Raw genomic sequence first — 56,821 nt, 5'->3', positions numbered from 1 at the left:
GGATTTCTCGTCCTCGGTGTAGCGCAGGCCCGCGGTCAGGCTGAACCGCTCGCCGATCTTCAGCGTGCCCTGCCCGAAGAAGGCGAGGCTCTCGTTCTTGAAATCGCCGCCCGACTGGAACTCGGAAACCGTGAATAGCAGCCGGTTGGTGTTGACGCCGCTTTCCTTGAAATAATAGGCGCCGAGAATCCAGTTCAGCCGCTCGTCGAAATTCTTGCCGAGCAGCTGGATCTCCTGGCTGAACTGCTTCTGCTTCAGCCGGTCGTAGAATTGGGCGACCACGGCGGGCGAACCATCGCCGTCACGCGCGAAGCTGCCGCTGAGGTGGCGGTATGCGGTGATCGACTTGAGATCGAGGTTGTCCGAAAGCTCGAAGCTGTTGGTGAGGCTGAGGCCCCACACGTCGGAACGCGAATAGGCTGGTGCCGTCCCCGCATTGGAATCGGGGCCGAGCACATAGCGGTTGTCGTAGCATCCCGCGACGGCAAGGTTGATCGGCGCCGCGGCGGTCGCGCAGGGCACCATGCCGCCGCCGCTCATCACGTTTGCGATGATGTTGCTGATGTCGGCGAACGGCGGCGTGGCGGGATCGATCGTGCGGCCGTAGTTGATGCCGATGAGGCTGATCGCCGGGCCATTCTCGCGCGCCGTCGTGCCGTCGAAGGCGAGGTCGGCGGTCCAGCCGTCGACAGGTTCGAGGCGCAGTGCGACGCGTCCGGCGAGACGATCGGAATCGCCGAGCTTCTTGTCGTCGAACGTCCGCGTCACATAGCCGTCCTGATTGAACCAGCCGACCGATGCGCGCAGCGCCGCGCGCGGGCCAAGCGGCAGGTTGAGCGAGCCCTTGAGCACGAAGAGATCGTCGGTGCCATAAGTCGCCGATCCCGATGCCTCGAATTCCTGCCCCGGCGCCTTTGTCGTCACCGAGATCGCGCCGCCGATCGTGTTTCGCCCGAACAGCGTACCCTGCGGGCCGCGCAGCACTTCGATGCGTTCGAAATCGACGAGATCGAGGATCGAGCCGATCGAGCGCGCGACATACACGCCGTCGACATAGACGCCGACGCCGGGTTCAACCGTCGGCACGAAATCCTGTTGGCCGACGCCGCGAATGTAGATCGTCGCGCTGTTGCTCGCGCCACTGAACGCCGGGTTGTTCTGCAGCGTCAGGTTGGGCGTGATCTGGGCGATGCCCTCGGTGGTCTGGATGCCACGCGCTTCAAGGCCGCGCCCGCTGAACGCGGTGATCGAGATCGGCGTTTCCTGCAGCGATTCCTCGCGCTTGCGCGCGGTGACGACGATGGCTTCACCAAGCACGGAGTCGCTTCCGGCATCGGGCGCGTCCTGCGCGAACGCGGGTTCGATGAAGGCTGTGGTGGCAAGCAGAAAACAGGCAAGCGGATATCGCGATTTCGTCATAAGTCACCCCCTCTGGTGTTGATATTTGTTTCTTGTTTTTTCGAATGAGATTCAGGCCGCGGCGCAGGCGCGCGCGGCGAGGAAATCGTTCGCCGCCGCGGCATCGAAGTACCAGGGCGAAATCGATTTCGGATCGTTGAAGCTGTTCGCCATCTTGTGGGCGAGATCGGCGTCGGATTCCGCGGTCTTCAAGATGCGCAGCATGTGCTCGGGCGGCGGCCCCAGCGTCATGTTGGTGTAGGCGACTGCCCAGCGCGCATAGTCCCAATAGCGCTCGAACACCGTCGCCATCCATTCCGCATCGAACGCCCCCGCATGGGCATTGATCGCATCGAGATAGATCTTCGCGCCCTTCGACGCGTTGTTCGATCCCTGCCCCGTGATGGGATCGTTGAGCACTAGCACATCGCCGAGGCCGAGCACGACGCGCCCGCTCGGCAGGCGGCCGACCGGATGCTTCACCGTCGGCGTCACCCGGCCGCGCAGCACGCCACCTTCGTCGGTGAGTTCGAGCTTGCCGTCGATGCGCTTCGCCTCCTCGGGGAAATAGGTGCGCAGCAGGCGCTCGCTTACCGCCAGATGATCGGCGGGGGTGCGTACGTCCTCCCAGCAATCCATCGGGCCGCCGGGTACGCACTCGATCGTGAAGATGTCGCACGCGCCGCACAGCGTCAGGCCCGGGAAGGTCACGAACTCGCCGATGCCGGGATTGATGTTGATGCTGATCGCCGGGCCGCCTTCGCGCGGCAGCATCGGCTTCACGTAAGTGAGCGCCAGCACGCGCATCGGCCGCGTGTAGGGCGAGCGCGACGGATCGCGCGCGAACAGTTGCCCGATGGCGCCCTTGCCGGACGCGACGACGACGAGGTCGTGCGCCAGCGTGAGCGCCTCCAGCGTTTCGATGTCGGCATCTTCGTAACGCAGCGTGCCGCCCAGCACCTCGAAATGCGCCATCCAGCGCGGCATCTTCACGCGCTGGTCGATCGACTGGCCCGGAACGTCCATGGCGCCTTCCCAGCGCAGCATCCGGCTGCCCTCGCCGTCACCGATCCACATCGAGGCGGCGCCGTACTGCGGGCTGCCGTGCTCCCAGAAATCGATGCCGAGTTCGCGTTCGAGCGCCAGCGCCATGCCGTACATTGACTGGCTCGACGTGACGGTGCCGTCCGCGATCTGCTGACCCGTGCGGTTGGACAGCACCGTCACCTCGTGGCCGCCGTGCAGCAGCCCGATCGCAAGGTGCAACCCGCCCTGCCCCGCGCCCACGATCGCGATCCTCGCCATAGTCCCTCCCGACATCCCGAATTGGCCGATGGGGAAAGACTAGAAACATGGGTGCCGCCCACAATCCCCTGGCGGCAATGACTATCCGGTGCGTGCAAGCGGCGCTGTGAGCGTCAGTTCATCCGGCCGGTGCGATGGCGGCGCAGCGTGTCTCGCGGGGTTTCGCCGAAGCGCTCGCGGTACTGCGCGGCGAAGCGGCCGAGGTGTTCGAAGCCCCAGCCGAGCGCGATGCGCGTGACGTTGGCGTCGGCGCCGCCCTCCATCAGGTCGCGCCGCACGCGGTCCATGCGGATGTCGCGCAGCAGCTGGAGCGGCGCGATGCCGAGCGTGCGCTTGAACTGGTGGTAGATCGTCCGCACCGGCGCGCCCGCGACCTCGGCCAGCATCGCCATGTCGATCGGCTCGTCGGCGTGGGCGGCGAGATAGTCGCGCACGCGCGTGACGAGGCGTGGTTCGGTGCCGTCGATGGCGCCTGCGAACTCCTCGGAGCGGTCGTGCGGCTGCGTGAACAGCAGCGTGCTCATCAGGCTATTTTCGAGGTGCGCGGCGAGCAGCGGCGGCAGCGCCGCGCCGCCAAGCTGGCTCGCGCAACGCAGGCCCGATTTGATCTGGTCGAGCAGCATCTGGCCCGCGATACCCGAAAGGTCCATCTCCGGGCGCAGGTACAGCGGCTCGCGCTGCGGGCGACCGATGCAGCCCTCCACGAAGCGCTCGAAGCGCACCCGGTCGTAGCGCAGCACGACCTTTGTGCAGGCCGCGTCCCAGTGCATCCGGAGCGGCGCGGCGGGATGCTGCACCGAGGCGCGCCCGGGCACGATCACCGCGTCGTCGCGCCCGAAGCTGATGCGCGCCTTCCCGCGCATGGGAATCTGCACGAGGTAGAAGTCCTGAAGCACGCCGGGCTCGACGATCACGTCGGCGCCGTAGCGCATGATCGCGAGCGCGACGCCGCCGAGGCGGATGTGATCCAGTTCGGCGTCCAGCGGCTGCGCGCGGTTCAACACACTTAGGCTGTGCCCGCAGAACACGTCAGCCACGTGCGATTGCACCTCGTCCCGGTCGGTGGAAGCGAAGCGGCTATGGGCGGCGAGCGGGCTCATCTCGCACAACGCGAGCAGCCCCGGATCAGGTGACGCTGTCATCGGCGGTCTTTCGGCGATGTCGATCCGCGCCCTCCACGCGGACGTCGCAGCTTATTGAAGAGCGCTTCCCTCCGTCAATCGCACGGCGGTCTTGCGCGGAGCGGACAATCGGCGTCGCCGCCCGGATAGCGGCGTCGATTCTCACCATCTACGAATCGCGGCCCAGTGATCAGGTGAGGACGGACATGCAGACAGACGATTTCCGCCGGGGAATGCGCCGGCTCGCCGGAGCCGTGACGATCGTGACGGCGGGCAAGGGCGAGGACGCGGGCGGCCTTACCGCCACGGCGGTCTGCTCGCTGACGGCGGAGCCGCCGCGCCTCCTCGCCTGTCTCAACAGCGGCGGCGCGACGTTCGACATCCTGCGTAAACACGGCCGCTTCTGCGTCAACCTCGTCGGCAGCAGCGACCGCGCCGCCGCCGAGGTGTTCGCGGGTATCGGCGCCGCGCCGGGCGAAGACCGCTTCGCCGCCGGGGCATGGGTGCGCACGGCGGACCGCGCGCCGCGCCTCGCGTCGGCACTCGCTGCGTTCGAATGCAGCGTCCACAGCATCACAATGCTTGCCACGCACGGGCTCGTCATCGGCGATGTGGATGCCGTTCACATCACGGGCGCCGACGATCCGCTGCTTTACCACGAGGGCCGCTTCGCACGCCTCGCCCTACCCGGCGCCGCCTGAGACCTCTGCGCCCGGCGACAATCGGGATTGACGCAGGCCTACCCCGGACGGGAGGATGGGCCCTTCATGATCAATCTGCGCCACATCGAGATTTTCCACGCCGTTTACAGCAACGGTTCCGTGAGCGCCGCCGCGCGCGCGCTCAACGTCTCGCAACCATCGGTGACGAAGGTGCTGCGCCATGCCGAGATGCTGCTCGGCTTCCCGCTGTTCGAGCGCGCCAAAAGCGGCCTGGTGCCGACCGAGGACGCACACACGCTGTTCGCCGAGGTCGCCGAGATCCAGACGCGCGTCTATTCGCTGCGGCAGGCGAGCCAGAACCTGCGGCACGGACGCGGCGGCACGCTGCGCGTCTCCGCCCTCCCTTCGCTCAGCCTCAGCGCGCTGCCGGACGCTGTCGCCCGCTTTCTCCGCGATCACGAGGGCGTCAGCTTCGACCTGCAGACGGTCCATCACGACGACATGGTCCGCAAGCTCTACGAACGCGAGACGGACATCGTCGTCAGCTACGAGGTGCCGCCCGCCGCGCCCGTCTCGCACCGCTGGCTGGGCGAGGGCGAACTCGTCGTGCTCTACCGCGAGGCGGACATGCCGGACGCGCCGCCGCGCATCCCGCTCGAGATGCTGCGGGACCGGCCGTTCATCAGCCCGATCCAGAGCGGCCCAATCGGTCGGCTCCTCTCCGCCGAACTCCAGCGCGTGGGCGTCGAGCTGAACGAGATCGTCTCGGCGCGGACCTTCTACATCGCCTCCGCGCTGGTGAAGGCGGGTGTTGGCATGACGATCGTCGATAATTTCACGGCGGAAGCCGCCAGGGCGCCGGGCCTCGCTTTCCGTCCGATACAGCCGCCGCTGGCTTTCGACATCCACGCCGTCCACCTGCAGAATCGACCTCCGTCAGGGCTTGCGACGGCGTTTCTGAAGGTACTGAGCGAGGTGATCGAAGCCCTATAGACCCGCGTTATAGGGGAGAGGGCGCTTGATATGAAGCCGGGCGCCCTCCCCGCGTCTATCGCATCCGGGCAACACATTTCACGGCAAAAGGTGCGCGATGATCCCCAGTCCCTATTTCCTCTATCTCGGCCATTCGAACGACGAGATCGGGATCAAGACATCGCGCGGGCTCGCGGTTTTCCGCCGCGAAGACTGCGTCGGCGAGTTTCGCCACGATGATTGCGGCCTCACGCTCGATCTACCCCGCCTGACCATCGAAGAGGCCGTCGCGGCGGGCGCGAAGACACTCGTGCTCGGCATCGCGAATGCGGGCGGCACACTCGGCGAGGATCTGGTGCAGGACGCGCTCGCCGCGATCGAGGCGGGCCTCAACATCGCCTCCGGCCTTCACCAGCGCCTGCGTGACGAGCCGCGCCTCGCTGCCGCCGCGCAGGCGAAAGGCCTCTCGCTGTTCGACGTGCGCGACCCCGCGCCCGACCTCCCCGTCGGCAACGGCGCACGCCGCGCGGGCAAGCGCCTGCTCACCGTCGGCACGGATTGCTCGGTAGGCAAGATGTACACGACGCTTCACCTCGCCCGCGCGCTGCAGGCGCGCGGTGTCCCCGCCGATTTCCGCGCGACCGGCCAGACCGGCATCCTCATCGCGGGCGACGGCGTTCCGCTCGATGCCGTGGTGGCGGACTTCATCTCAGGCGCGATCGAGTACATCTCGCCCGCGCGCCACGACGGCGGCTGGGATCTCATCGAGGGTCAGGGATCGCTGTTCCACCCCTCGTTCGCGGGCGTCACCACCGGGCTGCTGCACGGCGCGCAGCCCGATGCGCTCGTGCTGTGTCACGAGCCGAATCGCCCGCACATGCGGGGCCTGCCGCACTATCAGCTTCCGAGCCTTGGCGAATGCCTGGAGGCGAACCTCCGCACCGCACGTCTTACCAACCCCGACGTGAAAGCCGTCGGCATCGCGCTCAATACTTCGAAGATGACGCCCGAGGCGGCTGCGAAGCTTTGCGCCGAAACATCGGACGCTTTCGGCTTGCCTTGCGTCGATCCGGTCACCATGGGCGTGGAACCCATCATCGACCGGATACTCACATGCGAAGCCTGATCGCCCGCAGCGACAATTTCCCCCTTGTCGCCCCATTCCGCATCTCGCGCGGGGTGAAAACCGCCGCCGACGTCGTCACCGTGGAAATCGTCGGCGAAGGCCACGTCGGGCGCGGCGAGGGCGTGCCCTATCCGCGCTACGGCGAGACGATCGAAAGCGCGCTCGCCGCGATCGAAAGCGTTCGCGGCGCAATCGAAGCCGGTGCAGGGCGCGCGGAAATCAATGCGCTGATGCCGCCATCCGCCGCCCGCAACGCCGTCGATTGCGCGCTCTGGGATCTCGAGGCCCGGCTCGCCGGAAAAAGCGTCACTGCGCTCATCGGCCGAGCGCCGGTCGGCCCGACGCCGACCGCACTCACGGTCAGCCTCGATACGCCCGAAGCCATGGGCGCGGCAGCGCTGAGGCTCGCAGACGTTCCGCTCGTCAAGGTGAAGGTCGATCGCAGCGACCCCGCCGCGCAGATCAGGGCCGTGCGCGCCGCCGCGCCGAAACCGAAGCTCATCGTCGATCCGAACGAGAGTTGGACGATCGCCGAGGTGCGGAATCTGCAATCGCTGCTCGTCGACCTTCGCGTCGATCTGCTGGAGCAGCCGCTGCCCGCCGCCGAAGACGCCGCGCTCGAAGGCTTCCGCTCGGCGGTGCCGATCGCGGCGGACGAATCCGCGCATGTCGCCGGCGATCTCGACGCGCTCATGCAGAAATATCAGGTCATCAACATCAAGCTGGACAAGACCGGCGGGCTCACCGCCGCGCTTGAGCTCGCCGATGCCGCGCGCGCAAAGGGCATGGGGCTGATGACGGGGTGCATGATCTGCTCCTCGCTCAGCATCGCGCCCGCGCTTATTATCGCGGCGGATGCGGCGTTCACCGATCTCGACGGCCCGGTCTGGCTCGCGAACGACCGCGCGGGCGGCGTCACCTGTACGAACGGCATTCTGACGCCGGCCTCTCCCGCGCTATGGGGTGGCGCATAGCCTCTCGTTATATGTATACAAACGCATACAATCGCCTGCCCGCTTTTCTTTCCCATGCTGCACCTGCACAGTCGGATCGGCGGATAGGGAACGCAAGCGAGGGGGCGCGATGGATGTTCGGAAGCTGAAACGCAGGGTGTGTGCGGCGATGGCCGCCACTGCGCTTATGGCAACGCCGCTCCTTGCAGCCTCTGCTGCCGAAGCCGATCTCGTTCTCAAGGGCGGCACCATCTACAGCGGCGACGCTGCGCCCTTCGTCGGCGATATCGCGATCACCGGCGACCGCATTTCCTACGTCGGCAAAAAAGCACCCGGCGGCGCAAGGCGCGTGATCGATGCAAAAGGCCTGATCGTCGCCCCGGGATTCATCGACACACATACGCACGTGGACAGCATGATCACCGGCGATGATGCCACCGAGCGGCTCGTTCTGCCGTTCCTGATGCAGGGCGTCACCACGGCGTTCATCGGCAACGACGGTTACGGCGATCCGGACACGGCGAAGGTTCTAGGTAGTGCGGCGGTGCGGCCGGTCGGCATCAACTACGCCGCGTACGTGGGCTTCGGTGCCGTGCGCACGAAGATCGTTGGTCAGGACGACCGCGCGCCGACGGCAGCCGAGCTTTCCGAAATGAAGGCGCTCGTCGCCTCGGCAATGTGCGATGGCGCGCTCGGTTTCTCGACCGGCCTCTTCTACGCGCCGCAGAGCTTCGCGAAACAGGACGAAGTCGTCGCACTCGCGAAGGAAGCGGCCGTTCGCGGCGGTATCTACGACAGCCACATCCGCGACGAATCGAGCTATACGATCGGGCTTTCCGCCGCGATCGACGAAGCCATAACTGTGGGCCGCGAGGCGGGATTGCCCGCACACATTGCGCACATCAAGGCGCTCGGTGTCGATGTGCATGGTCAGGCGCCCGCGATCATCGCGAAGATCGAGGCCGCGCGCGCCGCCGGACAAATTGTTCACGCCGATCAGTATCCGTGGTCGGCATCCGGCACCGGGCTTTCGGCATCGCTGCTGCCGCGCTGGGCGGAGGATGGCGGGCGCGACGCGATGCTGAAGCGCTTCGACGAGCCCGAAACGCTGGCCCGCCTTCGTCCGGAAATGCACGAGAACCTGCGGCGGCGCGGCGGGGCCGTCTCGCTGCTCATCACTTCCGGGCCGGACGATCTCGTTGGCAAAACGCTTGAAGCCATTGCGAAGGAAAGCGGCGCCGAACCCATCGACGCCGCCATCGCCATCCTGCGTCGCGCACCGGTGGGCATCGCCTCGTTCAACCAGAGCGAGGCCGATATCGCCGCCTTCATGAAGCTGCCGTGGGTGATGACGAGCTCGGACGGCTCGATCGGCCACCCGCGCCTTTACGGCTCCTATGCACGGAAATACGAGACCTACGTGAAGACGAACAAAGTCATCCCGCTCAGGGACTTCATCGAACGCAGCACCGCCCTGCCTGCGGACGCATTCTCGCTGCAGGACCGCGGCACGCTGAAGCCCGGCGCGTTCGCCGACGTGATCGCTTTCGACCCCGCGACTTATGCGCCCCGTGCCGATTTCGCGCAGCCCGCACTGTTCGCAAAGGGCGTTCGCACGGTCATCGTCAACGGCAAGGTCGTGGTGGAGGACGGCGCACCCACGGGCGTCGCCGCGGGCCGGGGATTGCCGCGCACGTCCAAAGCGGAAGCCTGCGCATGACGCTCATCCGCGTATGGTTCGGCATCGCGCTGTGGAAGCGGGTGCTCGGCGGCCTCGCACTTGGCGTCGCCTTCGGCCTGCTGTGGCCAGCGGCAACGGATTCGGTCGCGATCCTGGGCGACCTGTTCATCCGCCTCATTCGAATGCTCGTCGTCCCGATCGTGTTCGTCACGATTGCCTCGGGCGTGTCCTCGCTCGGCGACCCGAAGCGGCTCGGCTCGGTCGGCGGGCGTACCATCGGCCTGTTCGCGGTGCTGACCGGCATCGGCGTTGCGATCGGCATGGTTCTCGCGCTCATCGTGGAGCCGGGGATCGGCGCCGATCTTGGTAGTGCTGAGCCTCGTCCGCTCGGCGATCCGAAGTCGACCTACGATCAGCTCGTCGGCATCGTTCCCACCAACGTGTTCGAAGCGCTGGTGGCGGGCGACATGCTGGCGATCATCTTCTTCTCGCTCATGCTCGGCATCGCCACGATCCTGGCGGGCGACGCCGGAAAGCCGGTGGCGTCGCTGCTGCAATCAGCCGCGAGCGTGCTGTTCCAGATGATCCGCGTCGTCATGGAAACGACGCCCTTCGGCGTCTTCGCGCTGACGGCGGGCGCCATCGCGGCGAACGGCCTTGCCGTCTTCACCAACATCGGCCTGCTCGCGCTCTGCGTTGCGCTCGGAGCGCTCTTTCAGATGGGGATCGTGCACAGCCTGATCGTGCGGAGCATCGCGCGCGTGCCGCTGCCGTTTTTCTTCCGCGGCATCATCGATGCGCTCGCGGTCGCCTTCTCGACCGCCTCGTCGTCGGCAACGCTGCCGGTGTCGCTGCGCGTCGCGCGCGAGAATCTCGGCGTGCCGACGCCCATCGCTTCGACCGTGCTGCCGATCGGCGCTGCCATCGGGAAAGACGGCACGGCGATGTATGTCGGCCTGCTCAGCCTGTTCAGCCTTCAGGCACTCGGGATCACGCCCAGTGCGGACATGCTGGTCATCATCTTCCTCACGGCAGCACTTGCCGCGTTCGGCACCGCGCCGATCCCGTCCGCCTCGCTGTTCATGCTCGCCGCGGTGCTGAACGCCGTCGGCGTTACTACGGAGCAGGCCGCGCTCATCGTCGGGTTCATCCTGCCGTTCGACCGGCTGCTCGACATGATGCGCACGGTGCCGAGCGCCTGCGCCAACCTCGCCGCCGCGACCACGGTCGCGCACTGGGAAGGTGAGCTCGGCAGCACGTCGCCCGCGCGGGACGCCGTCTAGGTTTCAGGCATTCAGCCAGCGGAACGGTAGCGGCGCCTCGCGGAAGGCGAAGCGGTCGAGGTGGCTTGCCAGCACGTCCTTCATTCGTTCGAGAACGGCGGGATCGTCGGCATCGAGAACCACGGCGAGCGCTTCCGGTTCGGCGGTCATGATGACCGTCGCTTCGGGGAACTTGATCCGGCCCTGCGCCTTGTCGAACGTCACGTCGAACTTGTGGCTCCAGTGCTTGCAGAGCTGCTGCATGTAGCGGCTGCCGTTCGTCGTCGGAACGGCGGCGGTTGCGGTCGCCATGCTCAGAGCCTTTCGATCTTGTGCGCGGCCTCGTCGATGATGCGGGCGGCTTCGAGCATCGCCTCGCGGTCGGCGCCGCGATCCCACATGCGGCCTTTGAGGACGGAACCGAGGTTCATCATCGCGCGCCAGACCGGCGCGGCATCGGCGCGGGTGTTCGCCTGTCCGGCCGCGTCGAGCCGTTCGAGGAGGGCGTTCAGCTCTTCGCGGCGCTCGTCGAGGTGCGCCTTGCCTTTTGCCGTGACGGCATAGAGCTTGCGACTGCCATCGGCGCGCTCTTCGGCGAGTTCCATGTCGGCGAGCAGCGTCAGCGTCGGGTAGACGACGCCGGGGCTCGGCGCATAGGCGCCGCCGGTGCGGGCCTCGATCGCCTCGATCATCGCGTAGCCGTGCAGCGGTGCTTCCTCGATCAGCGACAGCAGCAGCAGTTGCAGCTCGCCCGCGCCGAGTCGGCGGCGGCGATGGCCGCGTCCGTGCTCGTCGCCTTCCATTGCGGCGCCGAGGCCGGCGAGGGCTTCGGCGAAGCCGCCCCAACCGCGACGACCGCGCCACCGCGGGTGGTGGCCATGTCTGTGTTCTCTCATATCTTCGATACCTTTCGACTCATTAGATTAACTCTAAGATATATCTTAATGCATCGAATGCAAGATGCTTTTGCGCACTGCGCGAGATGACTAAGGTCGGTGTCTCATGTCAGACTTGTTCGCCAAGGATTCGCCGCCACACGACACGCGGCCTGCCGCCGACGCCCCGCTTGCAGAGCGGCTGCGGCCGCGTGCGCTGGATGAAGTCGTGGGGCAGGAACACCTGACCGGCCCCGAGGGCGCGATCGGGCGGATGGTGGCGGCGGGGAAGCTTTCGAGCATCATCTTCTGGGGGCCGCCCGGCACCGGCAAGACCACGATCGCGCGTCTGCTGGCCGACGCCGTGGGCCTGCGCTTCGTGCAGATCTCGGCGGTGTTCTCGGGCGTCGCCGATCTGAAGAAGGCGTTCGCCGAGGCGCGCGAGTACGCGAAGATCGGGCAGAAGACGCTGCTGTTCGTGGACGAGATTCACCGCTTCAACCGCGCGCAGCAGGACGGTTTCCTGCCCTTCGTGGAGGACGGCACGGTGACGCTGGTCGGCGCCACCACCGAGAACCCGAGCTTCGAACTCAACGCCGCGCTGCTTTCGCGCTGCCAGGTGCTGCTCGTTCACAGGCTGAACGAGGCGGCGCTCGAAGAGCTTCTGAAACGCTCGGAAGCCGATTTCGGTCGCCCCCTCCCCCTCACGCCCGAAGCGCGCGAGGCGCTCCTCCATTCGACGGACGGCGACGGGCGCTTCCTGCTGAACCAGATCGAAACGCTGATGTCGGTGCACCTCGACGCGTCGCTCGATCCCGCGGGCCTGCGCGACCTGCTGCACCGCCGCGTCGCGGTTTACGACAAGGACCGCGAGGGGCATTACAACCTCATCTCGGCGCTGCACAAATCGATGCGCGGCTCCGACCCGCAGGCGGCGCTCTATTACCTCGCGCGGATGCTGACGGCGGGCGAGGAACCGCTCTACGTGCTGCGCCGCATCACGCGTTTCGCGAGCGAGGACATCGGCCTTGCCGACCCGCAGGCGCTCATTCAGTGCATGGCCGCGAAGGACGCTTACGACTTCCTCGGTTCTCCCGAAGGCGAACTCGCCATCGTGCAGGCCTGCCTCTACTGCGCGACCGCGCCCAAATCGAACGCCGCCTATGTGGCGCAGAAGGCGGCGTGGCACAGCGCACGCGAAACAGGATCGCTGATGCCGCCCGCGAACATCCTGAACGCGCCGACCAAGCTGATGAAGGATATCGGCTACGGCAAGGGCTACGCCTACGATCACGACGTCGAAGGCGGCTTTTCGGGCGACAACTACTGGCCCGAAGAAATGCAGCCCGAGACCTATTACCGCCCCACCGAACGGGGCTTTGAAAAACGCGTCAGCGAGCGGCTGGCCTGGTGGGAGGAACGCCGTGAACGCCGGAAATAGCCTTGTCGCAGCATTGATGCTGCTGAGCAGCGCGGCGGTTGCGGCGGATGCCGACCCCTACACGCACGCGCTCGCCGCCGGTTACAAGGCGCAGTTCGTTTGCAGCGGCGTGTTCAGCGCCGGGCGCACGCCCGAGGCGATCGACCGGTACGAACTTGCCGGCACGCAGGAGAATGTCGCGCCGCTGCTCGCCGGGCTCGAAGCCCGCATCGACGAGACGGCGAAAACCGTTTCCGTGACGTTCGATCCCGCCCTACCGCCACGCATCGCGGCGTGGCGCCCGTGGCTCGGCTGCACCGGCCTTCCCATCGGGGCGACAGCCGCAAACCTGCCGACACTTTCCGTGTCCCCGCCGCAGTTCATCCGCGCACCCGATTGGCCCTATGGCGATGTCGGCGCCGAGGCGAAGCCGAAAGGCAACGCCAAGGCGCTTGCCGCCGCTATCGATGAGGCGTTCACGAAATCGAACACGACCGGCGTCGTCATCGTGCAGCGCGAGCGCATCGTCGCGGAGAAGTACGCCGAAGGCTTCGGACAGCATGTTCCGCAACGCACATGGTCCGCCGCCAAGAGCATGACCGGCACGCTGATCGGCGTTGCCGCGCACAAGGGGCTGATCGACCCCGCGAAGCCCGCACCCGTTCCCGAATGGCAATCGCCCGGAGACCCACGCGCCGCGATCACCACGGACAATCTGCTGCGCATGGCCTCCGGCCTCCACAGCGATTTCGCGGGCAACCGCACCGATGCCATTTATTTCGGCGGCACGCATGTCGGCGAGAACGTGCCGGGGCAGGCGCTGGAGGCGAAGCCCGGCACACGCTTCCGCTATGCCAACAACGACACGCTGCTCGCCGCCTATGGTCTGCGCGCCGCGATTGGCGACGACGCGAAATACAATGCCTTCCCGTTCACCGAGCTGTTCTGGAAAATCGGCATGACGCACACGTTTGCGGAAACCGACTGGCGCGGCAATTTCATCCTCTCCTCGCAGGTCTGGTCGACGGCGCGCGATTTCGCGCGGCTTGGCCTCCTCTATCTGAACGACGGCGTGTGGAACGGCGAGCGCCTGCTGCCCGAGGGCTGGGTTCGCTATGTGAGCACACCTTCCGGACCGCAGCCTGCCGAAAACGATGTCGGATACGGTGCGAGCTTCTGGCTGATGAACACGCGGGACGATATTCCGAAGGACACCTTCGGCGCCTTCGGCAACCGCGGCCAGTTCATCGTGATCGTGCCGAGCCGTAACATCGTGATCGTGCGCCGCGGCGAGGATCACGCGGGCACGCGCTTCGACATCGCGGGCTTTGTCGCATCCGTACTGAAAACGCTGAAATGAGCCTCGACTGGGACAGCGTCGTCGCGTTCGCGCTGACGTTGCCCGGCGCGGAACTTTCCACGAGCTACGGCCAACCCGCCGTGAAGGTGAACGGCCGCGCGTTCGTGAATACGGGACACGAGCCGGGTTCCTTCTGCCTGCAGATCGACATGGACACGGTGCTGATGCTGAAGGACACCGAACCCACCACCTATTGGCAATCGCCGCACTATGAGGGCTGGCCTGCCGTGCTGGTTCGCTACGGTACGGACGACCCCGAGCGCGTGCACGCCATGATCGAACGCGCCCACGCATGGCAGGCGGGCAGGCCCAAACCGCGCAGCAGGAAAAAGGCTTGAGCCGTTTCGCGCGTTTCGCCGCGATCGACTGGTCCGGCGCGAAGGGCAGCCGCCACAAGGGCATCGCGGTCGGCATCGCCGAGACGGGCGACACACCGCCCCGGCTTGTGAAGCCCGGCCATGTCTGGTCCCGCACGGAGGTACTGGACTGGATCGCGGCGCTTGTCGACGGTCCGCCGACGCTCGTGGGGATGGATTTCAGTTTCGCGCCGCCGTTCGTCGCGCGCGGCGCCTATCTGCCGGGAGATAGCGCGCCGGACGACGCACGGAGCTTCTGGGCCTTCGTGGACGCCGCCTGCGCCGATGAAGACCTTGGCGCCGCATCCTTCCTCGAACACAGCTTCCGACGGCATTTCTACTTCGGCAAGGCGGATGGCACGAAGGCGGACTTCATGCACCTGCGCGAATGCGAGGCCGCCTTCAACGCCAGCGGCGGCGGCAAGCCTTCGACCGTGTTCGACGCGATCGGCGCGGCGCAGGTGGCGAAGGCGAGCTTCGCGGGGATGCGGCTGCTGCATCATCTCGCCGGGCGCGTACCGGTGTGGCCGTTCGATCTGCCGCCCGCTCAAGGCTCGCTGCTCGTCGAGATTTATTGCCGCGCTTTCATCCGCCTTTCCGGCGGGCGCGGGCTCAAGCTGCGCAGCCTTGCCGATCTCAACACGGCACTTGCCGGGCTCGGCGCGCGCGCGGTGCGCAGCCGCACGCCGCTGAACGACAATCAGACCGATGTTCTCGTGGCGGCCGCGGGTTTGCGGCGCATCGCGGAAAGCCGCGAATACTGGGCTCCGGCCGGTCTCGACGCGCGCCTTGCGCGCACCGAAGGCTGGACGTTCGGCGTGCGCTGAGCCATGACACCGCCGATGACCGGACATTTTCTCCTCGTGGGTGCGGGCGGCGCCGTGGGCGCGATGCTGCGGCACGGCGTCGGCTTGGCCTCGCTGCGCCTCTTTGGCCCGAACTTCCCGTGGGGCACGCTGATCGTGAACGTGGTCGGCGGGCTGCTGATGGGGCTGCTTGTCGGCATCTTCGCGGCACGGGGCGGCAGCGAGCCGCTGCGGCTGTTGCTGGGCGTCGGCGTGCTCGGCGGATTCACCACCTTCTCGGCCTTCTCGCTCGACGTGGTGACGCTTGCCGGACGCGGCGCGATGCTGACGGCGGCCGGATACACGCTGCTCTCTGTGGTAGCCTCGATCGCCGCGCTCTATCTCGGCAAGGCTCTCGTATGAGTGAGGACGGCGTTCGCCAATTCACCGTCGGCGAGGACGACGACGGCATCCGGCTCGACCGCTGGTTCAAGCGGCATCTGCCCGACACCAGCTTCACCACCGTTGCCAAGTGGGCGCGCACCGGCCAGCTGCGGCTGGACGGCAAGCGCGCGCAGCCCGGCGACCGCATCGAAACCGGCCAGAGCATCCGGGTGCCCCCGGCCGAGGTGGCGGCGCCGACGATCATGTCCGTGAAGAAGCCGGAACGCCGGATGCTGACGGACGACCAGATCGAGTTCGCACAGAGCCTCGTCATTTACCGCGACGAGTATGCGATCGTGATCAACAAGCCCGCGGGCCTCGCCACGCAGGGCGGCACGAAGATGACCGAGCATGTCGACGGTCTGCTCGATGCGCTGATGTTCGATCGCACCGACCGGCCGAAGCTCGTCCACCGGCTCGACAAGGATACGAGCGGCGTGCTCCTCCTCGCGCGGACAGCGCGCGCGGCGGCGCACTTCTCGAAGGCGTTCGCAGGCCGCACCGCGAAGAAGCTCTACTGGGCGATCGTGATGGGCGTGCCCGATATCCGCGATGGGCTTATCGACCTGCCCATCAGCAAGCAGCCGGGCACCGGCGGCGAGAAGATGCATATCGATGAGGCCGGGGGGCAGCGCGCCGTGACGCGCTATCGCCGCATCGAGCGCGCCGCCAGCCGGGCGGCATGGCTGGAGATGCAGCCGCTCACCGGCCGCACGCACCAGCTTCGCGTTCATGCCGCCGCGATCGGCCATCCCATCGTCGGCGATGCGAAATACGGCGGCAAGGAAGCGTTCCTTTCGGGCAGCGTTTCGCGCAAGCTGCACCTGCACGCACGGCGGCTGGTGATCGAGCTTCCGGGCGGCAAGGTGCTCGACATCAAGGCCGATCCCGCGCCGCACTTCGCCGAAAGCCTCGCCACCATCGGCTTCGATGCCTCGATCGGCGACCTGCCGCTCGAAGAGGAACTCGTCGATCCGGGCGCCGAAGAGCGGAAGGCCCGGCACAAGGCGCGCGACGCCCGACGCGAACGCCGCGATACGCACCGCAGCCGCCGGGGCAGCGGACGCGTCGCGCCGAAACGGGGCAAGAAATGACTGTGCGCCTCGCGATCTTCGATTGCGACGGCACGCTCGTCGACAGCCAGGCGAACATCATCGACTGCATGGCGGATACGTTCGCGAAACACCGCCTCGATGCGCCGGACCGGCACGCCGTGCGCCGCGTCGTCGGCCTGTCGCTCGCCGAGGCGATGGCCGCGCTGCTGCCGGAGGCGGAAGCGGATTTCCACGAACGGCTCGCGGAGGACTACAAGCTCGCCTTTCAGGGACGACGCGCGAACGGCGGGCTTGCCGCCGAGCCGCTCTATCCGGGCGTTCGTGATGGGCTCATTCAGCTTGAACGCGCGGGCTGGCTGCTCGGCGTCGCCACGGGCAAATCCGATCGGGGCCTCGCGCTGACGCTGATGCACCACGAGATTCACGGCCGTTTCGTCACGCTGCAGACGGCGGACCGGCACCCTTCGAAGCCGCACCCGTCGATGATCCAGACGGCGATGGCGGAAACCGGCGCCCGGCGGGAAGATACGGTGATGATCGGCGACACCGTGTTTGACATGGAAATGGCGGTTGCGGCGCGTACGCACGCGATCGGCGTCGATTGGGGCTATCACGAGCCGGAGGAACTCACCGCCGCGGGCGCGCGCCACGTCGCCGCCGATTTCGGCGCGCTGATCGCCGAGCTGGAGCGGCAGGCGTGAGCGATCTTGCAAAGCGGCGCTGGGTGTTTCTGAACGTGCTGCGCATCGGCGGCCTCGGCATCATGGCGTTCGGACTCTACCTCTGGCGCAAGGGCATCGGGGGCATACCGGACGAACTCCTCGGCAAGATCCTGTTCCTGTTCGGCCTGTTCGAGGCGCTGATCCTGCCCGCGGTGCTGCGCCGGGCGTGGCGCAGCAAGGATACAGGCGGCAAGTGAAGCGGTTCTACACGGCGGTCGCCGCCGTTCCCGAAGACGGCGCGTGGCGGATCACGCTCGACGGGCGGCCGGTGCGGACACCGAAGCGCGCGCCTCTCTCTCTGCCGACCGCCGCGCTCGCCGCCGCTGTCGCGGAGGAGTGGGATGCGCAGGGCGAGAGCATCGCCCCCGCGACGATGCCGATGACCGGCCTTGCCAACGCCGCGATCGATCATGTGCTGCCGGGCGCGCAGGCGTTCGCGGCGGGTCTTGCGGCCTATGCGGAATCCGACCTTGTCTGCTACCGCGCTGATGCGCCCGCCGACCTCACGGCGCGGCAGGCGGAAGCGTGGGATCCGTTCGTCAACTTCGCGCGCACGCGCTACGATGCCGCGCTGCGCGTTACCGACGGCATCGCTCATATCGCGCAGGATGCGGCGGCAGTGCAGCGCCTTGCCGCCGCGCTTCAGGGCATGGACGCTTACAGGCTCGCGGCGATGCAGCCGCTCGTCACCATCGCGGGCTCGCTCGTCATCGCGCTGGCGCTCGCCGAGGGCGAGGTCGATCCGGAAACGGCGTTTGCCGCGGGGCATCTCGACGAGCTGTATCAGGCTGAAAAATGGGGCGACGATGCCGAAGCGACGGCCGCGCGCACCGCGCGCCGCGCAGCGTTCGACGCCGCCGCCCGCTTTCTCAGCCTGCTGGATGCGACTTCGGCAGGAACCACTTCGCGAGGATGAACCCCGCGACGATGAGCGAAATCACCTCCGCCACCGCCACGTAGAGCGTGAACGGCCAGTCCGCGCCGAACCAGATCGGCTCGCCCAGACGAACGAAGACGACGACCGCGAGGCTTGCGAGCACCACGACCGCCATGCGTTCGCCGAAGTTCCAGATCTTCGGCGCGACGCGCAGCAGCAGGAGGCCGAGCAGGAAGGCCGAGACCACCATGTGGACAAAGCCCTTCACCATCGCCATCGGGTCCATCATCTCGGACCCCGCCAGGCTCACGCGCAGCATCGCCGTCGGCCCGGCGCGGTGCGCCGCCATCGCTGCCTCGTCCTCGCCCATCGGAATGAAATAGGTGCCGCTCGCGGGCAGCGCCTTCAGCGCTTCCTGCACCGCCACCTGCGTTTCGAAAGGCGCTGTCTTGTAGGCGTTTGAGAACAAAGGCGTACCGAAGAACACAAAGCCGATCAGGAACATTGCAACGGCAGCGACGAAGCTGCCGACGAGCAGTCTGCCCATATCTCCCTCCCCTGGTTCAGGCGGCGCGGGCGGGGCCCCTTGGCCGCCGGGCGCGAACGTAGCACATTTTCGCGCGGGCGTGACATCGCCGCCCCACACGGCTAAGCGCGGTGGCGAATCGATAACGTAAAGCGGGGGAACTTGCCGATGCAGAAGGTGCTTGCCGAACTCGAACGGCGCCGCGCGGCAGCGAAACTGGGCGGGGGCGAGGCGCGCATCGCCGCGCAGCACGCCAAGGGCCGCCTGACGGCCCGCGAGCGGCTCGACATCCTGCTCGATCCCGGCAGCTTCGAAGAGCTCGACATGTACGTCGAGCACAACTGCGTCGATTTCGGCATGGCCGAACAGACGATCCCCGGCGACGGCGTCGTCACCGGATCGGGTACGATCAACGGCCGCCTCGTCTACGTGTTCAGCCAGGACTTCACCGTGTTCGGCGGATCGCTTTCGGAGCGGCACGCGCAGAAGATCTGCAAGGTGATGGACATGGCGATGAAGGTCGGCGCGCCCGTTATCGGCCTCAACGATTCGGGCGGCGCGCGCATCCAGGAGGGCGTCGCGAGCCTCGGCGGCTATGCAGAGGTGTTCCAGCGCAACGTGCTCGCCTCCGGCGTCATCCCGCAGATCAGCCTCATCATGGGGCCGTGCGCGGGCGGCGCGGTCTACAGCCCCGCGATGACCGACTTCATCTTCATGGTGAAGGACTCCTCCTACATGTTCGTCACCGGCCCCGACGTCGTGAAGACCGTGACGAACGAGGTGGTGACGCAGGAGGAACTGGGCGGCGCGGTTACCCATACCTCCAAGTCCGGCGTCGCCGATGTCGCGATGGAAGATGACGTGGACGCGCTGCTGCGCACACGCGCCTTCTTCGACTTCCTGCCGCTCAACAACCGCCAGCCGGCACCGTTCCGTCCCACCGAGGACGACCCCGAGCGCCTGGAGATGAGCCTCGACACGCTGATCCCGGACAGCGCCAACAAGCCCTACGACATGCACGAGCTGATCCGCAAAGTGGCGGACGAAGGCGAGTTCTTCGAGTTGCAGCCGAACCATGCGGGCAACATCATCATCGGCTTCGCGCGCGTCGAGGGCACTACCGTCGGCATCGTCGCCAACCAGCCGATGGTGCTGGCGGGCGTGCTCGACATCAACTCGTCGAAGAAGGCAGGGCGCTTCGTGCGCTTCTGCGATGCCTTCAACATCCCGATCGTGACCTTCGTGGACGTGCCCGGCTTCCTTCCCGGCACCGCGCAGGAGCACAACGGCATCATCAAGCACGGCGCCAAGCTGCTGTTCGCGTACGCCGAGGCGACCGTGCCGAAGATCACCGTGATCACGCGCAAGGCCTATGGCGGCGCCTACGACGTCATGGCCTCCAAGCACCTGCGCGGCGACCTCAACTATGCATGGCCGACCGCCGAGATCGCGGTGATGGGCGCGAAGGGTGCGGTGGAGATCATCTTCCGCAAGGACATCGGCGATCCCGAAAAGATCGCCGAGCGCACGAAGGAATACGAGGCCCGCTTCGCAAACCCGTTCGTCGCTGCCTCCAAGGGCTTCATCGACGAGGTGATCATGCCGCACTCCACGCGGCGGCGCATCGCCATCGGTCTTCGCAAGCTCCGCACCAAGAGCCTCGAAAATCCGTGGAAAAAGCACGATAACATCCCGCTCTAAAAGGGAAGACCACATGAACCTCCACACGCCCATCGCCCGCACGGTCGCATCAACGCCCCGCACCGACTGGACGCGCGACGAAGTCGCCGCCCTTTTCGACCTGCCGTTCGCGGACCTGATGTTCGCGGCGCAGACCGTGCACCGCGCGCAGTTCGATCCGAACGCAGTGCAGCTCTCGACGCTGCTCTCGATCAAGACCGGCGGCTGCCCGGAGGATTGCGGCTATTGCAGCCAGTCCGCGAGCGCCGAAACCGGGCTCAAGGCCGAGAAGCTGATGGATGTGGATGCCGTGCTCAGCGAGGCGCGCGCCGCGAAGGACGCGGGTTCCGGCCGGTTCTGCATGGGCGCGGCGTGGCGCAGCCCCAAGGACCGCGACATGCCCGCGATCGTGGAGATGGTGAAGGGCGTCCGCGCCATGGGCCTCGAAACCTGCATGACGCTCGGGATGCTGACCGCCGACCAGTCGAAGCAACTCGCCGAGGCGGGGCTCGACTATTACAACCACAACATCGACACGAGCCCCGAGAATTACGCCAACGTGATCACCACGCGCACCTTCGAGGATCGTATCGAAACCCTGGAGAACGTGCGCAGCGCGGGCATCAACGTGTGCTCCGGCGGTATCGTCGGCATGGGTGAAACGCGCAGCGACCGTGTGGGCTTCCTGCACGCGCTGGCCACGCTTCCGCATCATCCCGAAAGCGTGCCGATCAATGCGCTCGTGCCGGTGAAGGGCACCGTGCTCGGCGACATGCTCGCGGACACGCCGCTCGCCAAGATCGACGAGATCGAGTTCGTGCGTACCGTCGCCGTCGCGCGCATCCTGATGCCCGAAAGCATGGTGCGGCTCTCCGCGGGCCGTGAAAGCATGTCCGATGCCGCGCAGGCCATGTGCTTCATGGCGGGCGCGAACAGCATCTTCACCGGCGACCGGCTGCTCACCACGCCGAACGCGGGCGACAGCAAGGATGCGGCGCTGTTCGCACGCCTTGGCGTCCACCCGATGGAATTGACCGCGCCCGCGCTTGCAACCGCCTGAAAATTAGCGCATTCGCAACGCGCCCACCGGTAGACAGGCGCGCATGAGCGGCGACGGCATCCTTTCGAAGATAGTCCGGCAACCAGCGGTTGCGCGGTTGTGGAGCGATCATGCGCTGCATCTGTTTGCCGCCGACACGCCCGGTGCCGGCGCGCCTGCCGATCTCGACGTTCGCGTCAACGACATGAGCCATGTCCACCGCTTCGAGCAGACCGTGCCCTGGCAGACGCGCGAGGACTTCGTTTCCGCGGCGGAGCGCCGCCTCGCGGAGGGCAAGACGCTGCTGTTCACGGTTGCCGCCGCCGATGGCCCTCTCCTCGGCTATGGCCTTGCCCATCCGAATTCCGAAGACACGACCTATACGCATGTCGGCCAGCGCGTCCTGTGGCCGGAACGGACAGCGACGCTCTACGGCGGCTATGTGCACCCCATGGCGCGCGGGCATGGCCTTCACGCCGCACTGCAGCTTGCGCGCATCCGCTATCTGATCGCGGACCTTGGTATGCGCTGGGTGGTGAGCGGTGTCGTGAGCACAAACCTTGCTGCCCTCGCGAGCGCCCGGAAATCCGGCGTGCGTCCGGTCGCGCTGCTCCGCACGCGGCGGCGGCTGGGCATGGCGCGCATGACCGCCGAGCGTATCGACCCGACCTTCGACGCCCGCTTCGTGGACGCCGCGTGAAGCCCGCGATCCTCGTCCCCGATGTCCAGACGCGCGCTCAGCTTGCGGCGCTGCGTTCGCTCGGCCGCGCGGGCTACGAGACGCACGCCGCTGCGGCGGACGGGCAGGCGATGGGCCTGCGATCGACCTTCGCGCGGCACACGGCGACGCATCCACGCTATGGCGATCCGGCCTTCTGCAACTGGCTCGCCGCCTATGTGAAGGCGAACGGCATCCGCATGATCGTGCCCTCAGGCGGCCTGCTTTCCGCCGTGCGCGAGCGTTTCGCGGAATTCAGCCCGCTCCTCCCCGTCGCCTCCGATCCCGCGATCGTCTACGCGGGCGGCGACAAGATCGCGGCCTACGACTGCTGGCGCGCGGCCGGGCTGCTCGATCATCATCCGAAAACGCTGGTGGTGCGCGCCGGCGAGGCCCCTGACCTCTCCGACTTTCCACTGCCGATCTACGTGAAGGGCGGACGGGGTGCGGACGGCGAGGTCGTCGGTGTCGGCTTCCACCAGTGCCTGAGCGTGAACGCGGCCGAGGATGCCATCCGCCGGACGCTCGCGGCGGGCTACGAAAGCGTTCTCGTGCAGGGCGGCGTCACCGGGCGGCAGGTGGGCGTCAGCCTGCTGATGGGGCCGGATGGGCCGCTTGCGGGCAACGTCGTCGTCGATTGCCATGCCGAACCGCACAGCAAGGGCACAATGTCGCTGCGCCGCACCGAGTGGCATCAAGACATTTACGATGATGCCGTGCGCCGCCTTTCCGCGCTCGGCTGGATCGGCTGCGCGATGGTGGAATACCGGCGCGACGACGACAGCGGTGATTTTCACGTGATCGAAGTGAACGCACGCTTCTGGCAGTACCTTCACCTCGATCTGCACGCAGGCGTCGATTTCCCCCGCCTCGCCGCCGAATGGTTCCTCGAAGACCGCATTCCGCCGCCGATCCGTCCGAAGCAGGGCGTTGTCTGCCGCGACACGTTTCCAGGCGAATTCGCATGGCTCGCGAACGCGCTGCGGCGCCCCGGCAGCAAGGCGGCTCGGCTCGGCGCATTCGCATGGCGCTTTGTCGATGCCCGCATTCATGCCGATTTAAACTTTCCCGGAGATAGAGCGTTGTACTTCCGCGAGTTCGGACGCTTCGCGGCGAACGAGATTCGTGCGCTGCGCAGGAAAGCGACTTTATGAGCCTCGGGCTGACGCTCGATCAGATCGTGAAATCAGCCCGCCGCGCGAAGGCGCAAACCGGTCGTTCGATCGCCGGGCAGATTCTGGACATGACCCGGCTGCGTTTTGCCCCCGGCCGGATCAGACCCGAGGCCTACTTCAAGTATCGGCTCTACACGCCGGGCCTGCCCATGGAGCACAAGCGGCGCTTCGTTGACGAATGGGCGCGGCCCCGCTTCTACAGCTTCGACGATCGCCGCTTCTATGCGATCGGCACGGACAAGCTGCTGTTCTACACGATGATGCGTGCGTGGAACCTGCCGGCGCCGCGCGTGCTCGCTGTGATCCATCCCTGGCGGACGTTCGCGGGCGCCGAAATGCTGCGCGATGCCGATGCGATCCGGGCTTTTTTCACACAGAGAGGGAATGACCCCTTTTTCATCAAGCGTGTGGACGACATTCGAGGGCGCGGCGCGGCGCTTGTGCGTTCGGTGGACCCGGCGGCGGCCCTCGTGAGCCTCGGCAGCGGAGAGAGTGTCCCGCTCGATGCGTTCGTGGCACGCCACAGCGGCACGCGTGATGGCGGATTCGTCATTCAGGAACTGGCGCGGCCGCATCCCGATGTCGCTGCGGTAATCGGAGACCGGCTCGCCACGGTACGCGTGATGACCTACGCGCATGAAGGCGCGTTCAAGGTGAAGCGCGCGTTGCTGCGTATTCCGGTCGGCGCGTCGATGACCGACAATTTCGCGGGCGGCATTACCGGAAACGCCTACGCGGCGATCGACCCCGAAACCGGCAAGCTGATCACCGCAACACGTGGCACCGGACCGGACCAGCACGCGCTCGAATGTCATCCCGATACGGGCGTACCCTTTGCCCGGCTGACGATGCCGGACTGGGAGAAAGCGATCGCTGACATAAGGCAGGCGGCTTCCTATCTGCCCGGACTGAAGTTCGCCGGTTGGGACCTGGCCTTCACCGATCAGGGGCCGATGCTCATTGAAGTGAACGCCGCGCCCGGCGTTATCTTGCCGCAGCTCTACCTCGAACCACTGATGGATGCCGATACGGATGCGCTCCACGCGCGCGGAAAGGCGGCCTGAGATGGGTATGCGCAACATCGCCGCCACGCTTCGCTATGCGCGCGCAGGGGCTGCCGATGGAGGACTTCCTTTAGCCGCCCAACTGACCGAGATGCTGCAGCTGCGTTTCGGACGCTTTCGACTGCGGCCGCAGGAGTATTATGAGCAGCGGCTCTACCGCCCGGGACTGGCCCATGCTTCGAAGCAGGCCTTTGTTGGCTCCTGGGCCAAAGAGACAGTCTATCACGTGGGCAACCATCGCTGGGACGCGGTTGCCGACGACAAGCTGCTCACATACCAGTTTCTGGACGGGCTTGGCCTTCTCTATCCAAAGCTCGTCGCGATCGGGCACCCTTACCGCACCTATCCCGGCGTACCCACTTTTGGCTCCCCTGAAGCGCTCGGCGCATGGCTGCGCGAGGGCTGCCCATATCCTCTCTTTGCGAAGCCATCCGATCTAGCTCTCGGCATGGGCTGTGCGCTGCTGGAGGGTTACGATCAGGCATCAGACTCGCTCCAGATGTCAGACGGGACCGTGATCTGCGTCGCCGACTATGTCGAAAAGATGTGGTCCCGCTCGGCCGGTCCGCTCATCTTTCAGGAGCTGATTGTCCCGCACGCAGACCTCGTGCGCATCATCGGCCCGCGTGCGGCGACGCTTCGGATCATGGTGCTGCTGCTCCCGGAGGGCCCGCGCGTGCATCGCATCGCCTTCCGTATCCCGGTCGGCCGTAACATGACCGACAACTACCGCAGCGGCAAAAGCGGCAACATGCTCGGCCATGTCGATGCCGCAACGGGCGAGGTGCTTCGCGTGCATTCGGGTGTCGGCGCCGCCCACCGGACGATCGAAACCCACCCCGACACGGGCGCCACCTTCGCCGGCTGGCGGCTGCCGTTCTGGGCAGAAACACTGGACGCGGTGCGCTTCGCCGCGGCGAGTCTCGTGGGCATCCCGGTGCAGGGCTGGGACGTCGCCATCACGCCCGACGGCCCGTCGTTCGTCGAGGTGAACCACCGCGGCGACTTTGACCTTCTGCAACAGGCGGAAGGACGCGGCGTGGCGGACGAAACCTTCCTTAGTCTCCTCAAGGCTTGACGGCGCCGCACTTCACCGCTTGAAGGTCCGCGTCATAGCTTTCGGGGGCGCCGCCTTTCATGTTCAAGAAAATCCTGATCGCGAACCGCGGCGAGATCGCCTGCCGGGTCATCAAGACGGCGCGGCGCATGGGCATCAAGACGGTCGCGGTCTATTCGGATGCGGACGCGGGCGCGCTGCATGTGGAAATGGCGGACGAGGCCGTGCGGCTCGGCCCGCCGCCCGCCGCCGAATCCTACCTGCTTGGCGACGCCATCATTGCCGCCTGCAAGGCGACCGGCGCCGAAGCGGTGCACCCCGGTTACGGCTTCCTGTCCGAGCGCGAGTGGTTCGCGAAGAAGCTCGCTGAAGAGAACATCGCCTTCATCGGCCCGCCCCCGAACGCCATTGCCGCGATGGGCGACAAGATCGAATCGAAGAAGCTTGCCAAGGCCGCAGGCGTCAACGTCGTCCCCGGCTTCGTCGGCGAGATCGAGGACACCGAGCACGCCGTCCGCATCGCGAACGAGATCGGCTATCCGGTGATGATGAAGGCCTCCGCCGGCGGCGGCGGCAAGGGTATGCGCCTCGCCTACTCGGAAAAGGACGTGCGCGAGGGTTTCGAGGCGACGAAGCGTGAGGGGCTGAACAGCTTCGGCGACGACCGCGTGTTCATCGAGAAGTTCATCGTCGAGCCGCGCCACATCGAGATTCAGGTGCTCGGCGACCAGCATGGCAACGTGCTCTACCTCGGCGAGCGCGAATGTTCGATCCAGCGCCGCCACCAGAAGGTGATCGAGGAGGCGCCCTCGCCCTTCGTGACGCCCGAGATGCGGAAGGCGATGGGCGAGCAGGCCGTCGCGCTTTCGAAGGCCGTGGGCTACTATAGCGCGGGTACGGTCGAGCTGATCGTCAGTGGTGCGGATACCACCGGGCAGGGCTTCTACTTCCTGGAGATGAATACCCGCCTGCAGGTGGAGCATCCGGTGACGGAGTGCATCACCGGGCTCGACCTCGTGGAGCAGATGATCCGCGTCGCGGCGGGCGAGAAACTCGCCTTCACGCAGGACGATGTGAAGCTCTCCGGCTGGGCACTCGAAAGCCGTGTCTACGCCGAAGACCCCTACCGCAACTTCCTGCCTTCCATCGGCCGCCTGACGCGCTATGCGCCGCCCGAGGAGACGAGCGGCGAGACGACGGTGCGTGTGGACACCGGTGTCGTCGAGGGCAGCGAGATTTCGATGTTCTACGATCCGATGATCGCCAAGCTCATCACCCACGCACCGACGCGCGAGGAAGCCGCCGACCTTCAGGTCGCGGCGCTCGACCGCTACCGGATCGACGGCATCGGCCACAACATCGACTTCCTTTCCGCCGTGATGCAACACCAGCGCTTCCGCGACGGGCGCCTCACCACCGGCTTCATCGCCGAGGAATATCCGGAGGGCTTCGAAGGCGCGCCCTTCACGGACGGGAAGCGCGACGACCTGATCATCGCCGCTGCGGTCATCAACGCCATCACCGTGCAGCGGGCGCAGTTCATCGAGGGCCAACTCAACGGCCACGGCGCGCAGTTCGGCCCGAACTGGGTGATCGAGATCGACCGCAAGCCGTACGCCGTGCACGCCGAGGAAACGAGCAGCGGCTGGGCCGTGACGCACACGTTCGAAGGCGGCGCGCACACGCACAACGTGGCGACGGAATGGGAGCCGGGCGACCCGGTATTCCTCGCCGACGTCGATGGCCGCGACGTTGCCGTGAAGCTGGCGCTGAAAGCCGTGGGCTACCGCATGACCGTGAAGGGCTCCGCCCACAACGTCCGCGCGCTGACGCCGCGCGCGAGCGCACTCGCCGGGCACATGATCGAGAAGATCCCGCCGGACCTTTCGAAGTTCCTGCTTTGCCCGATGCCGGGCCTTGTCGTTTCGGTCTCGGCCGCGGCGGGCGACACGGTGGAACCGGGTCAGGCGCTCGCGGTCGTCGAGGCGATGAAGATGGAAAACATCCTCCGCGCCGAGAAGACGGCGGTGGTGAAGTCCGTGAACGCCAAGGCGGGCGACAGCCTCGCCGTGGACGCCATCATCATGGAATTCGAATAGGGCTCAGGCCCGACTTCAACCCCGGCACTGCAGCGAGGACGGCGCGCGGAAATAGCATTCGCGCGTGCTTCCGCCGCGGCTCATGCGCAGCGTCATTTCGGCTGCGGCATCGTTCGCCTGCGCCTGCAGCCCCTTCGCACTCGCCACGGCGCGGCCGTTCACCGCTTCGAGGATGTCGCCGGGCTGGACGAGCCCAGAGCGCAGCGCGGGCGCGCGGGGATCGGCGCCGATCACCACCACGCCCGCATCGGGCAACCCGCCGCCAAGCTCGGCCGAAAGCGCCGGCGAGAGATTCGCGACCGTGATGCCTGCGAGGATCGAGCGGCCGGCGAGCAGTGTCGTGTCACGCGCCGGCACCTCGGGCGGCGAGACGAGCTTCAGCGCCACGTTTTCTGCCTTGCCGCCGCGAAGAAGTGTCAGTTTCACGGTCTCGCCCACGGGCTTGCTGGCGACGAGGTAGCGCAGCGTATCGGGATCGGAGGCATCCTTGCCGTCCACGGCGTAGATGATGTCACCCACCCGCACGCCCGCACGCTCGGCGGGCGAGCCCTTCGTCACCTCGTTGATGACGACGCCCATCGGCCGGTCGAGGCCCGAGGCACGCGCGATCTCGCTCGTTACCGGCTGGCCCGCCATGCCGAGCCACGGGCGGGAAATCTTGCCGGTTTTCGCGCCCGCGATGAACTGGCGGACCATATTTGCCGGAATGGCGAAGCCGATGCCGTTCGAACCGCCCGAGCGCGAGTAGATGGCGGTGTTGATGCCGACGAGACGGCCATCCATGCCGATAAGCGCGCCGCCCGAGTTGCCGGGGTTGATGGCCGCATCCGTCTGTACGAAGAACTGGTAGTCGCTGATGCCGACGCCCGTGCGCGCCAGCGCCGAGACGATGCCGTGCGTCACGGTCTGGCCGACGCCGAACGGGTTGCCGATGGCGATGACGACATCGCCGACCTCGGCACGGTCGCTGTCGCCGAGCGGAACCACGGGAAGCGCCGTACCACCCGTCTCCACCTTCAGCAGCGCAAGATCGAGCTGCTTGTCGGTGAACATCAGCTTCGCGGAAAACTCGCGCCGGTCGGCAAGCGCGACCTTGATCTCGTCCGCGCCCTCGACGACGTGGTTGTTGGTGACGATGAGGCCCGTGCCATCGACGATGACACCCGAGCCGAGCGACTGCTCGACGCGCGGCTGCGGCGTCATGCGGCCGCCGCCGAAGAACAGATCCCAGAACGGATCGCGGCGCGTGCGGTTCACGCGGGCCGTGTAGACATTGACGACGGCAGGCACACTCGCCTTCACGAGCGGCGCATAGGACAGCATCAGCTCCGTATTGCTGGTCGGCACGCGGCGCGGCGTTTCCGGGGGCGCTGCCGCGGCGGCAAGCTGCGCCACCTGCTGCGCCGAGGCCTGCGGCTCGATCTGGTCTACGGCCATGGCGAAGCTGGTGCCCGCGATGGCGCCTGCGGCGAGCAGCCAGAGTGATCGGTTCGCTTTCATCGTTCGTCCCGTGATGTTTCCGGCATTCACATAGGTACGCTGCAGGCGGGCGTTAACCCCCTGCAGCCCTGCGCGATCAGCCTTGTTTTCCCACCATCTCGCGGGTGAATTCGGTGAGCCACGCGCCCCTGCGCTGTCGGCGGAGCCGCTCAGCGTGGACGATGGTGTGAATCTGTTCGAAACAATCGTGCATGTCTTCGTTGACGAGTACGTAGTCGTATTCGGGCCAGTGGCTGATTTCCGCAGCAGCGCGCGCCATGCGGCCTTCGATCACCTCTTCGCTGTCCGTACGGCGCGCGCGCAGGCGACGCTCCAGCTCGGCCATCGTCGGCGGCAGCAGGAAAATGGAAACAACGTCGTCGCCCATCGACTGCGCAAGCTGCTGCGTGCCCTGCCAGTCCACATCGAACAGCACGTCGCGGCCCATGCGGAGCGCGGTTTCCACGGCGGCACGTGGCGTACCGTAGCGGTTGCCGAACACGTGCGCCCATTCGAGGAACTCGCCGGCCTCGACCATGCGCGCGAATTGCGCCTCGGTGCGGAAGTGATAGTCGATGCCGTCCACCTCGCCGGGGCGCTTGGCGCGTGTCGTCGCCGACACCGAAACCGCCATCTGCGGCTCCGCCGCCAGCAGCCGCCGCGCCATGGTGGTTTTTCCGGCGCCGGAGGGGGAAGACAGCACGAAAAGGATGCCGCGCCGCTCGATTTTTCCGGCCTTGTCTGTCCGTGCGTCCATGCGCGCCGGACATAAAGCAAGGTGAGCCACGGTCAAGATTGCGCAAAGAAGAACGTAATTAGCGAATCGTTATCATCCACTACGTTAACCTAAAGAGGATGCATGGTTTTTTCGGCATAACCGCCGTGTTCGCACGGCGCGGCCTGCTCCTGTTTGCGGGATTGCTTTTCTGTGCTCTGGCCATTTCATCGGCGGCGAACGCGCGGATTGCGCTCGATATCGGCACCGGCGCGTGCATTTTCCCCGATCACAAGGACCTAGGCCTTGCCGGCGCGATGGCGAGGGCCGCGCGCGACGATTGCCCGGGCGGGCTGTCCACGGGTGAGATGCGCGACAGCTGGCTGGTGAAATCCGGCCTCGAACTCACGCAGCATCCGGCAGAGCCCCTGTCCGTCCACGTCAAACAAACGCTTTTCGAAGAGGTTACGCTCTACGTCCGCTATGCGGACGGGTTCGTGTGGACGGTGCGCCATGATGCGGCCTCCGCCAGTCGTCACACCGAGCTTGGCGGCATGTTCCGGCTGCGCATTCCGTGGCGGGCAGGCACGATCGAAACCATCGCGCTGCACGCCGAGAATGTCGTCGACCCGCGCGGCGCCTTCGTTCGCCCCGCGGTGGAAAATGCCCGGGCGGAATCCATTGAAACCGAACGACAATCGCTGATCTACGGCCTGTTCGGCGGCGTGATCTTCGCCACCCTGTTCTTCAATCTCGTGCTGCTCGTGTGGCTGCGCTACGCGTTCCTCTTCTTCTACTGCGGCATGACCGCCGCAACCCTGCTCTATGGCCTCGCCGCATCCGGCATCCTGATGCGGATGCTTCCCGCGGGATTGCCGCCGATGCTGGGCAATGTCGCCGCAGAAGCTGTTCTGCCCGTGATGCTGTGGTTCGCGGTGGTCTTCACGATCACGCTGCTGGAACGCGGCACCGTTCACATGCGGCTGGCGATCACCGGCATCGCGCTTGCGACATTGCAGTGCGGCGCGGGCGTCATCGCGCTCATCACGCTGTTTCAGGCGCCGGAGCTGCTTCATATCCCGCTCGCCGTGGTCAACATCCTCGGCGCGCTCACGATGGCGCTGATCTTCCCGCTGGCGATCATCGCATGGCGCCGAGGCAGCCGCATCATCCTCATCTACACGGTGGCATGGGCGGTGCCCCTCGCCGGGGCCTTCGCCCGCATCCTTGTCGCGCTCGGCTTCGTCGAGACGAGCGCGTTCATCGAGGACAGCTATTTCTACGCGATGTGCCTGGAATGCGTGCTGAGCATGATCGGCATCGCCTACCGCATCTCCAACATTCGCGCCGAGCGCGACGAGGCCCGTGCCCGCGAGATCGAACTGACTTACCTCGCCGAAACCGACGCGCTGACCGGCCTTCTCAACCGCCGCGCCTTCATCGAATACGGCATCCGCAGGAGCGGCAAGGGCAAGCTGAAATCGCGGCTGCTGCTGATCGACATCGATCACTTCAAGACCGTCAACGACGGTTTCGGGCACGAGTTCGGCGACCGCGTGCTGCGCGAGGCCGGACGGCTGATCGAGAGCATCTCGCCGGTGGGCGCGGTCGTCGGCCGCCTCGGCGGCGAGGAATTCGCGCTCATCGTACCCTATAGCGAACGCGACGACAGCGCCGGCACGATCCTCCGCGCCTTCCGCGCGACGCCGATGACGGACGGCATTCGCATCACCGTCAGCATCGGCTCCGCATCCGGCATCATCGCCGACGACCGCACATGGCGGCACGTCTACCGGCGCGCCGACACAGCGCTATACGAGGCCAAGAGGACCGGGCGCGACCGGCACGTCGCCGCCGCCGGGCCCGACCCTTCGGTCGCGACGGCGGCCTGACATGCGCAGCCGCCCCGCCAAGCCGATCCGTGATACCGTAGGCGGCGATCCTGCCGCCAATCTTCGCGAGCCCCGGAACTGGCTGGCCGGCATCGCGCTGCCCCGCCTCGGCTCGCGCAGCGAGATCGCCAACACGCATCGGCAGCTGCTCGATCTCCGCCCCACGATTCCGCTGTTCGCCGCGATCGGAGCGCTGATCTGGGCGGGCGTCACGCTGTGGCACGTGCCGCTCACTGCATCGATCCAGGGCGCATGGCTTGCAGCGGGCGGCGTGCTGACGACATTGTTCGCCGTGTTCGGGCTGCGCGAAGCCCAGCCGAAGGCGGGCGAGGTCGCCGATACGGCGCGGGGTCTCGTGACGCTGAGCGCCGCGGCGGGGCTCCTTTGGAGCACGCTTCCGGTCATCAGCGACATCCCGTTTGCGCTCGTTCTTTCCATTTCGATGCTTGTGCTCGGCATCGTTGCCCTCTCCCCGATGCCGCTTGCGGCGATGGCCTATATGGTCGCGTTCGCGGTCACGCTCGTCACCCGGCTCGATGGCTTCGCCTCGTCGGCGGCGGCGGTCGTCGTGCTGTCGGGCGCGCTCACGCTCTACCTCGCGGGGCGGCGCACGCTCATCGAGCGCGTCGAGGGATCGATGCGCGATCTCGGCGAACAGCGCGTACGGCGCCTCTGCGCGACATTCGAGACCTGCGGCAGCGGCTGGTTCTGGGAAACCGACGTCGACGGCCGGATCACCTATATCTCGCCCTCGTTCGGCGCGGCACACGGCACCACGAACGAGCTGCTGATCGGGCGCCCGCTTGGGGATATCATCTCGCTCGAGGTGGAAGACCCGGACGAGGCGGCGACCTCGCTGCGGACGCTTGAGTTCCATCTGCAGGGCAAGCTGCCGTTTCACGATGTGGTGATTCCCGTGCTGTTCCCGCTCGGTATCCAGTGGTGGTCGATCGCGGGCACGCCGATCTACAGCCAGCACGGCCATTTCGAGGGCTTCACCGGGATCGGCGGCGATCTTACCGACGTACGCCGATCCGAAGACCGCGCCATGCGCCTCGCGCGCTTCGATGCGCTCACCGGCCTTGCGAACCGCATCACCATCCGCGAGACGCTGGAAACCGCGCTCCTCAGCCACGGCGGCGTCGTGCCGCATCGCTGCGCGCTGCTGCTGCTCGATCTCGATCGCTTCAAATCGGTGAACGACACGCTCGGCCACCCCGTGGGCGACAAGCTGCTCGAACAGGTCGCCGACCGGCTCGGCACGCTCGTCGGCGCGGACGGCCGCGTCGGGCGGCTCGGCGGCGACGAGTTCGCGATCGTCGTGCGCGATGCCGAAACGATGGGCGGACTTTCCGCCTTCGCCCAGCGCATCATCGACTATCTGTCTGCACCCTACACGGTGGAGGGGCATCGCATCATCATCGGCGCCAGCGTCGGCATCGCCATCGGCCCCGACAACGGCCACAGCGTCGACGCGCTGATGCGCAACGCCGACCTCGCGCTCTACGCGGCGAAATCGGACGGGCGCGGCAAGCACCGCTTCTACGAGGGCGGGATGCACCGCAATGCCGAGACGCGGCGGCAGATCGAGAACGACCTGCGCGGCGCGCTCGTCGGCAACGGACTGTCGCTCAATTTCCAGCCGATCGTCGAGACGGCGAGCGAAGCGCTCGTCGGCTTCGAGGCGCTGGTGCGCTGGCACCATCCGCGCCACGGCGAGATCTCGCCCGCGAGTTTCATTCCGATCGCCGAGGAAACCGGCCTCATCGACGGCATCGGCGAGTGGGTGCTGCGGAACGCCTGCATGGTCGCGGCGAAGTGGCCCGAGCACATCGGCATCGCCGTCAACCTCTCGCCCATCCAGGTGACGAACCCCGAACTGCCGACGCTGGTGATGAACGCGCTCGCACAGGCCGGCCTTGCGCCCGAGCGGCTGGAACTGGAGATCACCGAAAGCGTCTTCCTCGAGGAGAACCCGGCGACGCGCGCCACGCTGCAGCGCCTTGGCGCGATCGGCGTGCGGCTGACGCTCGACGATTTCGGCACCGGCTATTCGGGCTTCGCCTATCTCACCAAGGCACCCTTCAAGAAGATCAAGATCGACCGCTCGTTCGTCTCCGGCGCGGCCGAGCGCGGCGGGCAGAAGGCCGCGATCGTGAAGGCGATCGTGGCGCTTGCCGACAGTCTCGGCATGATCACCACAGCCGAAGGCGTCGAGACGCACGACGATCTCGACATCATCCGCCGCATCGGCTGCACGCAGGTGCAGGGCTTCATCTTCGGCAAGGCCGTGCCCTGGGCCGAGGCGGGCATCCTAGCGCGCTCCGAAGCGCCGATCGCGCCGAACGGCGTGAAATCGAACCGGCCGCGCCGTATCGCCATGCTGCGACGCGCGACGATCCTGCACAACGGCCGCAGGCGAAGCGCCCGGCTGCGTAACACTTCGGATACCGGCGCGATGTTCGAGGCGCGCTGGCTGCCAAGGCCGGATGACCGCGTGACCACCTTCGTCGAAGGGCAGCAGCCTCGCTCGGGCATCGTGCGATGGGTGGAGGAAGACCGGTTCGGCATCCACTACGACGAGCAGATCATCGCATCCGACATCGAAAACGAAGAACGCGCCGCCTAACGGGCCCCTAGCGTCCGGGCGCCAGCATCGTTTCCGGGCGGACGAGGGCGCGGAAGCGCGTCTCGTCGATAAGATCCAGAGCTTTCGCGGCTTCCAGCAAGGTCAGCCCATGCTTGTGCGCGTGCTTGGCGATCGCGGCAGCATTATCGTAGCCGATCTCCGGCGCAAGCGCCGTCACCAGCATCAGCGAGCGCTCGACGAGGTCAGCGATCCGTTCGCGGTTGGGCTCGATCCCCACGACGCAGCGATCCGCGAAACTCACGGATGCGTCGGCGATGAGGCGGATCGACTGCAGCACGTTATAGGCGATCACCGGCTTGAAGACATTGAGCTCCATGTGCCCCTGCGCGCCGCCCACGGTGACGGAGACGTGATTGCCCATCACCTGCGCGGCCACCATCGTCAGCGCCTCGGCCTGCGTCGGGTTCACCTTGCCCGGCATGATCGAACTGCCGGGCTCGTTTTCCGGGAGGGAGAGCTCGCCGAGCCCCGAACGCGGCCCGGAGCCGAGCAGACGGATATCGTTCGCGATCTTGTTGAGACTGACGGCGAGCACGTTGAGCGCGCCCGACAGCTCCACCATCGTATCGTGCGTGGCGAGCGCCTCGAACTTGTTGGGCGCCGTTTCGAACGGCAGGCCGGAAAGTCGCGCGAGTTCGTTCGCGATGCCCTCGGCGAAGCCTTCGGGCGCGTTGAGGCCGGTGCCGACCGCCGTGCCGCCCTGCGCCAACCGGTACAACCGCGGCAGCACCGCCTCAGCGCGCGCAATGCCATCCGTGAGCTGTTGCGCGTAGCCCGAGAATTCCTGCCCCAGCGTCACCGGCGTCGCGTCCTGAAGGTGCGTGCGGCCGATCTTCACGATGTCCGCGAACGCCTCCGCTTTCGCCGCCAGCGCCGCGTGCAGGTGTCGGAGCGCCGGAATCAGCCGTTCGTTCACCTCGCGCGCCGCAGCGACGTGCATTGCGGTCGGGAACGTGTCGTTCGAGCTTTGCGAGGCGTTGACGTGATCGTTCGGGTGCACCGGCACCTTGCCGCCGCGCGTGCCGGTAAGGATCTCGTTGGCGCGGCCGGCGATCACCTCGTTGGCGTTCATGTTGCTCTGCGTACCCGAACCAGTCTGCCAGACGACGAGCGGGAACTGATCGTCACGCTTTCCCGCCGCAACCTCGGCAGCGGCCTCGATGATCGCGGGCGCGAGATTGTTGTCGAGCACGCCGAGCTCGGCGTTCACATAGGCTGCGGCCTGCTTGATGAGGCCGAGCGCGCGCACCAACGGCACGGGCATCCGCTCGCCGCCGATGGGAAAATTGCCGATGGAGCGCTGCGTCTGCGCCCCCCAGTAGGCCGAGGCGGGTACGTCGATCGGCCCGAAACTGTCGGTTTCGACGCGCGTGCTCATTTCTTCCGGAAGGCGTCGAGCGTCACCACGTTCGAACCGTCGCCGCTTTCGGGCGGCGTGGGCTCAGGTTCCGGCTCCGGCGCGGGCGGCGTGACACCCTCGGGCGTCGGAAACTGCAGCGCGAACTCCACCGAAGGATCGTGAAACCCCGTGATCGCCGTGTAGGGAATCGAAAGCTTGGTCGGCACCTGGTTGAACGAAAGGCCGATCTCGAAGTGCTCACGATCGACTTTCAGCTCCCAATAGCGGTGCTGGATGACGATCGTCATCTCGTCCGGATAGCGCTGGCGCAGATGCACCGGTATCTCGACGCCGGACGCACCGGTCTTGAAGGCAATGTAGAAATGGTGGTTGCCGGGCAGGCCGCCATCGGTCTCTACCCGTTTCAGAACGCCGTACACGACGCCGCGCAGCGCATCCTGCACGATCTCGTCATACGGGATCAGGCTTTCCGGTGTTTCGGCGTTCATGCGGCCCTCTTTGTCACAAGGGCACTTGGTGGCGCGGCGCCGCGGCGCGGTCAAGCCTGTCTTCCGATGAAGCGTGAAAGTGGGGAGCTTCTGTTGCCCGGCGCTCCCCGTGCCGCTGGTGTCCGCTTCTGTTGCCCGGTGCGGCCCGAACCGCGCTAAGCTCTGTAACCTATTCCCCGAAGGGCTTCAGTTACGCGGCAAGAGCGAATGCCTCGTTGTCGTTGGCATTTGTAGGTTTTGAACGGTTTTACGGCGCATTCAGGCCGGGCGAAGAAAACCGTCTTTCAGCACACGTCGATCCTAGTTCGGCCCCATGTCCGGACAGGCCGCTCTAGCCTGCCCGGCGAAACTGGTGGAGCCGCCGGGTACCGCCCCCGGGTCCGCTGTACCTATTTCACGGCATCATTTATCGCCATAGCCGCCCGAAGACGGCAACACCCATATAGGGGCTACGCGCGCGCTTTTGAAGAGCGTCGTGCGACAACGGTGCGATAACGCTGCAACAGTGCACCGTTGATCGTATCCCAATCGAAGCGCTTGCTGATCTCGCGGCCCGCTTTCCCGGCCGCCGTGCGGCTTTCCGGATCGGCGATATAGGCAGCGAGCGCATCCGCCGATTCCTGTATGTCATCGGGCGTCGTCAGTTGCCCGTTGAGGCCCGGTGTCACGAGGCTGAGGCTGCCGGTCGCACGCGCCGCGACCACGGGCAGGCCGCTCGCCATCGCTTCCAGCGTCACATTGCCGAACGTCTCCGTGGACGACGGATTGAACATCACGTCGGCCGACGCATAAGCACGCGCCAGCGCCTCGCCCGACTGGAAGCCGAGGAAGATGCCCTGCGGCGCCTGCGCCTCGATCCACGGCCGCGCCGGTCCGTCCCCCACGAACAGTGCCTTGTAGGGCACGTCGCGCGCGTCCAGCTCCGCAAGCGTCGCTGCGAACGTATCGAGGCCTTTCTCGAGCACCAGACGGCCTACGAACAGGATCACCATGTCCTCGTCGGCGATGCCGAGGCTCCGCCGCCATTCCATGTCGCGCCGGTCCGGGCGATAAAGATCGCCGTCGATGCCGCGGCTCCAGATATGGACGTTACGGCTCATACGCTGATCGGTGAGCACGGCCGCCATGCTTTCCGAGGGCGCATAGATCTCCACGCAGCGCCGGTAGAGGCGGCGGAGCACGGCCTCGATCACCGTCTGCATCCAGTGCATCCGATAGTAGCGGAAATAGGTTTCGAAGCGCGTGTGGACGGACGCGACCGCCGGCTTCCCGCGCGACCGTGCCCATGCGACGGCGCGGTGGCCGATGATGTCGGGCGAAGCGATGTGGACGATGTGCGGATCGAAGGCCTTGAGATCCGCCTTCACGCCGCCGATGCCGAGCCCCAACCGGTATTCGCCGCGCCCCGGGATCGGCACGGACGGGATCGAAACGAGGTCGCCCGTCGGTGCGAACGCCGGAGTCTCGATGGTCGGCGAATACACACGAACCGCGACGCCCTGCCGCAGCAGGTAGCCGACGAGCCGGTTGAGCGCCTGGTTGGCGCCGTCCTTCACATAGTTGTAGTTGCCCGAAAACAGGGCGACCCTGAGATCGCTGCTAGGCAATATGTCGCTCCGCATCGTGAAAGCGCCGGACGTTAATCGATCTGCGGAGCAAATTCCAACAGGCGTCCATGGACTTCGACAGGCTCCGGCGGCGTTGGCCCCGCCTTTCGGGCCTCGCCGCCTCCGATGCAACCCTGAAAGTCACATTGATATCCGGCCGATGCCGGAACCCCCACCGGTGAGGGATGCGCGCAACAGCGCGACGTTCAGCCCTGCCGCTGGCTTTCGTCCTTGTCCGTGGTCTCGTCGCCGAAATCCATCCGGCTGAGTGTCCGGCGGCCCGGCGCCGGCGGCGCCAGCAGCGCAGCAAGGAGCAACGCACCAACCACACCCGCTACCCACCAGAGCATCGGCCCACCTCCTGTCCCCTGTCCCGCGATGGGACAAGCACGGATCGTGCCATCCTGGCCGGAGGGCAGAAATCCAGCCTTTCGACTTCCTGAGGCGCAGCGACTCCTGACACCGGTGTAAAGAGCGCCGACGCCTTAGAGCCCGAAACGAAAGAGGCCCCGCCGGTTTCCCGACGAGGCCTCTTTCATCATGACACGAAACGTCAGGCGTCGACGGTTTCGCCGACCGCGGTCTGCCCCGCATCCAGCACCCGCTTCTGACGGGCACGGAGCTGCGCGTCGCGGCTCGATGCCGCAATGCGCGCGCGGGCGAGCGCGGCGCCGGTGCCGGCCGGGATCAGACGGCCGACGATAACGTTCTCCTTGAGACCCATCAGCGTGTCCGACTTGCCCTGCACCGACGCTTCGGTGAGCACGCGCGTCGTTTCCTGGAACGAGGCCGCCGAGATGAACGACCGCGTCTGCAGCGACGCCTTGGTGATGCCGAGCAGGATGGGCTTGCCCACCGCCGGATCGCGGCCTTCCTTCGTGGCCTTGATGTTCTCCTCGTTCAGCTCCTCGATATCGATCTGCTCACCGACGAGCAGCGTGGTGCCGCCCGAGTCGGTGATCTCGACCTTCTGCAGCATCTGGCGAACAATCACCTCGATGTGCTTGTCGTTGATCTTCACGCCCTGGAGCCGGTAGACCTCCTGGATCTCCCAGACCAGATATTCGGCGAGGGCCTCCACGCCCAGCACGTCCAGAATGTCGTGCGGATCGGGGTTGCCATCGAGCAGGTAGTCGCCGCGGCGCACGAAGTCGCCTTCCTGCACCGAGATGTGCTTGCCCTTCGGGATCATGTACTCGACCGCATCCGAACCATCTTCCGGGTGGATGATGATGCGACGCTTGGTCTTGTAGTCCTTGCCGAACTCGATGCGACCATCACAGCGCGCGATGACCGCATTGTCCTTCGGTTTGCGCGCCTCGAACAGCTCCGCGACGCGCGGCAGACCGCCGGTGATGTCGCGGGTCTTCGCGGCCTCGCGCGGAATACGCGCGATCACGTCGCCCGCTTCCACCTTCTGGCCTTCGTTCACCGAGAGAATGGCATCCACCGACAGCATGTAGCGGCCGGCTTCGCCCGACGTCTCGTCAAGCAACGTGATGCGCGGACGCAGATCGCCGGACTTCGGCTGGCTACGCCAGTCGATCACCATCTTGTTGGTGATGCCGGTGGCCTCGTCGACGTTTTCGGTCAGCGAGACACCCTCGATCAGATCCTGATACTTCACCGTACCCGATTTGTCGGTGATCACCGGCAGCGTGTACGGATCCCACTCGGCCAGACGATCGCCCTTCGACACGATATGCCCCGGCGCGTTCGCGAGGATCGAGCCGTACGGGATGCGGTGCACCGAACGCTCGCGGCCGTCCATGTCGACGATCGCGAGTTCGCCGTTGCGGCTCATCGCGATGTGACGGCTGCGGCTGTCGGTGATCGTGTCAAGATTGCGGTGCTCGATCGTACCGTCGAAGCTCGCTTCCAGCGTCGACTGCTCGGAGACCTGCGCCGCGCCACCGATGTGGAAGGTACGCATCGTCAGCTGCGTGCCCGGCTCGCCGATCGACTGCGCCGCGATAACGCCAACGGCCTCGCCGATGTTGACCGGCGTACCGCGTGCAAGATCGCGTCCGTAGCAGGCGCCGCAGACACCCTGGCGGGTTTCGCAGACCAGCGGCGAACGAATGAGCACCGACTGCGGGGCTGCCGCCTCGACGATTGCCGTCTCGGCTTCGGTGAGCAGCGTGCCAGCCGGCATCACCACTTCGTTCGTCTTGTGATCGACGACGTCCGCGGCCAGCGTGCGGCCGAGGATGCGTTCGCCGAGCGAGACGATGGTGGTGCCGCCTTCGACGATGGCCTTGATGGTCAGCGCGTTGTCGGTGCCGCAATCGTCCTCGATCACCACGCAATCCTGCGACACGTCGACGAGACGGCGGGTGAGGTAACCCGAGTTCGCCGTCTTGAGCGCAGTGTCGGCGAGACCCTTGCGGGCGCCGTGCGTGGAGTTGAAGTATTCAAGGACGGTGAGGCCTTCCTTGAAGTTCGAGATGATCGGCGTTTCGATGATCTCGCCCGAAGGCTTGGCCATCAGGCCGCGCATACCCGCGAGCTGCTTCATCTGCGCCTGCGAACCGCGGGCGCCCGAGTGTGCCATCATGTAGATCGAGTTGATCGGCATCTCGCGGCCGTTCGCGTCGACCGGACGCGCCGAAATGCGCGCCATCATCGCGTCGGCAACGCGGTCACCGCAACGCGCCCACGCGTCGACGACCTTGTTGTACTTCTCGCCCTGCGTGATCAGACCATCCTGATACTGCTGCTCGAAGTCCTTCACGAGCGCACGCGTCTCGTCGACCATCCCTTCCTTCTCGTCCGGGATCACCATGTCGTCCTTGCCGAACGAGATGCCGGCCATGCAGGCGTGACGGAAGCCGAGGCCCATGATCGCATCGGCGAACAGCACGGTCTCCTTCTGGCCGCACTCGCGGTAGACGGTGTCGATGACGTCCGCGATCTCCTTCTTGGTGAGGAGACGGTTGACGATCTCGAACGGCGCCTTGTGGTTCTTCGGCAGACACTCGCCGAGCAGCATACGGCCCGGCGTGGTTTCGACCCGCTTCATGTAGGTCTTGCCATCCTCGGACGTCTGCGGAACGCGGCTGACGATCTTCGAGTGCAGCGTGACCGCCTTGGCATTCAGCGCCTGGTGCACTTCCGACATGTCGGAGATCAGCATCCCCTCGCCCGGCTCGCCCTTGCGCTCCATCGAGAGGTAGTAAAGGCCAAGGATCATGTCCTGCGACGGCACGATGATCGGCTTGCCGTTCGCGGGGCTGAGGATGTTGTTCGTGGACATCATCAGCACGCGCGCTTCGAGCTGCGCCTCAAGCGACAGCGGAACGTGCACGGCCATCTGGTCACCGTCGAAGTCGGCGTTGAACGCCGAGCAGACGAGCGGGTGCAGCTGGATCGCCTTGCCTTCGATCAGCACGGGCTCGAACGCCTGGATGCCGAGGCGGTGGAGCGTCGGCGCGCGGTTCAGGAGGACCGGGTGCTCGCGAATGACTTCGTCGAGGATGTCCCAGACTTCCTTGCGCTCTTTCTCCACCCACTTCTTCGCCTGCTTCAGGGTCATGGAGAGACCCTTCGCGTCGAGGCGCGAGTAGATGAACGGCTTGAACAGCTCGAGCGCCATCTTCTTCGGCAGGCCGCACTGGTGGAGCTTGAGCTCCGGACCCGTGACAATCACCGAACGGCCCGAGTAGTCGACACGTTTGCCGAGCAGGTTCTGGCGGAAGCGGCCCTGCTTGCCCTTGAGCATGTCCGACAGCGATTTCAGCGGACGCTTGTTGGCGCCGGTGATGACGCGGCCGCGGCGGCCGTTGTCGAACAGCGCATCGACGGCTTCCTGAAGCATACGCTTTTCGTTGCGGACGATGATGTCCGGCGCGCGCAGCTCGATGAGCCGCTTCAGGCGGTTGTTGCGGTTGATGACACGGCGGTAGAGGTCGTTCAGATCCGACGTCGCGAAGCGGCCGCCGTCGAGCGGCACGAGCGGACGCAGTTCCGGCGGGATCACCGGAACGACGTTCAGGATCATCCACTCCGGACGGTTGCCCGATTCAAGGAAGCTCTCGATGACCTTCAGGCGCTTGATGATCTTCTTCGGCTTCAGCTCGGACTTGGTGACCGCGAGCTCTTCGAGAAGCAGCTTCTTCTCGCCTTCGAGATCGAGGCTTTCGAGCAGCTTCTGGATCGCCTCGGCGCCGATGCCGGCGGTGAAGGCATCCTCGCCGTGCTCATCCTGCGCAGCGAAAAGCTCTTCCTCGGTGAGAAGCTGATAGCGCTCCAGCGAGGTGAGGCCCGGCTCGATGACGATGAACTGTTCGAAGTAAAGAACACGCTCCAGCTGCTTGAGCTGGATGTCGAGCAACATGCCGATGCGGCTCGGCAGCGACTTCAGGAACCAGATGTGCGCGACCGGCGCGGCGAGCTCGATATGGCCCATGCGCTCGCGGCGAACCTTCGAGACAGTGACCTCGACGCCGCACTTCTCGCAGACGATGCCCTTGTACTTCATGCGCTTGTACTTGCCGCACAGGCACTCGTAGTCCTTGATCGGACCGAAGATGCGGGCGCAGAACAGGCCGTCGCGCTCGGGCTTGAACGTCCGGTAGTTGATCGTCTCCGGCTTCTTGATCTCGCCGAACGACCACGAGCGAATCCGCTCCGGGCTCGCCAGACCGATACGGATCTGGTCGAAGGTCTCCGGCTTCGCCGCCGGGTTGTAGAAGTTCATCAGTTCCTGGTTCATACCGCCTCCAGATCAGCCCCCGCGCCTTCGCTGCGAGGGAGGGGCCCAAGCCTTGCTTGGGAGGAAGAGGGGCACGGGCCGCCGAAAATGGCCCCTCTTCCCGTGTTGCTTTACTCGGCCGCGATGGCTTTCGCCTCGGCTTCGTCGTCCTCGCTGTTGCGCAGCTCGACGTTGAGGCCGAGCGAGCGCATTTCCTTGACGAGCACGTTGAAGCTTTCGGGGATGCCGGCCTCGAACGTGTCGTCACCCTTGACGATCGATTCGTAGACCTTGGTACGGCCGGCGACGTCATCCGACTTCACCGTCAGCATTTCCTGCAGCGTGTACGCCGCGCCGTAAGCCTGCAGCGCCCACACTTCCATCTCACCGAAGCGCTGACCGCCGAACTGAGCCTTACCACCCAGCGGCTGCTGGGTGACGAGGCTGTACGGCCCGATCGAACGCGCGTGGATCTTGTCGTCGACGAGGTGGTGCAGCTTCAGCATGTAGATGTAGCCGACGGTCACCTTACGGTCGAACATCTCGCCCGTGCGGCCATCGTACAGCTCCACCTGACCCGACCGGTCGAGACCGGCAAGGCTCAGCATGTCCGCCACATCCGCTTCGCGGGCGCCATCGAACACCGGCGTCGCCATCGGCACGCCCGCTGCGAGGTTGGAGGCAAGCTCAAGCAGCTCATCGTCGGACTGGCCGTCGATCTCTGCGTTGTACTGCTGGCCGTAGATGGCCTTCAGCTTGTCGCGCAGGCCCTTGGCGTCGTCCTTGTCGAGACCCTGCGCCTTGACGTGGATGTCTTCCAGCATGGCGCTGATCTGACGCCCGAGACCGCGCGCGGCCCAGCCGAGGTGGGTTTCGAAGATCTGACCGACGTTCATGCGCGAAGGCACGCCGAGCGGGTTCAGCACGATATCCACATGCGTGCCGTCGTCGAGGAACGGCATGTCCTCGATCGGCAGAATGCGGCTGATGACCCCCTTGTTGCCGTGACGTCCGGCCATCTTGTCGCCCGGCTGCAGCTTGCGCTTCACCGCAACGAAGACCTTCACCATCTTCAGCACGCCCGGCAGCATTTCGTCGCCGCGCTGCAGCTTTTCGACCTTCTCGGCAAAGCGGCGGTCGAGGCTCTTCAATGCCTCTTCCCACTGCGCCTTCATCGCCTCGATGTCGGATTGGCGCTTGTCGTCCTCGACAGCGAACTTCCACCATTCGCGACGCGGCTGCTCATTCAGGATCGCGTCGTCGATAACGGCGCCCTTCTTGATGCCCTTCGGCGCTGCGGTGGTCGCCTGGCCGAGCAGCACGTCCTTCAGACGCGCATAGGAGGCTCGATCGAGAATGGCGCGCTCGTCGTCGCGATCCTTCTCGAGCCGTTCGATCTCCTCGCGCTCGATCTGGAGCGCGCGCTCGTCCTTGTCGATGCCGTGGCGGTTGAACACGCGCACTTCGACGACCGTTCCGGCAACGCCCGGCGGCAGCTTGAGCGAGGTGTCACGCACATCGCTCGCCTTTTCGCCGAAGATGGCGCGGAGCAGCTTTTCTTCCGGCGTCATCGGGCTTTCGCCCTTCGGCGTGATCTTGCCGACGAGAATATCGCCCGGCTCCACCTCGGCGCCGATGTAGACGATGCCCGCCTCGTCGAGGTTGCGGAGCGCTTCCTCGCCGACGTTCGGAATGTCGCGCGTGATGTCCTCCGGCCCGAGCTTCGTGTCGCGGGCCATCACCTCGAACTCTTCGATGTGGATCGAGGTGAAGACGTCGTCCTTCACGATCCGCTCGGAGATGAGGATGGAGTCTTCGTAGTTGTAGCCGTTCCACGGCATGAACGCGACGAGCACGTTCCGCCCCAGAGCCAGCTCTCCAAGCTGCGTCGAGGGACCGTCGGCGATGATATCACCGCGGCGCACCACGTCGCCCACCTTCACCAGCGGACGCTGGTTGATGCAGGTGTTCTGGTTCGAACGCTGGAACTTGTGCAGCGTGTAGATGTCGACGCCCGACTTACCAGCGTCTTCCTCTTCCGTCGCGCGGATAACGATACGCGTGGCGTCGACCTGGTCGATGATGCCCGTGCGCCGCGCAGCGATCGCGGCACCCGAATCGCGTGCCACCGTGCCTTCCATGCCGGTGCCGACGAACGGCGCCTCGGCACGGAGCAGCGGCACGGCCTGACGCTGCATGTTCGATCCCATGAGCGCGCGGTTGGCGTCGTCGTTCTCAAGGAACGGGATCAACGATGCCGCAACCGACACGAGCTGCTTGGGGCTGACGTCCATCAGCGTGATGTGGTCGCGCGGTGCGATCAGGAACTCGCCGGCCTCGCGGGCCGAAACCAGTTCCTCGACAAAGCGACGCTCACCATCGAGCTCGGCGTTCGCCTGCGCGATCGTGTGCTTCGCCTCTTCCATCGCCGACAGATAGATGACGTCGTTCGTCACCTTGCCGTCGATGACCTTGCGGTACGGCGTTTCGATGAAGCCATACTTGTTGACGCGGCTGAACGTCGCGAGGCTGTTGATGAGACCGATGTTCGGGCCTTCCGGCGTTTCGATCGGGCAGATACGGCCATAGTGCGTCGGGTGAACGTCGCGCACCTCGAAGCCCGCGCGCTCGCGGGTGAGACCGCCCGGCCCGAGCGCCGAAACGCGGCGCTTGTGCGTCACTTCGGAGAGCGGGTTCGTCTGGTCCATGAACTGCGAGAGCTGCGAGGAACCGAAGAATTCACGCACCGCGGCCACAGCCGGCTTCGCGTTGATGAGGTCGTTCGGCATCGTCGTTTCGATATCGACCGACGACATGCGCTCCTTCACGGCGCGCTCCATGCGGAGCAGGCCGACGCGATACTGGTTCTCCAACAGCTCGCCCACCGAACGCACGCGGCGGTTGCCAAGATTGTCGATGTCGTCGATGTCGCCCTTGCCGTCCTTCAGCTCGACGAGCGTCTTCACAACCGCAAGAATGTCTTCATTGCGGAGCGTCGTAACCGTGTCCTCGGCGTCGAGGTCGAGGCGCATGTTCATCTTCACGCGGCCCACGGCCGAGAGGTCGTAGCGCTCCGGATCGAAGAACAGGCCGGCGAACATGCCTTCCGCCGTCTCGCGCGTCGGCGGCTCGCCGGGGCGCATGACGCGGTAGATCTCGGCGAGCGCATGATCGCGCTCTTCCACCTTGTCCGCCATCAGCGTGTTGCGCATCCACGCGCCGATGTTGACATGGTCGATGTCGAGCAGGTCGATGTCGCCGATCCCGGCGGCGTCGAGCTTGGCGAGGTTCTCTTCCGTCACCTCGTCACCGGCCTCGATGTAGATCTCGCCGGTCTTGTCGTTGACGAGGTCGAACGCCGAATAGCGCCCGAAGATTTCCTCGGTCGGGATCAACAGCTCGGTGAGGCCGTCGTTCTCCGCCTTCTTGGCGGCGCGCGGCGTGATCTTCTTGCCCTGCTCGAAGACGATCTCGCCCGACTTCGCGTCGACGATATCGAACATCGGCTTGTTGCCGCGCCACTGATCGGCAAGGAACGGCACCTTCCAGCCGCCCTCGGCGCGCTTGTAGGTCACGCGGCCGTAGAACTGGTTGAGGATGTCCTCGCTGTTCATGCCGAGCGCATAGAGCAGCGTCGTCACGGGCAGCTTGCGCTTGCGGTCGATGCGGACGTTCACGATGTCCTTGGCATCGAACTCGAAGTCGAGCCACGAGCCGCGATACGGGATGACGCGCGCGGCAAACAGGAACTTGCCCGAGCTGTGCGTCTTGCCGCGGTCGTGATCGAAGAACACGCCCGGTGAACGGTGCATCTGCGAAACGATCACGCGCTCGGTGCCGTTCACGATGAACGTGCCGTTCTCGGTCATGAGCGGCATGTCGCCCATGTAGACGTCCTGCTCCTTGATATCGAGGACGGAGCGGCTTTCCGTATCGGGATCGATTTCGAACACGATGAGGCGCAGCGTCACGCGCATCGGCGCCGCATAGGTCATGCCGCGCTGACGGCACTCATCGGTGTCGTACTTGGGCGCTTCAAGCTCGTAGTTGACGAAATCCAGCTCGGCGGTGCCGGCGAAGTCGCGGATCGGGAACACCGACCGCAGCGTCTTTTCAAGGCCCGAAACATAGCCGCGCGACGGATCGGAGCGCAGGAACTGCTCGTACGATTCGCGCTGCACCTCAATGAGGTTCGGCATCTGCACGACTTCGGCGATGTGCCCGAAGACCTTGCGGATACGCTTTTTACCGGTGAAGGATTTCGCCTGGGTGGCCATGCTGTTTGTCGCCCTTGCTCTTCAAATGTCGTCAGACGCTGACGCGAAAAAAGCCGCAGGCTCTCCCGCATCCGGGAGAACCGCAGCTTTTCGCATCAAGCCGCAGCCGATCCATTCGTGCGATGCGCTGCGCGAAGACGCATCATTTCCCGAAAGGCTGTGGAAGGAAGCGGGATATAGGAGCCGCAGGCGGCGCTGTCAAACCCCTGTCGCAAGAGTCCCTTCCGATCCGCGCCTCGCTCCCCTAACAGAGACCGCATACTTGAGGGGGAGACCACAGCCGCATGAGCGCTCCGAAGGCCGCAGACAGCCGTAACCGCCTGAAATCCATCATCGGCGGAGCGACCGGCAACCTCGTCGAATGGTACGACTGGTATGTCTACGCCGCCTTCGCACTCTACTTCGCGCCGCATTTCTTTCCCGAAGGCGACCGCACCGCGCAGCTCATGAACAGCGCCGCCGTCTTCGCCGTCGGCTTCCTGATGCGGCCGATCGGCGCGTGGATCATGGGCATCTATGCCGACCGGCACGGGCGCAAGGCGGGGCTCACCGTCTCCGTGACGCTGATGTGCGCGGGGTCGCTGCTCATCGCGGTGACACCCGACTACGAAGCGATCGGCGTGTTCGCCCCCGCCCTTCTCGTCCTCGCTCGCATGATGCAGGGGCTTTCGGTCGGCGGCGAGTACGGCGCGAGCGCAACCTACCTGTCCGAGATGGCGGGGCGCGACCGGCGCGGCTTCTTCTCCAGCTTCCAGTACGTGACGCTGATTTCCGGGCAGCTTCTCGCGATCTGTGTGCTTCTGGTGCTGCAGGCCGTGATGCCGGAGGCCGCGCTCGATGAATGGGGCTGGCGCATCCCCTTCGCGATCGGCGGCGTGCTGGCGATCGTTGTGTTCTACATCCGGCGGGGCCTTGCCGAGACGGAGAGCTTCACGAACGCCAAAAAGGAAGGCATCGCCGTTTCCGGCCTCGCCGAACTGTTCCTGCGCCATCCGCGCGAGGCGGCTGTGGTGATGCTGCTCACCGCCGGCGGCACGCTCGCCTTCTATGCCTACTCGATCTACATGCAGAAGTTCCTGGTCAACACCTCGGGCTTCAGCCGCGAGGTCGCCTCGCAGATCAATGCGGGCACGCTGTTCGTCTTCATGCTGCTGCAGCCGCTCGCCGGGGCGCTGTCGGACCGGGTCGGGCGCAAACCGCTGATGGTCGGCTTCGGGATCGCGGGCGTGCTCTTCACCTACCCGATCTTCTCGGCACTGGAGACCACGCAGAACCCGTTCGTCGCCTTCGCGCTCGTGCTCGGGGCGCTCATCATCGTCACCGGCTACACCTCGATCAACGCCGTGGTGAAGGCGGAGCTGTTCCCGGCGCACGTCCGCGCGCTCGGTGTTGCCCTGCCCTATGCGCTCGCCAACACGATCTTCGGCGGCACCGCCGAATATGTCGCGCTCTGGTTCAAGGCGCAGGGCATGGAACAGGGCTTCTACTGGTATGTGACCGTGATGATCGGCATTTCGCTGATCGTTTACCTTCGGATGCGCGACACGCGCACCCACAGCCGCATTCTGGAAGACTGAGGCGTCAGGCGGGCGTCCACCCTGCCCGGCGACCGGCCGCAACGATCTCCCACACGGCCATGAACAGTGCCGCGATGACGGGGCCGATGACGATACCGTTCAACCCAAACAGTTCGAGGCCGCCGAGGGTGGAGATCAGCACGATGTAGTCCGGCATCCGCGTATCGCGGCCGACAAGGATCGGACGCAACAGGTTGTCGATAAGGCCGATGACGAAAAAGCCGCAGAACACGAGCACAAGGCCCTGCCAGATCGCGCCGCTTATGAGCAGGTAGATCGCGACCGGCACCCAGACGAGACCGGTGCCGATCGCCGGCAGCAATGACAGGAATCCCATCAGCACGCCCCACAACAGCGCGCCGTGGATGCCGAGGCTCCAGAACACGATGCCGCCGACCGCCCCCTGAAGGATGGCGACGACTATGCTACCCTTCACCGTCGCGCGGATCACAGTGACAAACTTGGCGATGAGGGCGTTGCGTGCAGCAGGATGCAGCGGGATCGATCCGCGCAGCTTCTCAGCCAGGGCATCGCCATCGCGCAGCAGGAAAAAAGTCAGGTAAAGCATCACGCCGAGGCCGACGAGAAAGCCGAATGCGCGCTGTCCGATCAGCACGGTCTGCGCGGCGAGCACCTGGAAGCTGTCCGCGATGCCATCCGCGATCTTTTCGCGAATGGCGCTGATATTGCCGAGCCCGACACGGCGAAGCATGGAGATTGCCCAATCCGGCAACATCCCTTGCACCTGGCGGAAATAGCCCCCGACATCGATGCCGCCGCCCTCGATGCGCGCATAGATCGCGGTCGCTTCCTGCAGCAGGGCGATACCGAGCGTGATCGCGGGCAGGATCACCATCGCAAGGATCACCAGCAACGTGAGCAGCGCGGCAAGGTTCGGACGTCCGGGGAGCTTGGCCAGCAGCCGCCGGTTGAGCGGCTCGAACAGGATGGCGGCAATCAGCGCCCACAGGATCGCGCCGAAGAAAGGCAGCAGCACCCACGCAAATGCCAGCGAGACGACGACAATAAGCGCGAGAAAGGTTCTGTCTTCGATCTTCCGCATAAACGCCGCCCGGTCCGTGGCCTCGTACCATACATCAAACGCACGGCTTTGGAATCAGCCGCTTATGCGCGCATGAAAAAAGGGCGGCTCCTTTCGGAACCGCCCCTTCGTTCGTAAAGCCGTGAAGCTTACTTGATCTCGACGGTCGCGCCGGCTTCTTCAAGCTGCTTCTTGATCTTCTCGGCTTCTTCCTTGTTCACGCCTTCCTTCACCGGCTTCGGAGCGCCTTCGACGAGCGCCTTGGCTTCGCCGAGGCCGAGGTTGGTGATGGCGCGGACTTCCTTGATGACGTTGATCTTCTTGCCACCGTCGCCGGTGAGGATCACGTCGAACTCGGTCTTCTCTTCCGCGGCCGGGCCGGCGTCGCCGCCGCCGCCCGGAGCAGCTGCAACCGCAACAGCGGCGGCCGCCGAAACGCCCCACTTCTCTTCGAGGAGCTTCGCGAGGTCCGCGGCTTCGAGAACGGTGAGAGCGGAAAGGTCGTCAACAATCTTCTGAAGGTCTGCCATTTTAAGTCTCCATGCGGGCCATCCGGCCCAATGTTTCGATATTGGTCGTGAACAGTTGTCCGGACTGGCTTACGCGGCGTCCTTGGCCGCATAGGCACCCATGACACGCGCAAGCTGGGCGGCAGGCGCCTGAACGATCTGAACCACCTTGGTCGCCGGCGCATTCACGAGGCCGATGATCTTGGCGCGCAGTTCGTCAAGCGACGGCAGCGATGCCAGTTGCTTGATGCCATTCGCATCGAGGATGGTATCCCCCATGGCGCCGCCGACGATTTCCAACTTCTCGTTGGTCTTCGCGAAATCGACGGCTGCCTTGGCAGCGGCAACGGGATCACTCGACGTTGCCAGCGCCGTCGGGCCGACCAGCATGTCGCTGATCGCCGTGTACGGCGTACCTTCCAGTGCGATCCGGGCGAGCTTGTTCTTCGCGACTTTATAGCCCGCGCCCGCTTCGCGCATCTTGCCGCGGAGAGCCGTCACCTGGGCGACGGTAAGGCCGTGGTTGCGCGTAATGACGACAACCCCGGTCTCCGAGAAGACGCGGTTGAGCGATGCGACGAGCGCCTTTTTTTCAGCGCGATCCATGCTTCACTCCTGGTTTGTCTTTCCGGCGATTGCTCGCCTTCCAGACGGTTGAGCCGAAATCCCGGACCATTCCGGGGGTCTCGGCCCGTCCGCGGGGTCGTCGCCTGCGTGGCGGGCAATGGAGCCCTTCGGCAGACCCGGTTCGCCATCGCACGGCTGCAACCGGTAAAACTTGTCCCCGTCTCATGCAGGCTGGCGTTTTGAGCTTCCTCTCGGAAACGCCTGCAATCTCGGACGGTATCTTGGGGCGACCCGTCTCCGGCCCGCCCCGCGATGCTGTTTAGGCGGCCGCGCCTGCGGTCGCCGTATCGATCTTCACGCCCGGCCCCATCGTGGAACTGATGGCGATCTTGCGAACGTACTTGCCCTTGGCGCCCGACGGCTTCGCCTTGACGATGGCGTCGACGAAAGCGTCGAAGTTCGCCCGCAGGGCCGCGTCGTCGAAGCTCGCCTTGCCGATGCCGCTGTGGATGATGCCGGCCTTCTCGACGCGGAACTCCACCTGGCCGCCCTTGGCCGCTTCCACGGCTTCGGCGACGTTCGGCGTGACGGTGCCGAGCTTCGGGTTCGGCATCAGGCCCTTGGGACCGAGCACCTTACCGAGGCGTCCGACGATGCCCATCATGTCGGGCGTCGCGATGACGCGGTCGAAATCGCTGCGGCCGCCCTGGATTTCCTCCATCAGGTCTTCGGCGCCCACGACCTCGGCACCCGCCTTGCGGGCATCCTCGGCCTTGTCGCCGCGCGCGAACACCGCAACGCGGACGTCCTTGCCCGTGCCGCTCGGCAGGCGGACGACGCCGCGCACCATCTGGTCGGCATGGCGCGGATCGACGCCAAGGTTCAGAGCGACTTCGACGGTCTCGTCGAACTTGGAGCTTGCGAGGCTCTTCACGAGCGCGATGGCTTCATCGATGCCGTAGAGCTTCTCACGGTCGACCTTGCCGGCCAGCGCCTTGGCCTTCTTCGTCAGCTTGGCCATGTTCAGCCCTCCACCACTTCGAGACCCATCGAGCGCGCGGAGCCCTCGATGATCTTCATTGCCGCGTCGATGTCGTTTGCCGACAGATCGACCATCTTCGCCTGCGCGATCTCACGAACGGCGGAACGCTTGATCGTTCCGGCGCTTGCCTTGCCCGGCGTCTTGGAGCCGGACTTGAGGTTCGCAGCCTTCTTGAGAAGGAAGGTGGCGGGCGGCGTCTTCGTGACGAAGGAGAAGCTGCGGTCGGCGTAGACGGTGATCACCGTCGGCACCGGGGCGCCCTTTTCCATTTCCTGCGTCTGGGCGTTGAACGCCTTGCAGAATTCCATGATGTTGACGCCGCGCTGACCGAGCGCCGGCCCGAGGGGCGGCGACGGGGTGGCGGCGGCAGCCGGCACCTGCAGCTTGATATAGCCGGTAATCTTCTTGGCCATCGTTTTCACTCTCTTTCAAGTTTAGCGGTCCAGACGGCTACCCGAAGGCAGCCTCCCGCAGGCAACGCCCCTCCCCTTAACGGCGAGGGGTAAAAAACTACTTCGTGCGCTCGACCTGCTCGAAGTCGAGCTCGACAGGCGTCGCACGCCCGAAGATCGACACCGAGACCTTCACGCGGGCGCGATCGAAATCGATCTCTTCCACGAGGCCGTTGAAGCTCGCGAACGGACCATCGAGCACGCGCACTTCGTCGCCGATCTCGAAGTTCACCTTCATCTTCGCCTTCGGCGCCTCGATGTGGTGGCCCTTCGTCGACAGGATGCGCGCGGCTTCCGCCTCGCTGATCGGCGAAGGCTTGCCGCTCGCGCCGAGGAAACCCGTCACCTTCGGCGTGTTCTTCACGAGGTGGAACACGTCGTCGGTCATGTGCAGCTTCGCCAGCACATAGCCGGGGAAATACTTCCGCTCGGCCTGCACCTTCTTGCCGCGGCGGACTTCCGTCACGGTTTCGGTCGGAACCTCGACCTGCTCGACGAGCGCTTCAAGGCCGAGCCGCTTCGCCTCGTCGAGGATCGAATCGCGGACCTTGTTCTCGAAGTTCGAGTAGGCGTGAATGATGTACCAGCGCGCGGCCATGCCCGTTTCGAACCTTCCCCGTTTACTTCGCGAAATCGAGCAGGAACTGGACGATTCGGCCCAGCACCTGATCGACGCCCAGGAAGAACAGCGACAGGATGGTGGTCATGATGAGCACCATGATCGTCGTCACGATCGTCTCGCGGCGCGTCGGCCAGGATACCTTTGCGGTCTCCTGACGCACCTGCCGCACGAACGTGCCCGGATTGGTCATCTTAGCCATCTAACGCGCTCAATTCCCAAACAAAAACAGCCGACCGGTCGCGCCCTTCTCTTCCGGGCGGCGCCGGTTGACTGGTGAACCTCTACTCGTTCCCGAGCCCCAAATCTGCTCGCCTATCGGAGACTGGCAGGAGTGGAGGGACTCGAACCCACGGCCCTCGGTTTTGGAGACCGATGCTCTACCAACTGAGCTACACTCCTAGAGCCCGGGAGCCGCGTCTATAGTCGGGGGCCTTCCCGCGCGCAAGTCCTGTCGTTCGCCGCGGCAAGGCACCTGGAACGCTCCGAAAAAGGCCGGCGGGATCGCTCCTGCCGGCCTTCCGATCTGCATCAGGCAGCTTCACGCTTGCCTTCGATCACCTGCGGGCCGTTCTGGCCACCAATGGCCACCTTGCGCGGTTTCTTCTCTTCTGGGATCTCGCGAACGAGGTCGATGTTGAGGAGGCCGTGCTCGTAGTTCGCGCCGGTCACCTTGATGACGTCGGCGAGCTGGAAGCGGCGCTCGAAAGCGCGCTTGGCGATGCCACGATGCAGGAACTGACGATCGCCGGTCTCCGTTTCGACGGTCTTGCCGGTCACAGTCAGCGTGTTTTCCTGAACGGTGATGTCGAGTTCACTCTCCGCGAAGCCCGCGACCGCCATCTGGATGCGGTAGGCGCTCTCGCCGGTCTTTTCGATGTTATACGGGGGATATCCGCCGCCTTCATCGCCGCGCGCGGCGTACTCCGCCAACCGGCTGAGGTTTTCGAAGCCGATCGACGAGCGAAGCAGCGGGGTCAGATCGAATGTACGCATGTCCATATCCTTTCAATTCAAAGCAATATGCGGTCTTTCAGCCCACCATTTGGCTGGGCCTTGCCGGACGCTCGGACCCCATGTCGGGCATCCCTTCGCCGGCGCTGGTGAGGTGGTTGTTAACCCCTTTTGTTTCAAGATGTCCGTTGACCCGGGAACGACAAGGCGCGATTCACTCGCGGCAACGATGATGAACGAACACACGCCGATCACAGCAAAGCTGGTGGCCGCCCTTTACACGGAGGCGATGCTGCTTGCCGACGAGGCACGCAGCTACTTCGATTCCGAGGGCCAGCTGGAGCGCGCCGCGCTCGATCCTGTGCTGCGCGTTGCCTATTCGTGCGAATCACTGCGCGTGACGACGCGGCTGATGCACGTCGTGTCGTGGCTGCTCGTCCGCAAGGCCGTGTCGGCGGGCGAGATGACCGAGGCCGAGGGCGAAGCTCCTGAACGCCGCCTCGGCCGCGCCGGCGACACCGAGCTCGATTCCACGCGGCTCGGCCAGCTTCCCCCGCGCGCCCGCGAGATCATCGAGGCGAGCCGCGACCTCTACGAGCGCGTGAAGCGCCTCGACGACCAGTTCGCCACCGAAGTGCCGCTATCCCCGGCACGCGCGCTGCTCGGGCGGTTGGAGCGTTCCTTCTAAAGCCTTGCGTGCCCGGCATGTGCTTGCCACTGTCGCGCCATGAGCCTTCAGCCGTTTCATCTGGCCTTTCCCGTCGATGACCTTGCCGCGGCCCGCCGCTTCTACGGCGGTCTGATGGGCTGCGCGGAAGGGCGGTCTTCCGAAACCTGGATCGATTTCAACTTCTTCGGCCACCAGATCGTCGCGCATCTCGCCCCGACAGGCAGCATCCATAGGAATCCGGTGGACGGCGACCAGGTGCCCGTGCCGCATTTCGGCATCGTGCTCAGTTGGGATGCCTTTCATGCGCTTGCGGATCGCCTCCGTGACACAGAAGTGCGCTTCGAGATCGAGCCTCACGTTCGCTTCGCAGGCGAAGTCGGCGAGCAGGCGACGATGTTCTTCTTCGATCCCAGCGGCAACGCGCTCGAATTCAAAGCGATGCGCGCGCCCGAAAACCTGTTTGCGAAGGGCTGAGCATGACAACGAACGGCAATGAGCGCAGCGCGAACATCGCGCTTCTCATCGACGCCGATCAGGGCGGGCAGAAGTATCTGGACGCGGTGCTGACAGTGCTCGCCGAGCTCGGCACGGTGAACATCCGCCGCGCCTACGGCAACTGGTCGAAGCCCGAGCTCGGCACGTGGGAACCGGTGTTCCACGCCTATGCGATCATGCCGATGCAGCAGTTCGACATCGCCAAGCGCAAGAACGCGACCGACATGGCGATGGCGATCGATGCGATGGACCTGCTCTATTCGGGCCGCGTCGATGGTTTCGGCCTGATGTCGTCGGACAGCGATTTCATGCCGCTCGCCATGCGTATCCGGCAGAACGGGCTGCCCGTATACGGCTTCGGCCGTGCCAGCACGCCCGAATCCTTCCGGCAGGCGTGCACGCGCTTCATCGACGTCGATGCGCTGATGCCGGTTGCGGACAAGGCACCGAAGGGCGAGGTCGACGACCAGCTCATCGACCTGCTGATCGATGCCTACAACGCCGTGAAGCGCGACGAACAGGGCTACGCGCGCCTCGCCGAGGTCGGCAAGATCGCGGGCAACCGTTCCTCCTTCGACGTGCGCAACTACGGCTTCAAGCGGCTTTCGGAGCTGGTCGAGGCTGTGCCGAACTTCGTCACCGAGCGCCGCGAGGGCGGCACCGTTTTCATGAAGCGCGTGCGCTGATCAGCGCGACGTGACCGCATAAAGCGCGACCGCCGCCGCATTCGAGACGTTAAGGCTCTCGACGCGGTTCGAGATCGGCAGCTTCGCAAGCACGTCGCAATGTGCGCCGACGTTCTGGCGCATCCCCGGGCCTTCGGCGCCGAGCACCAGCACGATCGGCATGTCCGCTAGCGCATCCGCGAGCGCCTTGTCGGCATCGCCGGTGAGCCCGATGCGCCAGTAGCCCGCCTTCGCCAGCTCTTCGAGCGCACGCGAGAGGTTCGTCACACGCACCCACGGCACGACTTCCAGCGCGCCGGATGCGGCCTTCGCAAGAGCGCCGGATTCGGGCGGGGCGTGACGGTCCTGCGTCACCACCGCCGCCGCACCGAACGCCGCCGCCGAGCGCAGGATCGCGCCGACATTATGCGGGTCGGTCACCTGATCGAGTACAAGAATCGGCCCATCGAGACCGACCACGTCCTCGATGTGAAGATCGTCGAGCGGCTCCACTTCCAGCACCAACCCCTGATGCGGCGCGTCGGCCGGCACAAGACGCGCAAGGTCCGCCGCCTGCCCGATCTCGACCGGAAGGCCTTCAGGCAGGTGGAATTTCTGCGCGATGTCGCTCGTCACCCACAGCTTGCGCGGGATGCGGTCCGGGTTGCCGAGCGCCGCCTCGACCGCGTGCTTTCCATAGAGGCGCGGGTACTTGAATGCGCCGCCGCCCTTCGCCTTGCCGGATTTGCCCCGTCTGCCCATTGCCGTCTTCCCGTTCCGCCGTGACGCTGCACGCGTCCTTGCGGCTCCTTAGCCCGCGCGTCTCCCTGCTCCAACCCTCTGTTCGGTATCTGCGGATTACGGTATGAACGGCGCGTCAACCGGAGGGGGGCTTCCATGGCGACACTGGCACCACGGCGCCCGGCAGCCCCTGCCGACCGTTGGTTCTTCACGTCCACGGCGCTGCTGATGCTCGCCCTCGTCTTCATCGGCTTTGCGCCAAGCTACTATCTTTCGGGGATCATGCCGCCGCCGCCGGGGCTGAAACCCGCAACGACACTCGTTCACGTCCACGCCCTCCTCTTTTCGGCCTGGATGCTGCTGTTCGTGCTGCAGACGCAGCTCGTGGCGTGGCGACGCACCGATCTGCACCGCGCGCTCGGCACGATCGGCTTCGTTATGCTGCCGGCGATGATCGCGATCGCGACGGTTTCCGCGCTCCATGGGGTCCACCGCGCATCCGGCCCGCCGATGATCCCCCCGCTCACCTTCCTTGCCGTGCCGCTGCTCGACATTCCGGTGTTCGCGCTGCTGATCGGCGGAGCGCTCGCCAACC

52 protein-coding genes, 1 tRNA gene and 1 other RNA gene (2 of these 54 running past the window's edge) are annotated in these 56,821 nt (G+C 65.7%); 29 read left to right on the top strand and 25 right to left on the bottom strand.

Going from position 1 to position 56,821, the window contains the following annotated elements; all coding sequences use genetic code 11:
• The 3 genes from ACFQ00_RS09390 to ACFQ00_RS09380 form a co-directional block, all read right to left on the bottom strand.
• Positions 1-1,419 carry the 5' portion of a TonB-dependent receptor gene (locus ACFQ00_RS09390; protein WP_381489433.1) on the bottom strand. 930 nt of this gene lie to the left of the window's left edge, so 1,419 of the gene's 2,349 nt are visible here — the first part of the coding sequence; it begins with the start codon at positions 1,417-1,419; its stop codon lies off the left edge, out of view.
• 51 nt (positions 1,420-1,470) lie between these two features.
• Entirely contained in the window at positions 1,471-2,703 is a 1,233-nt protein-coding gene (locus ACFQ00_RS09385; RefSeq protein ID WP_381489430.1) for a styrene monooxygenase/indole monooxygenase family protein, read from the bottom strand.
• A gap of 113 nt (positions 2,704-2,816) precedes the next feature.
• Positions 2,817-3,845 carry an AraC family transcriptional regulator gene (locus ACFQ00_RS09380; RefSeq protein WP_381489427.1) on the bottom strand — a complete coding sequence of 343 codons (1,029 nt, stop codon included), beginning with the start codon at positions 3,843-3,845 and terminating at the stop codon, positions 2,817-2,819.
• Between the two features lie 185 nt (positions 3,846-4,030).
• Between ACFQ00_RS09380 and ACFQ00_RS09375 the strand changes: the two genes are divergently transcribed.
• From ACFQ00_RS09375 to ACFQ00_RS09350, 6 genes are all read left to right on the top strand, one after another.
• Entirely contained in the window at positions 4,031-4,525 is a 495-nt protein-coding gene (locus ACFQ00_RS09375; protein ID WP_381489424.1) for a flavin reductase family protein, read from the top strand.
• A gap of 69 nt (positions 4,526-4,594) precedes the next feature.
• A complete protein-coding gene (locus tag ACFQ00_RS09370; protein WP_381490883.1) occupies positions 4,595-5,479 on the top strand; it encodes a LysR family transcriptional regulator in 885 nt (294 codons plus the stop codon).
• Between the two features lie 97 nt (positions 5,480-5,576).
• Positions 5,577-6,584 (top strand): N-acetyltransferase DgcN, encoded by a 1,008-nt coding sequence (gene dgcN, locus ACFQ00_RS09365; RefSeq protein WP_381489420.1) that lies wholly within the window; start codon positions 5,577-5,579, stop codon positions 6,582-6,584.
• A complete protein-coding gene (gene dgcA / locus ACFQ00_RS09360) occupies positions 6,572-7,558 on the top strand; it encodes an N-acetyl-D-Glu racemase DgcA (protein WP_381489417.1) in 987 nt (328 codons plus the stop codon). Before dgcN ends, dgcA begins: the two co-directional genes overlap by 13 nt.
• Before the next feature lie 109 nt (positions 7,559-7,667).
• Positions 7,668-9,257 carry an N-acyl-D-amino-acid deacylase family protein gene (locus ACFQ00_RS09355; RefSeq protein WP_381489414.1) on the top strand — a complete coding sequence of 530 codons (1,590 nt, stop codon included), beginning with the start codon at positions 7,668-7,670 and terminating at the stop codon, positions 9,255-9,257.
• Positions 9,254-10,501: a dicarboxylate/amino acid:cation symporter gene (locus tag ACFQ00_RS09350; protein WP_381489412.1), complete on the top strand. Its 1,248-nt coding sequence runs from the start codon at positions 9,254-9,256 to the stop codon at positions 10,499-10,501. Before ACFQ00_RS09355 ends, ACFQ00_RS09350 begins: the two co-directional genes overlap by 4 nt.
• A gap of 3 nt (positions 10,502-10,504) precedes the next feature.
• On the opposite strand, the gene ACFQ00_RS09345 is transcribed toward ACFQ00_RS09350, so the two are convergent.
• Together ACFQ00_RS09345 and ACFQ00_RS09340 are read right to left on the bottom strand one after the other, a co-directional pair.
• Positions 10,505-10,792, bottom strand: coding sequence for a DUF2218 domain-containing protein (locus ACFQ00_RS09345; RefSeq protein WP_381489410.1), 288 nt, complete (start codon positions 10,790-10,792; stop codon positions 10,505-10,507).
• A gap of 2 nt (positions 10,793-10,794) precedes the next feature.
• Positions 10,795-11,376 (bottom strand): PadR family transcriptional regulator, encoded by a 582-nt coding sequence (locus ACFQ00_RS09340; protein ID WP_381489407.1) that lies wholly within the window; start codon positions 11,374-11,376, stop codon positions 10,795-10,797.
• Positions 11,377-11,482: 106 nt separating this feature from the next.
• On the opposite strand from ACFQ00_RS09340, the gene ACFQ00_RS09335 reads away from it, so the two are divergent.
• Genes ACFQ00_RS09335 through ACFQ00_RS09295 form a run of 9 tightly spaced genes read left to right on the top strand, consistent with a single transcriptional unit; the run spans position 11,483 to position 18,413 of the window.
• Positions 11,483-12,796: a replication-associated recombination protein A gene (locus ACFQ00_RS09335; RefSeq protein ID WP_381489404.1), complete on the top strand. Its 1,314-nt coding sequence runs from the start codon at positions 11,483-11,485 to the stop codon at positions 12,794-12,796.
• Entirely contained in the window at positions 12,780-14,135 is a 1,356-nt protein-coding gene (locus tag ACFQ00_RS09330; protein WP_381489401.1) for a serine hydrolase domain-containing protein, read from the top strand. The genes ACFQ00_RS09335 and ACFQ00_RS09330 overlap by 17 nt, the downstream gene beginning before the upstream one ends.
• Complete coding sequence (locus tag ACFQ00_RS09325) at positions 14,132-14,473, top strand: MmcQ/YjbR family DNA-binding protein (protein WP_381489398.1); 342 nt, start codon at positions 14,132-14,134, stop codon at positions 14,471-14,473. The genes ACFQ00_RS09330 and ACFQ00_RS09325 overlap by 4 nt, the downstream gene beginning before the upstream one ends.
• On the top strand, positions 14,470-15,318 hold the full coding sequence (locus ACFQ00_RS09320) for a hypothetical protein (RefSeq protein ID WP_381489395.1): 849 nt from the start codon (positions 14,470-14,472) through the stop codon (positions 15,316-15,318). Before ACFQ00_RS09325 ends, ACFQ00_RS09320 begins: the two co-directional genes overlap by 4 nt.
• Positions 15,319-15,333: 15 nt before the next feature.
• Positions 15,334-15,699 (top strand): fluoride efflux transporter CrcB, encoded by a 366-nt coding sequence (gene crcB, locus ACFQ00_RS09315; RefSeq protein WP_381489392.1) that lies wholly within the window; start codon positions 15,334-15,336, stop codon positions 15,697-15,699.
• Positions 15,696-16,814, top strand: coding sequence for an RluA family pseudouridine synthase (locus ACFQ00_RS09310; RefSeq protein WP_381489389.1), 1,119 nt, complete (start codon positions 15,696-15,698; stop codon positions 16,812-16,814). The genes crcB and ACFQ00_RS09310 overlap by 4 nt, the downstream gene beginning before the upstream one ends.
• Positions 16,811-17,476, top strand: coding sequence for an HAD-IA family hydrolase (locus ACFQ00_RS09305; protein ID WP_381489386.1), 666 nt, complete (start codon positions 16,811-16,813; stop codon positions 17,474-17,476). Before ACFQ00_RS09310 ends, ACFQ00_RS09305 begins: the two co-directional genes overlap by 4 nt.
• Positions 17,473-17,694, top strand: a complete 222-nt coding sequence (locus ACFQ00_RS09300) for a hypothetical protein (RefSeq protein WP_381489383.1) — start codon at positions 17,473-17,475, stop codon at positions 17,692-17,694. The genes ACFQ00_RS09305 and ACFQ00_RS09300 overlap by 4 nt, the downstream gene beginning before the upstream one ends.
• On the top strand, positions 17,691-18,413 hold the full coding sequence (locus tag ACFQ00_RS09295; RefSeq protein WP_381489380.1) for an ATP12 family chaperone protein: 723 nt from the start codon (positions 17,691-17,693) through the stop codon (positions 18,411-18,413). Before ACFQ00_RS09300 ends, ACFQ00_RS09295 begins: the two co-directional genes overlap by 4 nt.
• Here ACFQ00_RS09295 and ACFQ00_RS09290 read toward each other — a convergent pair.
• Positions 18,367-18,921, bottom strand: coding sequence for a hypothetical protein (locus ACFQ00_RS09290; RefSeq protein ID WP_381489377.1), 555 nt, complete (start codon positions 18,919-18,921; stop codon positions 18,367-18,369). The two genes, ACFQ00_RS09295 and ACFQ00_RS09290, sit on opposite strands and share 47 nt — an antisense overlap.
• Before the next feature lie 147 nt (positions 18,922-19,068).
• On the opposite strand from ACFQ00_RS09290, the gene ACFQ00_RS09285 reads away from it, so the two are divergent.
• Genes ACFQ00_RS09285 through ACFQ00_RS09255 form a run of 7 tightly spaced genes read left to right on the top strand, consistent with a single transcriptional unit; the run spans position 19,069 to position 27,732 of the window.
• Positions 19,069-20,601: an acyl-CoA carboxylase subunit beta gene (locus tag ACFQ00_RS09285; RefSeq protein ID WP_381489374.1), complete on the top strand. Its 1,533-nt coding sequence runs from the start codon at positions 19,069-19,071 to the stop codon at positions 20,599-20,601.
• Between the two features lie 13 nt (positions 20,602-20,614).
• A complete protein-coding gene (bioB, locus tag ACFQ00_RS09280; protein ID WP_381489370.1) occupies positions 20,615-21,640 on the top strand; it encodes a biotin synthase BioB in 1,026 nt (341 codons plus the stop codon).
• Between the two features lie 43 nt (positions 21,641-21,683).
• The gene (locus ACFQ00_RS09275; RefSeq protein ID WP_381489366.1) at positions 21,684-22,319 is read left to right on the top strand and encodes a GNAT family N-acetyltransferase; all 636 of its coding nucleotides are present in this window, start codon (positions 21,684-21,686) and stop codon (positions 22,317-22,319) included.
• The gene (locus tag ACFQ00_RS09270; RefSeq protein ID WP_381489363.1) at positions 22,316-23,491 is read left to right on the top strand and encodes a hypothetical protein; all 1,176 of its coding nucleotides are present in this window, start codon (positions 22,316-22,318) and stop codon (positions 23,489-23,491) included. Before ACFQ00_RS09275 ends, ACFQ00_RS09270 begins: the two co-directional genes overlap by 4 nt.
• A complete protein-coding gene (locus ACFQ00_RS09265; protein WP_381489361.1) occupies positions 23,488-24,576 on the top strand; it encodes a sugar-transfer associated ATP-grasp domain-containing protein in 1,089 nt (362 codons plus the stop codon). The genes ACFQ00_RS09270 and ACFQ00_RS09265 overlap by 4 nt, the downstream gene beginning before the upstream one ends.
• A 1-nt stretch (position 24,577) precedes the next feature.
• On the top strand, positions 24,578-25,654 hold the full coding sequence (locus tag ACFQ00_RS09260; RefSeq protein WP_381489358.1) for a sugar-transfer associated ATP-grasp domain-containing protein: 1,077 nt from the start codon (positions 24,578-24,580) through the stop codon (positions 25,652-25,654).
• A 59-nt stretch (positions 25,655-25,713) separates the two neighbouring features.
• The gene (locus ACFQ00_RS09255; protein WP_381489355.1) at positions 25,714-27,732 is read left to right on the top strand and encodes an acetyl-CoA carboxylase biotin carboxylase subunit; all 2,019 of its coding nucleotides are present in this window, start codon (positions 25,714-25,716) and stop codon (positions 27,730-27,732) included.
• 15 nt (positions 27,733-27,747) lie between these two features.
• Here the strand turns inward: ACFQ00_RS09255 and ACFQ00_RS09250 are convergent, their stop codons facing one another.
• Both ACFQ00_RS09250 and gmk read right to left on the bottom strand, forming a co-directional pair.
• Entirely contained in the window at positions 27,748-29,232 is a 1,485-nt protein-coding gene (locus ACFQ00_RS09250) for a Do family serine endopeptidase (protein WP_381489352.1), read from the bottom strand.
• Positions 29,233-29,308: 76 nt separating this feature from the next.
• Complete coding sequence (gene gmk, locus ACFQ00_RS09245) at positions 29,309-29,968, bottom strand: guanylate kinase (RefSeq protein ID WP_381489350.1); 660 nt, start codon at positions 29,966-29,968, stop codon at positions 29,309-29,311.
• Positions 29,969-30,066: 98 nt separating this feature from the next.
• Between gmk and ACFQ00_RS09240 the strand changes: the two genes are divergently transcribed.
• Together ACFQ00_RS09240 and ACFQ00_RS09235 are read left to right on the top strand one after the other, a co-directional pair.
• Complete coding sequence (locus tag ACFQ00_RS09240) at positions 30,067-31,818, top strand: GGDEF domain-containing protein (protein ID WP_381489347.1); 1,752 nt, start codon at positions 30,067-30,069, stop codon at positions 31,816-31,818.
• A 1-nt stretch (position 31,819) separates the two neighbouring features.
• Positions 31,820-34,447 carry a putative bifunctional diguanylate cyclase/phosphodiesterase gene (locus ACFQ00_RS09235; protein WP_381489344.1) on the top strand — a complete coding sequence of 876 codons (2,628 nt, stop codon included), beginning with the start codon at positions 31,820-31,822 and terminating at the stop codon, positions 34,445-34,447.
• 7 nt (positions 34,448-34,454) lie between these two features.
• Here ACFQ00_RS09235 and fumC read toward each other — a convergent pair whose 3' ends face one another.
• From fumC to rpoB, 7 genes are all read right to left on the bottom strand, one after another.
• Positions 34,455-35,846, bottom strand: a complete 1,392-nt coding sequence (gene fumC, locus ACFQ00_RS09230) for a class II fumarate hydratase (RefSeq protein WP_381489341.1) — start codon at positions 35,844-35,846, stop codon at positions 34,455-34,457.
• Positions 35,843-36,316 (bottom strand): SspB family protein, encoded by a 474-nt coding sequence (locus tag ACFQ00_RS09225; protein ID WP_374597510.1) that lies wholly within the window; start codon positions 36,314-36,316, stop codon positions 35,843-35,845. Before ACFQ00_RS09225 ends, fumC begins: the two co-directional genes overlap by 4 nt.
• A 117-nt stretch (positions 36,317-36,433) precedes the next feature.
• Positions 36,434-36,788: a transfer-messenger RNA gene (gene ssrA, locus ACFQ00_RS09220) on the bottom strand.
• A complete protein-coding gene (locus ACFQ00_RS09215) occupies positions 36,766-37,923 on the bottom strand; it encodes a glycosyltransferase family 4 protein (protein ID WP_381489337.1) in 1,158 nt (385 codons plus the stop codon). The genes ssrA and ACFQ00_RS09215 overlap by 23 nt, the downstream gene beginning before the upstream one ends.
• 206 nt (positions 37,924-38,129) lie before the next feature.
• Positions 38,130-38,273 (bottom strand): hypothetical protein, encoded by a 144-nt coding sequence (locus ACFQ00_RS09210; protein ID WP_381489334.1) that lies wholly within the window; start codon positions 38,271-38,273, stop codon positions 38,130-38,132.
• 203 nt (positions 38,274-38,476) lie between these two features.
• Positions 38,477-42,637, bottom strand: coding sequence for a DNA-directed RNA polymerase subunit beta' (gene rpoC, locus ACFQ00_RS09205; protein ID WP_381489331.1), 4,161 nt, complete (start codon positions 42,635-42,637; stop codon positions 38,477-38,479).
• A gap of 110 nt (positions 42,638-42,747) precedes the next feature.
• The gene (rpoB, locus tag ACFQ00_RS09200) at positions 42,748-46,893 is read right to left on the bottom strand and encodes a DNA-directed RNA polymerase subunit beta (RefSeq protein ID WP_374597503.1); all 4,146 of its coding nucleotides are present in this window, start codon (positions 46,891-46,893) and stop codon (positions 42,748-42,750) included.
• A gap of 284 nt (positions 46,894-47,177) precedes the next feature.
• Between rpoB and ACFQ00_RS09195 the strand changes: the two genes are divergently transcribed.
• Positions 47,178-48,470, top strand: a complete 1,293-nt coding sequence (locus ACFQ00_RS09195; RefSeq protein WP_381489326.1) for an MFS transporter — start codon at positions 47,178-47,180, stop codon at positions 48,468-48,470.
• A gap of 4 nt (positions 48,471-48,474) precedes the next feature.
• Here the strand turns inward: ACFQ00_RS09195 and ACFQ00_RS09190 are convergent, their stop codons facing one another.
• From ACFQ00_RS09190 to ACFQ00_RS09150, 9 genes are all read right to left on the bottom strand, one after another.
• Positions 48,475-49,533 carry an AI-2E family transporter gene (locus ACFQ00_RS09190; RefSeq protein WP_381489323.1) on the bottom strand — a complete coding sequence of 353 codons (1,059 nt, stop codon included), beginning with the start codon at positions 49,531-49,533 and terminating at the stop codon, positions 48,475-48,477.
• Positions 49,534-49,661: 128 nt separating this feature from the next.
• Positions 49,662-50,042: a 50S ribosomal protein L7/L12 gene (rplL, locus tag ACFQ00_RS09185; protein WP_374597497.1), complete on the bottom strand. Its 381-nt coding sequence runs from the start codon at positions 50,040-50,042 to the stop codon at positions 49,662-49,664.
• A 69-nt stretch (positions 50,043-50,111) separates the two neighbouring features.
• Positions 50,112-50,627, bottom strand: a complete 516-nt coding sequence (rplJ, locus tag ACFQ00_RS09180) for a 50S ribosomal protein L10 (RefSeq protein WP_374597495.1) — start codon at positions 50,625-50,627, stop codon at positions 50,112-50,114.
• Positions 50,628-50,907: 280 nt separating this feature from the next.
• Positions 50,908-51,609 carry a 50S ribosomal protein L1 gene (gene rplA, locus ACFQ00_RS09175; protein ID WP_374597494.1) on the bottom strand — a complete coding sequence of 234 codons (702 nt, stop codon included), beginning with the start codon at positions 51,607-51,609 and terminating at the stop codon, positions 50,908-50,910.
• Positions 51,610-51,611: 2 nt separating this feature from the next.
• The gene (gene rplK, locus ACFQ00_RS09170) at positions 51,612-52,043 is read right to left on the bottom strand and encodes a 50S ribosomal protein L11 (RefSeq protein WP_121047503.1); all 432 of its coding nucleotides are present in this window, start codon (positions 52,041-52,043) and stop codon (positions 51,612-51,614) included.
• A 97-nt stretch (positions 52,044-52,140) separates the two neighbouring features.
• Positions 52,141-52,680 carry a transcription termination/antitermination protein NusG gene (gene nusG, locus ACFQ00_RS09165; RefSeq protein ID WP_121047502.1) on the bottom strand — a complete coding sequence of 180 codons (540 nt, stop codon included), beginning with the start codon at positions 52,678-52,680 and terminating at the stop codon, positions 52,141-52,143.
• A 22-nt stretch (positions 52,681-52,702) separates the two neighbouring features.
• Positions 52,703-52,903, bottom strand: coding sequence for a preprotein translocase subunit SecE (secE, locus tag ACFQ00_RS09160; protein WP_121047501.1), 201 nt, complete (start codon positions 52,901-52,903; stop codon positions 52,703-52,705).
• Between the two features lie 124 nt (positions 52,904-53,027).
• Positions 53,028-53,103: transfer RNA gene (locus tag ACFQ00_RS09155), tRNA-Trp, on the bottom strand.
• Between the two features lie 129 nt (positions 53,104-53,232).
• Positions 53,233-53,697, bottom strand: a complete 465-nt coding sequence (locus ACFQ00_RS09150; RefSeq protein WP_381489313.1) for an Hsp20 family protein — start codon at positions 53,695-53,697, stop codon at positions 53,233-53,235.
• A 187-nt stretch (positions 53,698-53,884) separates the two neighbouring features.
• Between ACFQ00_RS09150 and ACFQ00_RS09145 the strand changes: the two genes are divergently transcribed.
• The 3 genes from ACFQ00_RS09145 to ACFQ00_RS09135 are packed head-to-tail and all read left to right on the top strand — an operon-like array spanning position 53,885 to position 55,506.
• Complete coding sequence (locus tag ACFQ00_RS09145) at positions 53,885-54,343, top strand: DUF1465 family protein (protein ID WP_381489311.1); 459 nt, start codon at positions 53,885-53,887, stop codon at positions 54,341-54,343.
• Positions 54,344-54,382: 39 nt separating this feature from the next.
• Positions 54,383-54,799: a VOC family protein gene (locus ACFQ00_RS09140; RefSeq protein ID WP_381489308.1), complete on the top strand. Its 417-nt coding sequence runs from the start codon at positions 54,383-54,385 to the stop codon at positions 54,797-54,799.
• Between the two features lie 2 nt (positions 54,800-54,801).
• The gene (locus tag ACFQ00_RS09135) at positions 54,802-55,506 is read left to right on the top strand and encodes an NYN domain-containing protein (protein WP_381489306.1); all 705 of its coding nucleotides are present in this window, start codon (positions 54,802-54,804) and stop codon (positions 55,504-55,506) included.
• Here ACFQ00_RS09135 and rlmB read toward each other — a convergent pair whose 3' ends face one another.
• On the bottom strand, positions 55,507-56,247 hold the full coding sequence (gene rlmB / locus ACFQ00_RS09130) for a 23S rRNA (guanosine(2251)-2'-O)-methyltransferase RlmB (RefSeq protein WP_381489303.1): 741 nt from the start codon (positions 56,245-56,247) through the stop codon (positions 55,507-55,509).
• 135 nt (positions 56,248-56,382) lie between these two features.
• Here rlmB and ACFQ00_RS09125 point away from each other — a divergent pair, with 135 nt between their 5' ends.
• Positions 56,383-56,821, top strand: partial view of a hypothetical protein gene (locus tag ACFQ00_RS09125; RefSeq protein ID WP_381489301.1) — the 5' portion only. Its footprint extends 299 nt past the window's final position; only the first 439 of its 738 coding nucleotides appear in the window; the start codon lies at positions 56,383-56,385; its stop codon lies off the right edge, out of view.

This window comes from Sphingosinicella xenopeptidilytica (assembly GCF_042676985.1).
Taxonomy (GTDB): domain Bacteria; phylum Pseudomonadota; class Alphaproteobacteria; order Sphingomonadales; family Sphingomonadaceae; genus Sphingosinicella; species Sphingosinicella xenopeptidilytica.
The sequence above is the reverse complement of the archived record's forward strand: the minus strand, read 5'-3'. Positions and strand labels throughout refer to the sequence as shown.

Bases quoted from the DNA above. Each gene is read 5' to 3' on its own strand.
- ACFQ00_RS09385 (WP_381489430.1), bottom strand. From the start codon at position 2,703: ATGGCGAGGATCGCGATCGTGGGCGCGGGGCAGGGCGGGTTGCACCTT.
- ACFQ00_RS09380 (WP_381489427.1), bottom strand. From the start codon at position 3,845: ATGACAGCGTCACCTGATCCGGGGCTGCTCGCGTTGTGCGAGATGAGC.
- ACFQ00_RS09375 (WP_381489424.1), top strand. From the start codon at position 4,031: ATGCAGACAGACGATTTCCGCCGGGGAATGCGCCGGCTCGCCGGAGCC.
- dgcN (WP_381489420.1), top strand. From the start codon at position 5,577: ATGATCCCCAGTCCCTATTTCCTCTATCTCGGCCATTCGAACGACGAG.
- dgcA (WP_381489417.1), top strand. From the start codon at position 6,572: ATGCGAAGCCTGATCGCCCGCAGCGACAATTTCCCCCTTGTCGCCCCA.
- ACFQ00_RS09355 (WP_381489414.1), top strand. From the start codon at position 7,668: ATGGATGTTCGGAAGCTGAAACGCAGGGTGTGTGCGGCGATGGCCGCC.
- ACFQ00_RS09350 (WP_381489412.1), top strand. From the start codon at position 9,254: ATGACGCTCATCCGCGTATGGTTCGGCATCGCGCTGTGGAAGCGGGTG.
- ACFQ00_RS09345 (WP_381489410.1), bottom strand. From the start codon at position 10,792: ATGGCGACCGCAACCGCCGCCGTTCCGACGACGAACGGCAGCCGCTAC.
- ACFQ00_RS09340 (WP_381489407.1), bottom strand. From the start codon at position 11,376: ATGAGAGAACACAGACATGGCCACCACCCGCGGTGGCGCGGTCGTCGC.
- ACFQ00_RS09335 (WP_381489404.1), top strand. From the start codon at position 11,483: ATGTCAGACTTGTTCGCCAAGGATTCGCCGCCACACGACACGCGGCCT.
- ACFQ00_RS09325 (WP_381489398.1), top strand. From the start codon at position 14,132: ATGAGCCTCGACTGGGACAGCGTCGTCGCGTTCGCGCTGACGTTGCCC.
- crcB (WP_381489392.1), top strand. From the start codon at position 15,334: ATGACCGGACATTTTCTCCTCGTGGGTGCGGGCGGCGCCGTGGGCGCG.
- ACFQ00_RS09310 (WP_381489389.1), top strand. From the start codon at position 15,696: ATGAGTGAGGACGGCGTTCGCCAATTCACCGTCGGCGAGGACGACGAC.
- ACFQ00_RS09305 (WP_381489386.1), top strand. From the start codon at position 16,811: ATGACTGTGCGCCTCGCGATCTTCGATTGCGACGGCACGCTCGTCGAC.
- ACFQ00_RS09290 (WP_381489377.1), bottom strand. From the start codon at position 18,921: ATGGGCAGACTGCTCGTCGGCAGCTTCGTCGCTGCCGTTGCAATGTTC.
- ACFQ00_RS09285 (WP_381489374.1), top strand. From the start codon at position 19,069: ATGCAGAAGGTGCTTGCCGAACTCGAACGGCGCCGCGCGGCAGCGAAA.
- bioB (WP_381489370.1), top strand. From the start codon at position 20,615: ATGAACCTCCACACGCCCATCGCCCGCACGGTCGCATCAACGCCCCGC.
- ACFQ00_RS09275 (WP_381489366.1), top strand. From the start codon at position 21,684: ATGAGCGGCGACGGCATCCTTTCGAAGATAGTCCGGCAACCAGCGGTT.
- ACFQ00_RS09265 (WP_381489361.1), top strand. From the start codon at position 23,488: ATGAGCCTCGGGCTGACGCTCGATCAGATCGTGAAATCAGCCCGCCGC.
- ACFQ00_RS09260 (WP_381489358.1), top strand. From the start codon at position 24,578: ATGGGTATGCGCAACATCGCCGCCACGCTTCGCTATGCGCGCGCAGGG.
- ACFQ00_RS09255 (WP_381489355.1), top strand. From the start codon at position 25,714: ATGTTCAAGAAAATCCTGATCGCGAACCGCGGCGAGATCGCCTGCCGG.
- ACFQ00_RS09250 (WP_381489352.1), bottom strand. From the start codon at position 29,232: ATGAAAGCGAACCGATCACTCTGGCTGCTCGCCGCAGGCGCCATCGCG.
- gmk (WP_381489350.1), bottom strand. From the start codon at position 29,968: ATGGACGCACGGACAGACAAGGCCGGAAAAATCGAGCGGCGCGGCATC.
- ACFQ00_RS09240 (WP_381489347.1), top strand. From the start codon at position 30,067: ATGCATGGTTTTTTCGGCATAACCGCCGTGTTCGCACGGCGCGGCCTG.
- ACFQ00_RS09235 (WP_381489344.1), top strand. From the start codon at position 31,820: ATGCGCAGCCGCCCCGCCAAGCCGATCCGTGATACCGTAGGCGGCGAT.
- fumC (WP_381489341.1), bottom strand. From the start codon at position 35,846: ATGAGCACGCGCGTCGAAACCGACAGTTTCGGGCCGATCGACGTACCC.
- ACFQ00_RS09225 (WP_374597510.1), bottom strand. From the start codon at position 36,316: ATGAACGCCGAAACACCGGAAAGCCTGATCCCGTATGACGAGATCGTG.
- ACFQ00_RS09210 (WP_381489334.1), bottom strand. From the start codon at position 38,273: ATGCTCTGGTGGGTAGCGGGTGTGGTTGGTGCGTTGCTCCTTGCTGCG.
- rpoC (WP_381489331.1), bottom strand. From the start codon at position 42,637: ATGAACCAGGAACTGATGAACTTCTACAACCCGGCGGCGAAGCCGGAG.
- rpoB (WP_374597503.1), bottom strand. From the start codon at position 46,893: ATGGCCACCCAGGCGAAATCCTTCACCGGTAAAAAGCGTATCCGCAAG.
- ACFQ00_RS09195 (WP_381489326.1), top strand. From the start codon at position 47,178: ATGAGCGCTCCGAAGGCCGCAGACAGCCGTAACCGCCTGAAATCCATC.
- ACFQ00_RS09190 (WP_381489323.1), bottom strand. From the start codon at position 49,533: ATGCGGAAGATCGAAGACAGAACCTTTCTCGCGCTTATTGTCGTCGTC.
- rplL (WP_374597497.1), bottom strand. From the start codon at position 50,042: ATGGCAGACCTTCAGAAGATTGTTGACGACCTTTCCGCTCTCACCGTT.
- rplJ (WP_374597495.1), bottom strand. From the start codon at position 50,627: ATGGATCGCGCTGAAAAAAAGGCGCTCGTCGCATCGCTCAACCGCGTC.
- rplA (WP_374597494.1), bottom strand. From the start codon at position 51,609: ATGGCCAAGCTGACGAAGAAGGCCAAGGCGCTGGCCGGCAAGGTCGAC.
- rplK (WP_121047503.1), bottom strand. From the start codon at position 52,043: ATGGCCAAGAAGATTACCGGCTATATCAAGCTGCAGGTGCCGGCTGCC.
- nusG (WP_121047502.1), bottom strand. From the start codon at position 52,680: ATGGCCGCGCGCTGGTACATCATTCACGCCTACTCGAACTTCGAGAAC.
- secE (WP_121047501.1), bottom strand. From the start codon at position 52,903: ATGGCTAAGATGACCAATCCGGGCACGTTCGTGCGGCAGGTGCGTCAG.
- ACFQ00_RS09150 (WP_381489313.1), bottom strand. From the start codon at position 53,697: ATGCGTACATTCGATCTGACCCCGCTGCTTCGCTCGTCGATCGGCTTC.
- ACFQ00_RS09145 (WP_381489311.1), top strand. From the start codon at position 53,885: ATGATGAACGAACACACGCCGATCACAGCAAAGCTGGTGGCCGCCCTT.
- ACFQ00_RS09140 (WP_381489308.1), top strand. From the start codon at position 54,383: ATGAGCCTTCAGCCGTTTCATCTGGCCTTTCCCGTCGATGACCTTGCC.
- ACFQ00_RS09135 (WP_381489306.1), top strand. From the start codon at position 54,802: ATGACAACGAACGGCAATGAGCGCAGCGCGAACATCGCGCTTCTCATC.
- rlmB (WP_381489303.1), bottom strand. From the start codon at position 56,247: ATGGGCAGACGGGGCAAATCCGGCAAGGCGAAGGGCGGCGGCGCATTC.